The sequence below is a fragment of the Chitinophagales bacterium genome (assembly GCA_041392475.1).
Taxonomy (GTDB): Bacteria; Bacteroidota; Bacteroidia; order Chitinophagales; family UBA2359; genus JAUHXA01.
This window is the reverse complement of sequence record JAWKLZ010000003.1, coordinates 899,555-957,225: the sequence shown is the minus strand read 5'-3', so window position 1 is coordinate 957,225 and position 57,671 is coordinate 899,555. Positions and strand designations below refer to the sequence as shown.

The window sequence follows — 57,671 nt, the reverse complement described above, 5'->3', positions numbered from 1 at the left end:
AAGGATTTACCTAATGAAAAAAAGGAGCTCATCATACGAACACTTTCAAATACCCTTCTTGCTCATAACATTAATAAAGCTATAAATGGTGAAAGTCAACTTAGGAGAGTATTTACAAAAATAGTAGATGACTTAGGTATTTATTATAAGATAGGTCTAACAACGGATTTTACAGGAAAGTTATTCAATCAGATGTATAGTTGGATACCTATGCCAGATGATAAAAAGAATGATGTAGTCTTAACCCCACCTTATGTAGCTTCACTTTTAGTTAAATTGGCGAGAGTAAACAAAGACAGTTACGTTTGGGATTTTGCCACAGGTTCAGCGGGTTTGTTAGTTGCTGCAATGAACGAAATGCTAATTGATGCAAAAAACACCATTCAATCGCCAGATGAACTAACAAAAAAGGAAATCCAAATAAAAGCCGAACAGTTGCTTGGTTTAGAGTTGCTTTCAAGCGTCTATATGTTAGCAATTCTCAATATGATTTTAATGGGTGACGGTAGTTCTAACATTTTGAATACAGACTCAATAAAAGATTTTGACGGTAAATATGGTTTTGGCAAAACAAACGAACACTTTCCAGCGGATGCCTTTATATTAAATCCGCCTTATTCTGCTTCAGGAAACGGGATGAACTTTGTTGAGAAAGCTTTAGATATGATGAATAAAGGTTACGCTGCAATTATTATTCAAAACTCATCAGGTTCAGGAAAAGCAATTGACTACAACAAAAGAATTTTATCCAAACACTCGCTCTTGGCAAGTATAAAAATGCCAGTAGATATTTTTATCGGTAAATCCAGCGTAAATACGAACATTTATGTTTTCAAGGTCAATGAAAAACATCACAAAGATGATGTTGTAAAGTTCATTGACTTTACAAATGACGGTTACACAAGAACCAACCGAAAAAAAGGAAAAAACAACCTAAAAGATACTGACCAGGCCAAAGAACGCTATCAAGAAGTTGTTGACTTGGTTCGCTTTGGTAAAAGCAAACTCAAAGTTTTTACAGAAAGAGAATATTACGAAGGACATATTGACCCAAATAATGGAGCGGATTGGAATCAGTCGGCTCCTATTGACTTAAATCCAAAATTCAGCGACTTCAAGAAGACAATTAGTGATTACATAGCTTATGAAATATCAGATTTACTGAAAAACCAAGAAATTGCGGATGAAAGCTTGGGAAAGTAGTCGCCCCGCTTGATAGCAGATTAAACAAAATCAAGTGGGGTGAATTTACGATAGGAGACCTTTTTTCAATTAACACGTACAAAAAGAGATTTGATGCTAATAAGGTGGAAGTTCATCAACTTGGCACTTATCCATATGTAGTTAGAATGGGTTCAAATAATGGACAGAAAGGCTTTATCAATGAAGACCCAAAATTTTTAAATGAAGGCAATACAATATCATTTGGTCAAGATACTGCTACAATGTTTTACCAAGAAAAACCTTACTTCACAGGGGATAAAATCAAAATTTTAAAGCCAAAAGAAAAAAGGTTCGGTAAAAAGAATGCCCAATTTTTTATTGCAGCGATGATGAAATCCTTTATTTCATTTTCTTGGGGAAGCTCAAGCTATAGTGTTGATGTAATCAAAAATCAAAAAGTAACACTACCTATTTTAAGCAATAAAAAAATAGACTTTGATATTATTGAGAGTCTATTGGCAGAGATTGAAAGTAATCGAATAAACCAATTAGAAAATTACTTACTCAATAATGGGCTTAACGATTATCAACTAACTGAACAAGAGAAACAAGCATTAGAAAACTTTGAAAAACTCGATTGGAACATTTTCAATCTTGAAAACTTATTTGGTAAATCAACTCGTGGAAGACGATTAAAAAGTGCCGACAGAGTTACAGGAACTTTACCTTTTATCACGGCAGGAGAAACTGACGAAGGAGTTTCTGCATTTATTGGAAATGACGTTAAAGTTTTTTCAGCGAATACCATAACCATTGATATGTTTGGTTCAGCCAAGTATAGAAACTTCAAATATGGCGGAGACGACCATATTGCAGTCGTACATACGGACAAACTGCCAAAATACGCATCTGTTTTTGTGACTTCTGCAATTCACAAATCATCATACAACGGACAATTTAACTACGGTAGAAACTTCTACGCAAAAGACGCTGACGCATTAGATATTTCGCTTCCAGTAAAAGACGGAAAACCTGACTATGGAACTATGGAGACCGTAATTTCTGCCATTCATAAATTGGTAATTAAAGACGTGATTTTGTATATAGAGAAAAAAAAGAAAGAATTAAATAACTAAAATGAACCTCCGCAATGCTATGCACATTGTCTATTCGCTCAAAGCCAACCCGCAAAGCAAAAATAGCCAAAGAGCATAGCAGCCAACGCAAACAGAAAATCGAGCTATGAAAAAAAATAAATGAATTGAAAAAAGAAGTCGAGTAGAGCGAGGAACTGACTAAAACAGTTCCCTACCCTCTCACAGAACCGTACGTGAACCTCTCGACTCATACGGATCTTCAGGATTAGAAACTTATCAGGGATATTCGTTGAGGGCATTTCAAGAGCGGCAGGTGTTGGATTTGGCGGATTTAGAAATTGGGTCTTATTGGTGTGTATGGAAGGAAGATGGTCGTGTGGTGGATAAGGTGCGGTTTTTGAAGGTGGAGGGGTGAAGGTCATAAGGACGTAAAATCAAGGAGTTGACCGTTTTGTTTCAGAACAACGGGGGCTGCTCCTTTTTTTTTGTTAGAAGGGGTGATGTTACTAATTTTGTTGTGGTAGATGTTGAGAGTTAATTGATTAGAAATATTTTTTTAACAAAAACCATGCTGCATGTTTTTATATTTTTTTTCTATGACTTATTCGTAACAGATACTATTGTTGATTATTTAATAATGAAATTGGGGAAATTTTACATTTTTTGATTGAACCCCCAATACACTCTAAAAATCATTCTGATACACATAAACCTTAATTATTTTTTTACTTGCTGCTTTTTCTTATTCCAAAGAAACAAATACAACAATTATCCAACACCCTTTACCCCCTCAACCTACTCTGTTTGGTATGGCTGTTGAATACTCAAAAACTTGATGGTTTGGAAAGAACTCCTCGGTTCTCCAACAAAACCCCTTCAATTACCTCAAAACTCTCTTTCTTCAATCGTTCAGTATCTTTAGATTGCAGCCCTTTTGTTTCGATCGGTTTGCCAAAAACACAGGTAATCGTAGCGGGATGTATGAGAAAATGATTGTTGGGAAAAACATCTCTTGTACCAAGAAAGGTAATCGGAACAACAGGGATTTGGAGGTCAATAGCGATACGAAATGCACCCGCATAAAAAGGATTGAGGAGAATTTCATTGGACCTATTGCGGGTTCCTTCGGGAAATACCAAAATAGAATTACCTCTTTTCACCCTTTCTTTAAGCTGCAATAGGCTTCGCTGACGACTTTCCATACTTTTTCTATCCACCATCACACAAAACTGTTTGAACAAATAACCCATAATTGGATACTTCCCTCCTTCCGCTTTCATCAATGGATGAAAAACACCTGGTACAACAGCAGCTACAACAAAAATATCGGCAATGGCTCTATGATTGGCAATATACACATAAGCTTTTTCGGAATCGACATACTCTTCATTGACCGAACGGTAGCGAATTCCCGTTAAAAAGCCCCATGTTCGCACCCAAAAACGATTGTAGCCCATAACCGTAGATGCAGCTTTTTGGCCAAACAAACCAAATCCAATGAAGTAAATAGGGATGGCAAAAAGGGCAAATATGCCAAAGATGAGAACGGCGTAAAAGGTATGTAAGTAACGCAATAATTTCATAAGTCATGAAAATAGAAATGAAAATAAAAGCAAAAAAACTTTGCGTTTTTTACTTCAATGGGAATTTCCATTTTGGTAAAGGGGTGAAAACTTAAGATTCAAACTACAAACTCCAACCTAAAAGTATAGTAAAGTTGAATTTGTTCGATTTCAAATTTAGTAAAATCGCTCAACTAAGGTTCAAATTTAACAAGAATTGAAGGATTCTCTTGGAAATAATCGAATTGATTAGGACTTTTACAGTGGTTATCAACAAAAGATAAGGTATAAAATGGCAGGAAATAGTTTTGGTACATTGTTTCGCATCAGCACATTTGGAGAATCGCATGGTGTGGGCTTAGGGGTGATCATTGACGGATGTCCTGCGGGATTGAAGATAGATATGGGTTTTATTCAGAGTGAGTTATCTCGTCGGCGGCCCGGGCAGTCGAAGATTGTGACCCAACGCAAGGAAGGGGATGAATTTGAACTGTTGTCGGGAGTTTTTGAAGGAAAAGCAACGGGTACACCGATTTGTATGGTTATCCGCAACGAAGACCAACGCTCAAAGGATTACAGTCATATCATGGATAAATACCGTCCTTCTCATGCTGATTTTACCTACGATGAAAAATACGGCTTTCGGGACTATCGGGGTGGTGGCCGTTCATCGGCAAGGGAAACGGCTGCAAGGGTTGCGGCTGGTGCGGTGGCAAAGTTATTATTGAAAGAATATGGAATTCAAGTAACAGGCTATGTGTCGCAAGTGGGTGCATTGAAGCTTGAAAAATCGTACAAAGAATTGGATTTCAATCAAATTGAAGCCAATCCTGTTCGCTGTGCGGATGCTGCAATGGCGGTGAAAATGGAGGATTTCATCAAGCAAGTTCGCAAGGAAGGCGATACGGTTGGAGGAGTGGTCAGTGCGGTAATTGAAGGAATGCCCACGGGGTTGGGTGCGCCTGTTTTTGACAAACTTCACGCAGATTTGGCAAAGGCAATGATGGGCATCAATGCTGCAAAAGGTTTTGAGTATGGTTCTGGTTTTGAAGGAGTTGAAATGCGGGGTTCACAACACAACGATGTTTTTGAAGTAGTGGACGGAAAAACAGTGACTAAAACCAATCATTCAGGTGGAATTCAAGGGGGGATTTCCAACGGTATGGACATTTATTTTCGGGTGGCTTTCAAGCCTGTGGCAACGATTGTTCGGGCGCAAGACTCAGTGGATAAGTCGGGGAATGCAGTGACAGTGACAGGAAAAGGACGACACGATCCTTGTGTCGTGCCTCGTGCAGTACCGATTGTGGAAGCAATGGCGGCTTTGGTCATTGCAGATCATTTGTTGAGAAATAAGAGTGTACGCTTGAATAATAGTGAAAATTGACGTGACTTTGAAAATAAAATGATGAATACAGCCGTTTTATAGCTGCCCTACAATGAAGAATTTACTTCAAAAAATGAAATACCTTTGGTCGTACTAAGGTAAATTGTTTTCATAGTTAGTTTTGTCCCCCGAAGTGTTTCACACTTTGGGGGTTTTATTTGAATTGTGTGGCTTTCACTAAACCTATTTCTGAATGTATTGTCAAAGGATTTATCAGAAATACCGTTTGTATATCCTTCAAAACAAATTCATTAGACAATCAGAAAACAATATATCTATCTATCTTCATTTTCAGTTTCAAATTTTCCTTATCTTTGCAAACTATGATAAAAATACATTTTACGTTTATATTTAGACTGCTCGCAATTTTCGCTTTAGTGAGTAGCAGTACCCTCTCTGCTCAAATTTTTGACCAAGGCAAATCCCATACTGCGGGTCCTAATGAAGGTGCAGCCACCTGTGTACGTTACAATTCGGATGGCAAGATCATGGCTGCGGGTACAGAAAAAGGTAAAATAACAGTGCGTTATCTGACCTATGTTCGACATACCCTTGCACGTACGATTCCAAAAATATTGAAGGGTCATGATTCACCCATTACAGATATTGAAATACATAGCAGCAATGATTTTTTAGTCAGTACAAGTCAAGATGGCACTTTGAAAATTTGGAATATCAAAGAACAAAAAGCTATTTTTACTACTTCCGCCAAACCGAGACCGACCAATCCAAACGATAAACCTTATTTTATTTTTGCACATTTTAGTACAATTAGCCCAAATACTTTGTTCTATGGCAGTTCTGACGGGCAGTTGTATCAAACTGATATTTTCAAAGGCGGGGTAATCGCCTCTGCCAATACTCAAAAAGAACATATGAGTAGTTTCACTTTTGCCAATGAAGATAGAAAAGTAGCAATAGGCAGTTTCAACAGTGTGAAGATATTGGATTGGAACACCAAAAAACTGGAGCGAGAACTCAAACCCTGCAATGGCAATGTAGTTTCAAGCGATTTTAGTCGTGACAATCAATTACTTGCTTGTATGTGCGACAATGGTTTGTTGACAATATGGGAAGTTGCCAGCGGTAAGCAACTAAAAAGTGTACAGGTCAATAAGAAAACGGGTAAAACAGAACTTGCCTTTTCTAATGACGGAAAATACTTGGTCGTAGGTGGAACAGATTCAAAAGCAGGTAAAATTCAACTGTGGGATGTGCCTACGTTATCCATAGTGGGCGAATTGGAAGGACATACAGGTGCTGTATTGAGTTTGGATTTTCGACCCGATAGCAAGCAGGTTGCAACAGCGGGTACAGATGCTCAGGTGATGACGTGGGATTATCGTGAAATCCATGAGCCTGAATTGACTATGGAAGAAGAAAAGCAAGATTCAACCGATTTTCCAGTTACCTCTATTGTTCCTGATATTCCTATTCCTCCTATCAGTACCCCTACACCTTCAAAGATTACGAGTAAAAATACAGACATTCCCAAAAAATTGGACTTAGACGAATTGAAGTTGACCTATACACACCGCAATATTCCCGATTCGCTAGGCCAAAGAAAGGTGACAACAGGTAAGAGAAGTTTTGTGAGACGAGAACAAATCGAAATTTCGGTATGGGATTCAGAAGAAATAGATGGTGATACCATTTCGCTTTACTTCAATGGCGAATGGTTGTTGAGAGAATATCCATTGAAGAAAAAGAAAATGAAAATCAATGTAGAAGTCAAGAAAAACGCAGACAACTACCTAATTTTATATGCCCACAACGAAGGCACTCGACCCCCTAATACAGCAGCTTTGCAGATATATGATGGAGGAAAAGAACGAAAAGTGGGTTTGAGTTCGGATATGAAAACCTGTGATGCTTTGAAGTTCGAGTTTTTGGAACACTAAGCAACTCCCATAATACAAGTTACTTGTATGACATAAAGACTTTTGTAGTTTTCAGTTTGATGGGGAGTCGACTTTCTTACTTCTGATATATTTTTAAATGAAACTACAAAAGTCGTCTAAATCAGGATTTACTGATTAAAATCAAAAGGGCTTGGTCGAAGAAGCATTATGTCGCTTTTTCCATTCGCTTCTTCTTTACCAAACCCTTCAATAATTTATACATTATATATTACAAAGAATCCAACAATTGATCGGTGAGATGGCTGAACTCTTCTTCTGTGATTTCGCCTTTGTCGAGTAATTCATTGAGACGCTTAAGTTCTTCAGTCACCTCATTGTTGATTTCATACATTTTGTAATCACCGCCATTTGATTTTTTGCGGGTTTCCTCGACATAGGCCATCCCTTTTTCCAACACTTCGTGGTAGAAATCTTGAAAAAGGTAAAAGTTGAAGTTTTGCATATTCCCGCCTTCTTCAAAATGGCGCACAAAAACTTCTCCAATCGCATAAGTGCTTGCTGCAGAAAAACCCGCCCGAACAAGACCACCTATCAATGTACCTATTCCAGGGATTGCCTTCACAAAAGAGGCCGCCAATTTGGGCATTGCCCCTCCTGCAACAGAAGTAAACAGCACCTTGTCTATGGATTTTTCATAAGAAACCCTATAAGCATCACATAATTCGCTAATCATATTAGCCTGTACCACACTCAAAACTGCTATATCTATCACAGGAATAGGAATCAATCCAGTTCCAATAGCAATATAGGTATGTTTTGAAATAATTTTTTGAGCCTGTTCTCTTTTACCTTGCATGGTTTTAACTAATTAAAAAAATTGCTGTAATATTTTTTTAACACACCAATCATATAGAATGTTGTATAAGGTGTGAGGCTTATCTTCAATTTTTATTAATCTATGAAAATCAGAAAGTTCATTTTCAAGAGAATCTAATCTCCCGACCAATAAAACCTTTCCATAGTAGGTGAAAATTCATTCCCCAGTTCATCTTTAACAAACAAAACCAAAACAAACGTGCGAACTCCTGATTCTTTCTGCGTTTCTGATATACTCCAGGCTATTTTATGGCTACCCTTAGAGTATTGGCGTTTGGTCAAATCTACTATTCGTTCACCTTTTATATTGTAAATAGTTGCTTTTACAAAAATTGGTTTTTCTGTACTAAATCCAAAGGTAGCAATATCGGTAAAAGGATTGGGATAAATAGTGTCAATTTTTACGCTTTTGACAAGCCCTATGTAGTTCGAAACAGTTGATAAACGATTGGGATACCCTGGAGTACTTCGATTCAAAATCGTTTGCTTTCCTTTTCCATCTTCTCTAAATCCATAGGACGCATTGGATAATACTTCTTTGAAAGAAAGTGTGTCAATCACTGCATAATTCAAAGATGAAGGCCCGAATATTCCCACTTGTTTGAGATTGGGGTCAAAATCGAATGGCGCATGGTCTGACCCTTCACTCGTTTTTCCATCCATCCATACCATCATAAACTCATTAGGCATCAATGTTTGAGAAGGCAAAGTCCACTTTCGAGTATTTCGGAAATCGTTGGTAAGAAAAAAATCGCCCAACCATATCGATTTCTCATCACCATTGTAGATTTCTATCCAAGACCCATATCCGCCTGCGGGATTTGCGACTACTGAATCATTGCTAGCCATCCATTCATTTATATACAATTTAGGCCCAATCCGCATTTGAATAGTTTTCGTTCCATCCTCAGGAAAGCGACTTATCAAACCTGTAACATCTACAGCTTCAATATAATATTCTACAGTTCGAGCATTTGGCTCTGGCATAAAACTTGTCGCAAAAATATCATCATTCGCTTCTTTATCATTACTTTGACCATTGTCATGCATCTCCAATATTTGCCAACTTGCATTGTTGCATTTATAATGAAGTGCAACAGTTGGTTTTTCTTTGGCCTCATCTTCAATAACGCTCAGTATTGTAAGTGACTCCGTGTTTCGAGGACGGGCAGGGTCATAATAAGCATCAAACACAATCGGGTTAATGTTCACCAAATCCAACTGTTCTACAATACTATTGTAGCGTTTTTCGATATATTCCTTCAATCCATATTTGACATGCCCCTCCAATGCCTTGTCATACGAAGCATTGAATTTTTGCAAGGTATAGCCATAATCTTCAGTTCGGTATTGATCCAATTTTGCAGCCTCTTGAATCATTGATTTTCTACAATCAATCGCTGCTCCTAAAGAAGCAGGATTTGCATATTTTTTCACCAGTTTACTCATATAATACGAAAATCGATTGTGAAAATCAGGTACTTTCAAAATCCGTTCATGTAATGGCACAAACTTATCTTTGGGAGTCCAAGCATACATATTCCTAATTGCCCAATCTTCAGAAAATTCATCAATGCCAAAAGTATTTTCAAACTGATGAGGAATGTATTCAAACTTATCTGTTCTTGGATTGTGGTATAAATAGTAATTTCCTATATTGTAAGAATATCCTTCCCAATTACCAATAAAAATATCCACCACCATTGTCCTTAAAAACATATCTACATCAAATACCCTTTCAATCGTTTCTTGAAATTCTTCATCAGAACTTAAATGAAGTCGATTGATAAAATTAGCCAAATCACTATAGTCATCTCTGCTTGCGTTGGTTTTCAAACGATAAACCCGTTTGCCATCTTGCACTGTTTTGTAGCGATTAGCTTCAACGCCTAAATAACCCAAACTCGCATTCGCACTAGCCTCATATAAATTCCCGTTTTTACTACCAAAATTATCCGCCAAAAACCGTTCATCTACCGATTCTACATTCAGATAAAGACCATAATACGCTCCATTGATATAAACTTGAACATGATTCGCCTTTGGAGTAGCAACATTCATTTCATTAAATAAATCCGCTGCCAATTTTGCACGCATCATGGTGGGATCCTTTTGTTGCCCTCTCAGTTTCAACCGGTTCAAACCATAAAAGTTACTTCCTTTGTTAAAACTATTGAAAACTACTTCAAAGGATTTCTTGGTGATATTGCGGTTAGAAGCACTCATTCCTTCCAATTTGAAGCCAACCCTACGAACCGTATCTCTTGTATCGTCTTTGCTATAAACAAACATTGCAGGATATTCTTTATTACTGGTGAGATCTTCAAATATTAGCTCCAAATCTGTTACCGACATGAACAAATCTATTCGTGCCAACGAATTATCAGCAAAAACAGGATTCTCTTTTTCATAAGTGTCTTGTTTACAATCACTAATTTTGTTGGAAATTGGATAAAACCAGTAAGCAGAAATACTGAATAGGCTTGCAAAAATCAATAAAGATACTATTAGTCTCAACGAGAAATGTTTCATTTTTTTGGGTTTTGTGTAAGTGTAAAACTGAAAGCAATCTTAATTTTGGGGTTTTGAGTTTGTAGTATTTACCTCCAAAATAAACATTTTTTGGAAATTGACGGGTAGATTTCGCACAGAGTTATGTTAAAGGATGGAATATAAAGGTGAGTATTTGTGGGCTTTTACCAACAAAAATAATACATATTTTGAGCCAAAAACAATGGAGAGAGGATAGCTTGCCCATTAAAAGAAATCGTTATGGGCAATGATATCTTTTTTGAGTTCTATTGGTCTTCTTCAAGAACCCTATAGTTTTTAGACTTTGGATGTATGGACAAAGACACAAGAAATAGGTATTTAATTAATTGATAATCAATGATTAAAAATTTTAATTATCGATTTTATATATCTCACATCTTGCTTCCTACTTCCTTCGTCCAAAGTCCAAATAGTTTACTCCTTTAAAAATGGGGAAAGCCAAAAGAATGTTGTGTAAAACAATAACATTAAATAAAATAAATATTTATAAAGCACTATTCAGAAGCATATTTCTCTAACTATCAAGAAATTTTCGCCACGCTACTGCAATTAAATATTGAGTTGTTCTATTTCCTTACTGGCTAATTTATTTTCCCAAAAATAAGAATTAAAAGAACGGTACATTTGAAAACCCAATCTAGGATACATGCTGTTAGCTACCTCATTTGTCTTTTGTGTTTCTACCAAAAGACCTGCCGAACGTGAATAAACAGACAACTCCTTTGCACGTGCAACCAACTTACGTGCAACCCCTTCCCCCCTAAAAGCTACTTTAACATATAGATCATTCAATATCCAAACCTTTCTCATTCGCAATGAAGAAAACAAAGGATATAGTTGAATAAACCCAGCGATTTCATTGGTATCTGCAACAGCAATGTAAATCTCGGAATCCTGTTTTTGAAGTCTTTCTGTCAAAAATTGGTTGCCAGCCTTGATATTGGAGGACATTCTATATGATTGACGATAATCATCAAACATAGGCACTAAATCATCTAAATGTAAGATAGTTGCTTTTAGGATTTGCATAGAACTAAATTGTTAAATTAAAATAAAATAAAAATCGGACACAACTTCACTGTCTGCAAAATTGTTCAATATTCGTTGGATTATACTAATATTTTAGTAAAAAATTCATTTCCTTCTTCATTCTACATAAAAAAAGGTGTTTATGAAAAAAATTATATACACAATATTTTGTTATTCTATCGGAATCCTATTGGCTTCCTATACTACTGTCAACAATGCTCAAACACCTACTTCTAAAACAGATGCAGACCAACATATTGGCTTCCGATTTACCGAGAAAGGTAGATCTGTCAAAATTCCCATCAAAACCTATCACAACCTCATTTTAATCCCTATTCGCATCAATCATTCGGCTGAAATGAATTTCATCTTAGATACAGGTGTTAAAACTACGATTTTCACAGAACCTGCACTTGCTCAATTTTTATCATTGGGAAAAACTCGAAAAATAAATATCATCGGGTTAGGTGAAGGCAATGCAATTGAAGCATCTGTAGCCTCCAACTTAGACATCTCTCTTCCAGGAGGAATTGAAGGAAAAGGCATGAGTATGGTCGTTCTTCCTGAAAACACCATTTCTTTTTCTTCAATGTTTGGGCAACCCGTCTATGGCATTATTGGCTACGAAATGTTCAAACAATTTGTCATTGAAATAGATTATTACAACAGTTACATTCGTTTACACAAACCCAATAAATACAGTACTCCAAAAGGTAGTACCGTTATTCCCATTCAAATCGAACTCACCAAACCATATATTGAAACGATGGTGGTAGCTGAAAATGGCACTGAAAAAACACGCTTGCTGATTGATACTGGCGCAAGCCAAGCAGTTTCGTTGTGGCATGGAGATGTGCAAATGCCTGTCAAAACCATTGATGCTTATTTGGGTCAGGGTTTGAGTGGCAACATTTTTGGAAGACTGGGACGTATCAAAGGTTTTAAGATTGGAGAGTTTTATTTTGAAGATGTTGTTGCAGCCTATCCCGAAGCTGAGTCTCTAAAAATGGTGAGCAATCCCGGTGCTTGGCAGGGCAATCTGGGTGCAGCTATTTTAAAGCGTTTCTCTGTGACTTTTGACTATGGCAACAGCCGTATCATTCTCCGTAAAAATGCCGATTTCAAAAAACCTTTCACTTACAATATCAGCGGTATAGAGTTAGTGGCTCAAGGACCTAATTACAAAGAATATGTTATCAATCATGTGCGAGAAGGTTCTCCTGCTAAGGAAGCAGGTGTAGCTGTAGGCGACATCTTGTTATCTGTAAACAACTTTAATACACTCGACTCCAATATTGGAGAAATATATGGCCGTATCAACCGAAAGGCGGGTAAAAAAGTGTGTTTGAAGATTTTGAGAGGTGGAGAAACATCAAAAATATGCATGAAAATTAAAGAGCAACTGTAGATTTCCACTATAAATTTGTGTGCTAATTGACCATAAATGGCTTATTTTTTGCAGCGAAAACAATGATAACTCTACTCCTATTCGATGCTTAAGTATCACTTCAAAATTACGTTTCTGATTTCAAAATTGATTGAATTTTACTGCAATAAGTCATTAAACTTGAGTCTGAATTTGTTTTTTGAGTTTTACTAATTATTATTTTTCACGCTCAAAACCAATGATTTGAAAACGCCATATTTTTCACTTCCCCTTTGTATTTGGTCAAAGTATGTATTGTTGTGCTTGTGTTTTTTGACCAGTTGCCAACAATTCAAAGAAAGCTCTTTTTTCGCCAAAATAAGCCCTCCTCTTCCCGCTACAATAGACACTGCTTCGCCAATAGATACTTCAATCATTCTCATTCAAAGAAAAGGCACACCAATGAACCAACTCATTGGAATGAACGCATTTATAGACGATCCAATCGGTAGAATGGAAGCAGTAGGTTTTGTGAGGGAATACCATTCATGGGTTTGGGACGAAGGCAATCACCAGAAAGATTATCAAGGTTTTCCAAACAACAAAATTGCATGGAATCCAGGAGCAGTTGAATGGAATTTTGACCTCTTTTACCACAATCTTCACCAACTCGGCATCACCATCAGCCCCGTGTTGCAGGGGAATGTACCGTGGTTGTTGCCGTCTAATTACTATGAGTTGATGAGCAAACCCATTGCAGAAAATGAAGATGCTGAAAATCCATCAGCTTATACCGAACATGCTGATTACCTATTTCAATTTGCAGCAAGGTATGGCGGCAATCGCCTTACGGATAAGTCATTGAAATTGAGGGCTGATCAAGAACGATTGACAGGTTTGGGATACATTCGTTATCTCGAAAACTGGAACGAATATGATGCTTGGTGGAAGGACAGAAAGGTGTTTTTTGAGCCAGCTGAATATGCTGCAATGGCCAGTGCGGACTACGATGCCCATCAAGGCAAATTGGGAAAAACCATGGGACTAAAAAATGCGGATGCCAACATGAAAATGGTCATGAGCGGCACTACGACTGCGGAATTGAAACACATTGAAGCATTGAAGGATTGGGCAGACAAAAATCGAAAGGGTGAATTGCCTTTTGATGTTATCAATGTTCACCATTATAGCAACGACAAAGGCGGACAATTCCACAAAAACTCCATTGGAGTCAGCCCTGAAGCGGACAAATTGAAGGAAAGGATGGAACGTTTGGTGGCCTATCGCAATCGTTTTTTTGCAGATAAAGAGATGTGGATTACAGAATTTGGTTACGATACGCATCCTCAATCACCTCAACGTGCGCCAAAAATCGCCAATTTTTCGCAAGAGGAAGTACAGGCGCAATGGTTGGTACGTTCTTATTTGGCAATTGCAGCAGCGGGGATTGACCGGGCGGCGATGTATATGCTTAGGGATGTGGACGAAAACAGTGCCGTTCAGTTTCAGACTTCGGGTTTGGTGAGCAGTAAACAGACGAATTATCAAGCCAAAACATCTTGGTTTTATGTTTATACACTCAAAAACCGTTTGAAGAACATGGCCTTTGAAAGAGAAATAAAAAGCGGCGATGCAAGGGTGATGGTCTATCGTTTCCAGCATCAAAGCGAACCTTCAAAAGCGGCATACTTGCTTTGGTGTCCTACGAGTGATGGGACAACGGTTGCGGATTTTTCTTTGCAACTTCAAAAAGAGGAACGTTTTGTGGATCTGGTGGAGTTGCAACATGGAGATAGGGACGGAACGGAGAAAACATTGCAGATGGATAAACTGGGGCAGGTGACGGTGAATGTAAGCGAAAGGCCTGTGATTGTTTTGGCTTCAAATAAAGATGATTTACCCAAAGATTATCAATTGGATAGACGGTTGGTATTGACTCCTTCAATGGTGAGCAATGCTTCAAAAAAGGGCGATGCTCAGTTGTTGGTGGACGAACAAAATTTGGTGGGGGAAGTGAGTTTTGGTAATGGAGGAAGTCCGACGACGGTTTTTCATGCGGGTTTTGCGCCAGATACCTATCCTGTTGATGTGGTTGTGAATTTGGGAAAACCCTACAATTTGACCAAAATTTATTTGCGAGATATGAACGGAAAGGGAGATTGTACGGTTTCGGCCATGCAGAATGGTGAATGGCAGCCTTTGTTTACCGACAATTTAGCGAACTTCAATGTGTGGAAAACACATATCGTAAAGGCGACTACTGCGACATTGCAGCTAAGGTTTCACTCTGGTAATGCCAATGTTTCTGAGATTGCAGTCTATGTGGAAGATATTTGACGCTTTTTAACAGTTTGATAGGAACATTTTACGTAATTTTGAAGTTCCTAAACAAAACATATATTCCAACAAATGACTGAACAAACCAATGGAAATACCTCTGCGGAGGATGCCAAAGTGAGAAAACCGAAATCAACCAAACGGGAAATCATTGAATTGTTGATTATTGCTTTGGTGATTGTGCCGCTTATCAACATTTTTTTACTTCAATCTTACGCCATTCCTACTTCTTCGATGGAATCGGAAATGCTCGTAGGAGATAAATTGTTTGTGAGCAAGATTCATTATGGCCCTCGTGTGCCGATGACTCCTGTGGCACTACCTTATGTTCACAATTCTATTTTTGGGATGCAATCCTATACTGAAGCGGTAAGTCTTCCTTACTACCGTTTGCCAGGCATTTCTACACTGACCAACAACAATATCGTAGTGTTTAACTATCCAGGTGACGATCCTGGTGGCTCACAAGATCATCCTGTGGATAAGCGTACAAATTATGTAAAACGCTGCGTGGCGATTGCAGGCGATTCCTTGAAGATTGTGGATGGGGAGGTCTATATCAACGGTAGTTTGTTGGAGCGTCCTGAAAGGTCACAGTTTATGTATCGAGTGGTGTTGGACAGTCCAGCAGGATTGAGCAAAAGGGTCAAAAAAGAATTGGGCATCAGAGAGATACAGTCAGACGGTAGTAATTCGGGCATTTATGCGATGCACCTCACTGATAAAGCTGCTGAGGAATTGAAGAAAATGAAGATTGTGGTAGATATCGAAAAAATAATTCACCCTAAAGGTCGAATTATTGAAGGACGAATATTTGGCAATGACACGACCAAAAACTGGAATCGTGACAATTATGGTCCGATTTATCTCCCTAAAGCAGGCGGGAAGGTGAAAATTACCCCTGAAAATCATACACTCTATGATAAGGCGATTAAGGTGTATGAAAACAATCCGTCTTACAAATTTGAGAATGGTCAGGCGTATATGAATGGCAGTCCAATAGAGGATTATGAGTTTAAGATGAATTATTATTTTATGATGGGTGACAACCGCCATCATTCTTTGGACTCTCGCTATTGGGGTTTTGTGCCTGAGGATCACATTGTCGGTAAGCCTGTTTTCGTGTGGCTTTCTACTGAATCAAATGGCACTTGGTCGGAGTGGATTCGTTGGGATAAGTCGTTCAGAACAGTGCATTGATGCTGCAATACAATAATCCGAAAGGTGGTAATGTTTAGAAGCATTACCGCCTTTTTTTTTGTAAAAAGCTTCTGTAATTTCATAAAAACCAAAAAGCCCTATCAGACATTAGACTGTTGATACGGCTTTGGTTTGTTTGTATTTAAAATGGGCAACGCTTTGTACTTGAAATTCAGGATTAATCTCTGTATCTAAAATGGGATGAATTCTATTGTATCTGAAATCTGGGTGAACGCTTTCTGTATTTGAACTCAGGATTAGTTTTGTATCTGAAATCTGGGTGAACGCTTTCTGTATTTGAACTCAGGATTAGTTTTGTATCTGAAATCTGGGTGAACGCTTTCTGTATTTGAACTCAGGATTAGTTTTGTATCTGAAATCTGGGTGAAATTTATTTATCTTTTTTGTTTTTATCCACATTTGCAATCGCTTCTGGACTTAAAATGTTGTTGTCAAAAATGCTCAGTTCCTCTTTTTCTACTGCTGGTTTCACTTCTTTTTGAGCTGCGACTTCAACCGTTGTCTGCTCTTTTTTTTGTTCGTCTGCATTGTTAGATGCCACTAAATCGTTTCCGTTTTGAGCGAATAGGGTGATACTGGCAAAAATCATTGTGATAGTAATGATGAAATGTCTCATGGCTTGGGGCTTTAATTTGTTCTTTATATTTTTAATGTGCTTGCATTTGAGTATACGGTGCTGCACCAAAAAATGTTAGGAAAAGATGTCAAATTTAGTCCGTTGATAGTCATTCTTGACTATACTATCATCAAGAATCAAGCCATTTTTTTGAAGTAATTGACTGAACAACAAAACAAAAGGTTTAAAAATTTTATTTTTACATTTAAATGACATTTTTAATGATTTCCCTTCAAATTCTGCTTTTTTTTAAATCAAGGTATGTTTCAAAAGTAGATTTTTCAATCTGTAGAATAAGATAAAATAAGCGGTTCTTTGACAAACTCAGTGTACTTTGAAAAGAACTTGATATCAAGAATAATTCGCTATTGAGAATAAATTTGGAAGTCTATAGGGAAAATTTATTTAGCCGGCGTTCTTAAATGCTTATGTTTCATTGTGCAAAAACTTTGTTACCGTCATGATCATGAATACCTACCTTCTACTTAAAAAAAAAGCCCTATCAGACATTAGACTGTTGATACGGCTTAGGTTTGTATTTGAAATCTGGGTGAACGCTTTCTGTATTTGAACTCAGGATTAGTTTTGTATCTAAAAATGGGATGAATTCTATTGTACTGTATTTGAACTCAGGATTAGTTTTGTATCTAAAAATGGGATGAATTCTATTGTATTTGAAATCTGGGTGAACGCTTTCTGTATTTGAACTCAGGATTAGTTTTGTATCTAAAAATGGGATGAATTCTATTGTATTTGAAATCTGGGTGAACGCTTTCTGTATTTGAACTCAGGATTAGTTTTGTATCTGAAAATGGGATGAATTCTATTGTATTTGAAATCTGGGTGAACGCTTTCTGTATTTGAACTCAGGATTAGTTTTGTATCTGAAAATGGGATGAATTTTATTGTATTTGAAATCTGGGTGAACGCTTTCTGTATTTGAACTCAGGATTAGTTTTGTATCTGAAAATGGGATGAATTTTATTGTATTTGAAATCTGGGTGAAATTTATTTATCTTTTTTGTTTTTATCTGCGTTAGCAATCAACTCTGGAGCCAGAATGTTGTTGTCAAAAATGCTCATTTCTTCTTTTTCTACCGCTGGTTTTACTTCCTCTTGAGCAGCAGTTTTTGTTGTAGTCTCTTGCTTTGTTTGCTCGTCTAAATTAGTAGTTGTGTTGTTTCCATTTTGAGCGAATAGAGTGATGCTGGCAAAAAATAGTGTGATAGTGATGATGAAATGTTTCATGATTTTGGGGCTTTAATTTGTTCTTTATATTTTAACGTGCTTGCAGTTGATTGTACGGTACTACGTCAAAAAATGTTAGGGAAAGATGTCAAATTTAGCCAGTTGGAAACCACACTTGACTATTTACACAACAAAAATTAAGCCAGATATATCAAACAAACGATTGAAACACAGAGAAAACGATCATGTTTATTTAATTTTACGTTATAATGACAATTTTATGTTTTTTTCTACTTTTTCGAAAAATGCTTCAAAGCCTCCCTCCTACTCAAAGGTGCTAAATCGGTTACATCTACAAATCTCCATACAGCATTTGCATCCGTTTTCGCATATTGCCGCAAAGCCCAGCCAATCGCTTTTTGAATGAAAAACTCCTTTGAATCCGATTTTCGCAACACATATTCAAACAATAGATCAACATCGGTATCTTTTTTATACGCCAGCTGAAAAATGATTGCCATTCTTTGCAGCCACATATTATCCGATGTTATCCAGCGTTTTGTGACGGGTTTGGTCATTGTTGGATATTTTTTGAAGAACACACCCACCCATTTTGCAGTTGTATCCACACTATCCCACCAAGATTTATGGACAATCATAAACTCCAACAGTTCAATAGACTTGTTCGGCTCGATAATCAGTGAATAATAAATTATTGAAAATATTTAATGATTTATTATTTTATGCTTAAAACACTCATAAACAAATGTTTTGAAAAAGAGTCCTATATTTTGATTATAACAAATGTTTTTCAAGAGGAAAATAATTGCACACAACAAATCACTTTTCACATAACTCTATCATAATCAAATCCGTACAAGTCTAATATCTTCAACTTGCAGTTTTTTGACCCATTTCCCAACCAAATCAATGGCAATGTATTGAAATTCACGCTCAGGTAATTCCCATAGTTCTTTTACTATTTCCGCCAATTGACTGTATTCGGGTAGCCCATTTGTAGCAATAAATGAGCGAAATAACGCATTGCGTTGTGGTGATTTGATGCCTAAATAGGGAAACAAATTCCGCATATACTTCGACATTGCAGGTGCGTTATAAGGATTTGTATGAGGGGCAAAATGCTCTTGAAGCTGCAAAACGTAGATATTGGACATGGCTGTTGATTGATTTTTAGGTTCATCAAGATTTTAGTGGTGACTTTTGAAGTTTATGCTTAAAGATATGGAATATTTGAAAATCAGGATGCTGAATAAGCTATCGTTGAAAACAAGCGCAAGTATAAAAAATAATTGTAACACCTCTGGAACGCCTCCAAAAATCCGATGAATAAGAACCACGCCTATTAAGCTCATTTATTCCTGTGAAATCGTTTCACTCGAACTTCCTTTCAGCCAATCAAAAAGCAGCAAACTATCCCTTTCTATTTTCAATGGAAAGACATGATTGTAGTTAATCGCTTCATTTACAGTCAATTTATCCAATCGCTGCAATTCATACCGTTCCACAATGTTGATCAAAGAATTCGCATAATTTGGGTTATTAGCGTACCCCCCTTTTTCCAGTCCTTTTGCCCATACTGCATAATCTTTTGATTTAGAATCGAAAAGATCGTCGTAAAAAGCTCGATAATGGTAACGCAAAAAATTGGAATGGTCGTGAAAAGATTCAAAATCACTGTAATACGCACGGAAACATTCATTTGTTTCATCATCTGTGTATTCCATGCTTGCGCCTGTCCAATCCTCCTTACATTTCAGTCCAAAATGATTATAGGCTTTTTGCGCCAATTTACTTTCGCCATAGTTCGATTCCAACATTCCTTGCGCCAGTTTGATACTTGCAGGAATCCCCATTCGGTGCATTTCTTCCACTGCAACCAACTGATACTTTTGAACATACAATACAGCCTTTAGTGGAACTGTGGGGCTAAATACCTCTACCTTGCGAAGGGTAAAAGAAAAACAAAAAAAAGAAAAAAGGAGTAGCAGCGTTAAACATATAGGTAGATTTTTCATTTAATTTCGATTTTAATTTTCATTGATACAATCGCCTTTTGGACTTTGGACGAAGGAAGTAAGAAGTGAGATGTAAAGAATTGATAATCACAACCTTAATTCAGAAATAGATAAAGCACAAGTAATTGGTTATCATTAAATTAAATTCTTGCTTTTTGCTTCTTTTCTCTCTCGTCCAAAGTTTAAACGCCTTATACTGACCAACAAGCCTGCAAAGAGTAACAAAACCCACCAAACAGGTTCCGACATCGGCTTCATATCTTCTTCAATTGTATCCAAAGAGGCTTTGGCATTCAGCACTTGGCGTTGTTTCTCCATCAAAGCAGCCTCCTGTGCTTCGTTTTCTACTACCATAAACGAGGTAAAAGGTGACATAATATGTGTACGAAAACTTTGCTGTACCAAAGACAACCACTTTGCATCTTGATTCTCGGTATGCAGTATGTAATCTTGATGAAGTGCCTGCAAAGCCAAAGCATTGTCCCAATTTTTTCTATCCAATTCTCTTGTAATCAAAACATTAGCCACATCTTTTTTCACTACAATACTTGCTTCTTGATTGTCTGCAATGTATGACACTGGGTTTTCTGCATCTGGATAAGCCAATACCGTCACTTCCGAAATTTGCGACTCATTGAAGTCGCCGATGGGTAAATGTGGATTTCCCCACAAATAATGTCCACTCACTTCAATTTCTTCATTTTCAGAAAATTGCAGACAAACAAAACGACTGTATTCAGGAAGCATGAATTGAAAATCAGTTAATTTACCCGTAAAAATGGCTTTGTTCATATTGGGCGTGACCAGTACAAAAACCGGATAAGTATCGCTTGGGGTTTGATGGTGTCGCCATAAAACAGACTGCATAGCCCGTTCTACAAAAAAACCACCTTCAAAATCAACATTTTTTAGTTTTTGCTCCCAGTTGGGTTCATAGTCAAATATTTGCGTTTGGTAATTGGTCGGCAAAAGACGCACATCTGAAAAAGGGATGTCGTTTTTCTTCAAAAATTGGTGAATTGTTTCACTATATGTACTCACATTTTCCGCTTTACCCACCGAACAATCTAATAAAAAATGATATACTGGACGGCGTGTCACTTTGGGTAAATCCGCTTTTACAGCAGCAGGTAGATAAATAATTTGGTCGTCAAACAATTTTACTTTTGATTTCAAAGTATTTTGCATTGCAGAATACCCCAAAGTCAATGTCTTTTCTTCAATGTTCAAGACAATGGGTTCTTTGTGTATCAATTCAAAACCAGTATGTCTTGTTTCGCCTATATTCATTGGGAAAACCCTAAATGCCAGTTCATTGCCCTTTAAATAATACAAAATACCTGGATCACGACGGGTATTCACAATTTGCTGATACACCCACATCGCCGCTTTTTTTTCTGCTAAAATGCCATACTTTTTTTCATTCTCCACTACAAGGTAATAGTCACTGACCCAAGCCCCTATCGGTAATTCAAAAGAAGTCCGAAATTCGTCTTGTCGATTGCTGCAATTGGTGATGTCAAAATGTACCCAACTAGTCCAATAGTCTTCTTCTTCGTGGTAAGTTGAAGTGGTATGCAAACTATCAATTGATACTCCTACATTCCTCTCCTCCAATTGGTAATCATTGAAGGAAGAAGCAACGGCCGTTTCTTCACCCGTAAAAATACCTTCCAAAAGGTTGAGTTTTCGGTCAGAAAGGGTTTGATTGTCCAATACAAACCATTGGTAAAAATTGGTCAAATAGGGCTGGTGGGATTGTCCCCAAAAACGATTGTTTTCTTTATTTTCCCGAACATGGAGAATCATTTTGGCAATGATATTTCCATCAATTTCAGTTTTTTCTTCAAAATCAGGCGCATATACATAGTCCAATGCTTTGTGTAATTCTTGTCGATCATCGTGATAAGAGGCTATCAATAGCATCGGCAAACTCAATACCGATAGTACAAAAAGTGCGGCAAGCAACTTAGTATTAAAATATTTTTGCAGAAATTGATAATCAATCGTTAATGTTTGGGCTTGTACGATGAAAACCAATAAAGGTGTCAGCATCAAAAAACCTGCTCCGACTACAATGATTGCAGGAATGGATAACGGCAAATAGGGCAAGAAAACCAAAAAGAAATAAACGATATAGCTGAAAGTGATAGAGCGTGCCGTAAACAAGAATAATTGATTCCTAAGACTTTGTGGCTTGGGCAGACACAACAAGATACCGTTTACCAAAGCAAGAATATAAAACATAGGATGACTAAAATCACCAAAGATAAACTGAACATACATCTGAGTCCCCCAAAGGCCATTGTTCAATGCCAAACCCATTAACGGGAAAATAATGACTATCAATACCTTCAAAAACAAGCGAATAGAGGAATTGACAATTGAGTTTTTCAAAAATACGATATAGACTCCTCGTATCAAAAAAACAAAAAATACAACCGTTCCACTAATCAACATCACCGCCAACAAATGCTCAAAGATTTGGCGAGAAGGGCCATGATGCCTCAAAAAACTCAGCACATTGAAGATTAAATACCAAATTGCAGGTATCGCTACTGCCATCAAAAAATCAGTCCACGGTCGAACTGCTTTTTTATCAGGTGTTATACCTAAGACAATCAAAAACACTCCATAAGCTAAAGCAGGTATTAGAAAAGTAAATACATAGAGCAATAAGTCGTCACCAAACATCATCCATCTCGGCACACTTCTGGGAATAATGTCTTCCGAACACCACCCAAAAAAGTAGAGATATGGAATATACATCACCAACAGAAACAAGCCAAACAAAGCGTGAACTGATTGATTGCGTTTCATTTGTATGAGTGCATAAACCGTATTTAGGCTACATGCAGTCAGCAACATTCCACCAAAAAGATACCAATATTGCAGATTTTCAGCCGACAAAAGGCTGCCTATAATTTGATAGGAAAAAAAATACAGCGTGATGAGTAAAAGTTGCGGAAGGGTAATGAGCCAAAAAATCCAATGCGGTTTTAGGAAACGTTTCATATCTGTGAATTGTTGAAAATCAAGATGAAAACAGAGCCTCTATTTCTGAATCATGCGTTATCCGATGAATGGGAAATTTTATTTTTTTGAAACTTCAAAAAATAATGGATACCTAAGTAATACAGCAATAGAAAGGTGCAGTAAAAAATTGTGCCTTGAATGGTATGCATTTTATCAGAAGCCAAAATAGACCATTTCTCACCCAATGTTAGTAGTTGAACGGCAATGACTATACGGCATACATTCACAATTATCGTTATAACGAATGTCAAGATTAGAAAGTTGCCAAAGGCCAACAATTTATACACGGGTTGGGGGAAGTGGTTCAGAAAGGAAAAAACAACTATGAGGAAAGCAATGCTGAAAAAATTGATGCCAGCACAACTTTTTTCAATAGTGAAAACATGGTTTTCAGCGATATACCCTAATTCTGTATTGAAGGAAAACGATAAATCTGTGAACATCGAAACGCCTATACTCACAGGCTTCAACATCCATTTTAAGGATTCATTGCTTGCGTCTTTGGCATACCATTGCAGGCAGATGAAGCCCGCAATGGAAAGTAGGTAAAGAAAGTATTGTAGTTTTTTTGAACTCACCCCTTTTGGTTGGGCAATCCTTTGAACGCACGTCCAGCTGAAGATAACTTAGACATGGTTTTTAGCATCTTACGCATTTCATTGAACTGCTTCATAAATTGATTCACATCTTGCAACGTATTTCCACTACCTGCGGCAAGTCTTTTTCGGCGGCTTGCATCCATCAAATTGGGATTGGCACGCTCTGCAGGAGTCATAGAATCAATAATTGCTTCAATTTTTTTGAAGGAATTGTCATCAATATCCACATCTTTAAGCGCTTTTCCCATACCAGGAATCATTGCAAGTAGATCTTTGACACTACCCATTCGTTTGATTTGCTTCAATTGAGATTTGAAGTCATTGAAATCAAACTGATTTTTGCGGATTTTCTTTTGTAGTTTTTCAGCCTCTTTTACGTCAAATTCTGCCTGTGCTTTTTCTACCAATGTTCGCACATCCCCCATGCCGAGGATACGTTCTGCCATCCTATCGGGGTGAAAAACATCGATGGTCTCTATTTTTTCACCATAACTGGTAAATTTGATAGGTTTTTCTACCACATATTTGATAGACAATGCCGCACCACCTCTTGTGTCACCGTCTAATTTGGTGAGTACCACACCATTGAAGTCCAATCTATCATTGAAGGCTTTTGCGGTATTGACCGCATCTTGCCCAGTCATTGAGTCGACAACAAACAAAATCTCGTTGGGATTTGTGACTTTTTTGATGGCACTGATTTCATCCATCATTTGTTCATCAACCGCCAAACGACCTGCTGTATCAATGATTACGAGATTGTGTCCATGCGTTTTGGCATATTCAATCCCGTTTTGGGCAATCTCTACAGGATTTTTACTGCCTTCTTCGGTATAAACAGGAATCTTGATGCTCTCTGCAAGAATCTGCAACTGCTTGATTGCCGCAGGACGATATACGTCACCTGCAATGAGCAAAGGACGTAAGGAATTGCGTTTTCTTAAAAAATTGGCAAGTTTAGCCGTGAAAGTAGTTTTACCAGAACCTTGAAGACCTGCAATGAGAATGATGTTGGGTTTTTTACTCAAATCCAGCTCAATAGCCTGCCCTCCCATCAATGCGGTCAATTCATCATACATGATTTTAACCAGAAGTTCACCCGGTTTTACAGCCGTAATTACGTTCTGCCCAAGTGCTTCTTCCTTTACCTTTGCCGTGAATTCTTTGGCAATTTTGTAGTTTACATCCGCATTGACCATTGCTCGTCGAATCTCTTTCAAAGCAGTAGCAATGTTCAACTCTGTAAGCCTGCTCTGTCCTTTTATACCCTGTATGGTTTTGTCTAACCGTTCCTGTAAACTTTCAAACATAAACTTAAAATAATGATGATATTATCGAATAAAATAGCTACTTTCTACTAAAAACAAGTACCCCTTGCCAATTTTATAGCCTTAGACTACTGCTTCAATTGGCAAGGGGGATTTATTGTTAAATACTTATCATTTCTGGTAATTCGTTCATTTAGCCACCTAAGTAAGCCTTCAACAATTTGCTACGAGAAGCACTTCTCAGCTTATTGATTGCTTTATCTTTGATTTGTCGCACACGTTCCCGCGTCAGTCCAAACCTTGCCCCAATGTCTTCTAAGGACATACTATGCTCTACACCAATACCAAAATACAGTTTAATCACATCTTTTTGGCGTTCGGTAAGCGTAGAAAGAGAGCGTTCTATTTCTTGACGAAGGGAATCTCTGTACTCCAAATCTTGGTCTGTTTGGGGTGTACCTCCATTCTCCAACACATCAAGCAAAGAATTATCTTCTCCTTCTACAAAAGGAGCATCAACTGATACATGTCGAGCTGCAACTCCCAAAGTAGTCTCTACTTCTTCCGTAGCGATTTCGAGCACTTCAGCCAATTCATCAGAAGATGGTTCTCTTTCGAATTCTTGCTCTAATGCAGAAAAGGCTTTATTGATTTTATTCAACGAGCCTACCTTGTTGAGAGGAAGTCGCACAATACGGGACTGCTCTGCCAAGGCCTGCAATATAGACTGACGAATCCACCACACTGCATAGGAGATGAATTTAAAACCTCTTGTTTCATCAAAACGCTGTGCAGCCTTAATCAATCCAAGGTTTCCCTCATTGATCAAGTCGCTTAAGGATAAGCCTTGATTTTGATACTGTTTGGCTACAGATACCACGAACCTCAAGTTCGCTTTGGTTAATTTCTCCAAAGCTTCTTGATTGCCTTGTTTGATCTGTTTAGCCAATGTCACTTCCTCTTCGGGAGTCAAAAGATCGACCTTACCAATTTCTTGAAGATATTTTTCAAGAGATTGGCTTTCCCGATTCGTTATGGATTTAGTAATTTTTAATTGCCTCATGGAAAATTTTCTGTTCTCGTCTTGGCGGGATGATAAATTATTAAAAATAAACAATAATTTAGCCAGTGGAGTTTAAAAACAGCGACAAAATTAGTAATTATTTTTGGTTTTTTAAAAAATTATTTTTTGATTATCATTGCACCATTAATAAATGAAAAAAATTATAAACAAATGAGTAGAGTTAAAATTTCTTTGGAATTTAAGGTTCGTTCTACACCAAGTATCCTTTACAACTTTTTATCCACCCCTTCGGGCTTGGCTCAATGGTTTGCAGAACATGTAGATAGCCATGAGAATACTTACAGTTTTTATTGGAATGGCCAAAGAGAAGAAGCAGAGGTTTTGGATAAAGAAGAGAATACTTTTATCCGATTTCAAATGGAAGAAAATGAGGAAGGTGAATTTTTAGAATTTAGAATTACACAAGCTGAAATAACTGGTGATACCGTTTTGTTGGTAACTGACTTTGCAGATGATGACGATGTTGAAGATCAAAAACAACTTTGGGATAGCCAGATAGATGCTTTGATATCCAGAGTAGGTGGTTAAGTTATATTGATTATCATGCTATATTCTTTATTTATCATGCTATATTCTTTATTTATGGAGTGATTTTTGCTATGCTATTACAGGTTATTTTACTAATTGCTTTTTAATTTAACAAATTTTTTATTTACTGAAAATCAACCTTTATATACAACAATATTTTTATGAAATGAAAATAAAAGTTGTTCTTTGGTTACTTAAAACTATTTCAATAATAGGCAACCTTGGTTGTAAAATAGCCATTATCATTATTTTACTTTATTGTGACTTTTTATGCACACGAAGGTATTTATACTTAAACACTCCTTAATTATGAAAGGCCCACAAAAGGAGATGAAAATAACTTAAGTAGATGCACCATACTGGCAAACATCTCATTACATTTTTATTGGTAATCTATGCTGTTTGCATTAGCACCATCTCTGCTAATGCACAAGATAGACTAAGCCAAACCAAGTTACCCATAGACACAGCCTATGCCCATCAATATGTAGGTGTAGCTGAATCTTTGATAAAAATAGGTAGGGTTGATAGCGCACTTCAATACATTGAAGATGCTGCTGCTATATACACGAATGTAAATTCATGGAAGCGATGTGCTGAGGCATATAACCAAATAGGATTTGAATTATACCGCATTAAAAAATTTGAAGAAGCATACAATCTTTTCAACAATGCCTATGCTATTGCTGAAAAACATTTACCTGAACTTAATTCAACATTGGCTACTACCTGCAATAACTTGGGTGCCGTACAAACTGTCAAAGGCAATTACGATGCAGCTCTCTCTTTACATACCAAGGCATTGTCAATACAAAAAGAATTGTGGGGAACAAAAAATAATACACTAGTAAGAACTTATTTGCATATTGGTAATGTTTATTATCAAATGGGCAATTATCAAAAATCTTTAGATTTCAACAATTTAGCTTTTGATATCCAAAAAATAGAGGCAAATAAATCAGACCTTGCTGAAACCTACAACAACTTAGGTTTATTATACTTACGCTTAGAAAATTACCCTGCGGCCTCAGACAACTACCAACAATCTTTAGCTATCAAACAAGAAATATATTTTCCTTCACATCCTAAGATAGCGACTACTTACACTGACTTAGCACTTAGCTATCAAAAATTAGGGCTATTCGACAAAGCTCTGTCTGCTTCCGACAATGCACTCATCATTTTATCCAATACCTTTGAAGAAAACCATCCCGACTTTGGGGTCAACTACCAACTCAAAGGAGACATTCATTTTGAGCAAGCAGACTATAAAGAAGCTATTGACTTTTATAAGAAAGCACTCGATAATAGACTAACCGCAACCATTGAAGGCGGAGCCGAAATTGCAGAAACTTACTTACGCATTGCCAAAACATATGAGGAACAGAAATACAATCCCATGTCTATATTGCCTTATATTCAAAAGGCAATACAAGCATTGGTTTACAAGTTTGACAAAGATGACATCTTTGAAAATCCGCCTATAGAACAAGTTTTATCCCATGAGTTTCTTTTGGATGCAGTAGAATATAAAGCTATTATTCTTAGAGCTTTGTACAATGAAACGAACAATGTTAATCATTTAGAAGCATCTCTTTATACTTATCAACTTGCCACCGAATTGTTGCTAAAAACAGCATTGCAATATAGAATTGACAATCGCAAGCCTATTACGCCATCTTTAACAAAAAGAATTTTTGAAAACGGGACAAAAACGGCGTACCAACTTTCTAAAATTTCTAATACTGCCAACCGCAATAAATACATCAATGAAGGATTCCAATTTTCGGAGCAGTACAAAAAATACCAACAACTTCAAGTTTTAAAATCGGGTAAAATCAAGGCATTTCGAGGTATCAATGAAGTGAGTCTTCAACAAGAAAAACAATTAAAAATTGATTTAGATTTTTATACTCATTTACTTTTGGAAGAATACCAGAAAGGGGAACTTATCAACAATTATGCAGTCAAACACCTTCAAAAACAGGTGGCTATACTACAACAAAACTACGATAATCTACTCAATGAATACCGCAACCAACATCCTGCCTACTTCAAAATGAAATATGAAATGGCAAGTATTGACATTGATCAATTGCAGTCATATCTTCAAGACTTTCTTCCACAAACGGCTTTGATAGGCTATATTTTAGGAGATAGTTTGGCATATAGCTACACCGTCACCAAGGATACCAGTTTTGTAAAAGAATTTTTGCTGGAAGCTTCTCTAAAAAACGATATTCAACATTTAGCAACCGTATTATCTGATTACAAATTATTGACAGAGGATCCAAATGAGTCTTACCAACAGTATGCTACTCACGCTTATACTGTTTTCAGATCGGTACTCAGTAGAGCATTGATACCTATTGCAGATAAGACAAAAAATATCGTCATTATGCGAGATGGGATTTTACACAATATTCCTTTTGAAGCACTACTGACAAATGTGGATGATAGAAAAACCCCCTTCAATGAATTGCAGTTTTTGGTCAAAACCCATACGCTGAGTTATACTTACAGTGCAGCAGACTTTTTGCAGGATATGCTAAAAAACAGTCCAAATAATGATGCTTTTTTAGGGATGAACCGAGATTATAATACATCTGCAATGCAACAAAACAACGATTTGAACATTGCTCAATTGGCCGAAAAATTAGACCACGATTGGACAAATACTGCAGTCTTCTTAAGTCCTCTTTCTATTTTTGAGCGTCACGATATTTTTAGCAATTCAGAAGCCACAAAAGAACATTTCCTGCAAATAGCAGGAGATTATCAAGTTGCACACCTTGCTTTGCTTGGATATTTGAACGATGAGTCACCTTTAGAATCAACTCTTCTTTTTTCATCAGAAAATGCTTCTGAAGATTACAGTTATTTAAGGCTAAATGACTTTTATAGCACCAATCTGAACTTTGATTTAATGGTTTTGAGTGGACTTATCAGAAATTCAAATGGGCAGGGTGAAGGTGAAGGACTGACAACTTTGCAGCAAGCATTGAGTTATGCCGGTTGCCTTAGCACGCTGACGAGTATGTGGGAAAATGACCCAAACACCAATTCTATTTTGATGAACTATTTCTATCAAAATTTGCAGCAAGGAATGGATAAAGCTGAAGCTTTGGCTACTGCAAAACGAACTTTCATCGAAAAACAAACAGACAAAGCACATCCTTACTTCTGGAGCAACCAAATTTTGTTGGGCAATCCGCAAAACATTGAGCATCCTATTCAAGACATCAATTGGACTTTGTGGGCACTTGTAGGAGGTAGTTTATTATTGCTATTAATTGGCGGTTGGATTGGCACCAATTTAATGAAAAACAAAGACTCTAACCCATCATCGGAATCATCTTCTACTTACAACAAAGTATCATCTACCTTCTCCAACCAAGCCTCTGCTTCTGCCATCACCTCCACCAAAGTAGTTTCTTCAAATGGAGAACGCAATTTGGCCAGTTTTACCAGGTTCAAAAAGGACTGACTTCCTCCCGCTTTGCACAAGCGTGTGTAATCTTCCATTGCCTTTTCTGGATTTTCATTGTATCGTTTCCAAAACTGTAATGCACAAACCTGTGCTAAGGTGTAGTCTATGTAATAAAATGGGCTTTTGTAGATATGTCGCTGTTGCTGCCAAAACCGCCCACTTTCCAAATACCCAATTCCATTGTACACCCTGTGGGGCATGTATTTTTGTTCGATTCGTCTCCACTCCTTGTTTCGTTCTTCAGGACTTATATTGGGGTTTTCGTACACAAAATGCTGAAATTCATCTACTGCAACGCCATAGGGCAAGAAGGTAATAGAACGACTTAGATGAGAAAATTTGAACTTATCGGTATCTTCTTCAAAAAAATAGTGCATCCAATCCCAAGTGAGTAGTTCCATACTCATCGAGTGAATCTCGGCTGCTTCCATAGTCGGGAAATTGTATTCTGGCGTGATAAGGTCAATGCTCGAATAAGCCTGAAAAGCATGACCAGCCTCATGCGTCAGCACTTTAATGTCGCCGCTTGTACCATTGAAGTTCGAGAAAATAAAGGGGCTTTTGTATTTTTTGAAGACGGTACAGTAACCTCCTCCAGCTTTCCCCTTTCGGTTCACCAAATCCATCAATTCATTGCTTTTCATAAACTGAAAGAACTCATTGGTTTCAGGTGAAAGTTCCTCATACATTTTTTCGGCATTCGCTACAATCCACTCCGCATCTCCTTTTGGTGTAGGATTGCCAGAATTGAATTCCAAGGATTCATCGAAATGGTAAAAATCCTCCAAACCCAAGCGATTTTGTTGGCGTTTTCGAAGTTTAGTCGCCAAAGGAACTACGTGTTTCTCCATCATTTTTCGGTAGTGTGCCACATCTTCTGCTGTGTAATCTGAACGTTTCATGCGTGCATAAGCCATTTCCACAAAGTTTTTGAAGCCCAAAGCTTGTGCCATTTCATGACGAAGATGCACTAACTGATCGAAAATATCATCCAATGTATGCTGGTGTTCGGTAAAAAATCCATAATAGGCTTCTCGCACTTTGATCCGCATGGCTCGGTCTTTGGAATTGAAGAACTTACCGAAACCACTCAAGTTGCGAACTTCTCCTTCAAAGGGAATTTCGGCAGAAGCCAATAATTTGATATAGCGAGAAACCAGTTGGTTTTCTTTCTGCAAATAGCCAATAATGCTGTCGTCAAAAGACTTCAAAGATAAATCTGCTATGACAAACAATTGTTTACCCCATGTTTTCTCCAATTCTTGCCGGTACTTAGAGTTGACCAGTGCCTTGTAAAAACGGTTGGTCAATCCACTAAATGCCGGGCGTTCTTTATCCACATAAGACTGCTCAACAGTATAGGTATCATCTGTTGTATCAATATTGTGTCGAGTACTTGCAATCGAAAACATGGTCTGATAATCGCTGCGAAGCACATTGATTTTTTCAATGACCTCATTTTGTTCTGCCACTGCAGTGGCAGTGTTAAACTGGCTTATCAGTTGGTCAAACTTTGTTGCTACTGTTGGATAGTCAGGGCGTTTGTAAACAAAATTGCTGAATTTCATAGAAGAAAATATCTTGGTATAGATAAAAATTTAGATAAAGATACTAGTAAAAAACCCAATCAGGCACTAAATGTTTTGCCACACTCTATCAAAATAGGTAGCTTTGCCGATGATGAAAAAGAAAATTGTTATCGGTACTCGTGGCAGTGAATTGGCTTTGTGGCAAGCCTATTTCACTCAAGACCAATTGCAGCAATTGGGACATGAGGTAATATTGAAGATCATCAAAACCAAAGGCGATCAAATCCAACATTTGAGTTTTGACAAGATAGAAGGCAAAGGCTTTTTTACCACAGAAATTGAAGCCGAACTATTGGCAGGTTCTATTGATTTGGCGGTTCATTCTTACAAAGACTTACCGACTGAAAGTCCTGAAGGTTTGGTAATTGCAGCCAATTCATATCGTGCCAATCCTTTCGATTGTTTGGTAATTCACCCAGATGCACTTCGTCCTTCCCTCCCATTCCAACTCAAAGAGAATGCAGTTGTAGGTACTTCTTCGGCTCGTCGAAAATCTCAGTTGTTGGCACAAAGGCCTGACCTGCAAATTCTTGATATTCGAGGAAATGTCCCAACAAGGGTAAAAAAACTAGAGGGAGCATACGATGCTATTGTCTTAGCCGCCGCAGGTTTGGAGCGATTGGAGTTGGACTTAGGCGATTATCACCAACTTATTTTTACGCCTCAACAGATGATTCCTGCCGCTTCGCAGGGCGTATTGGCATTTCAAACCCGTGAAGAAGATGCAGAGATTCGGGCTATTTTGCAACACATTCACGATCCTATAATCGAAAAATCCATTGCAGTAGAACGTACGATTTTGAATCAATTAGGGGGCGGTTGTCACCAACCGATTGGTGTCTTTTGTCGGTTTTTACCTTCCCAAAATCACTTTCAAGTTTGGGCAACTTCGGCTAAAAATTGGCAGGATTTCCCAAAAAGAATTTTTGCGGAAGGTAAAAATCAAGCTGATTTGATAAAAAAACTACTGAACGGGCTGGAAGAAAAAACTCCAAAAAAAATATTTATTTCTCGTGATTTGACAAAAGATAGTTATTTCTACAAAGCTATGTCCAACAATGGCTATGATGTTAATGCTTTCTCTTTGATTGACTTTAATGGTGTAGCTTTTGATAAAAACATTGAAGCGGATTGGCTATTTTTTACGAGCAAACGAGGCGTACAATTCTTTTTTGAACAAAATCCTTTCCTACCAGAACGATTCCGAGTAGCTGCTTTGGGAGAAGGTACTGCAAAGGCATTACAAGCCTACAATTTCAAAGCAAGTTTTGTGGGGGGAGAAAACGATACGGCTGCGGTTGCAGAGGATTTTGGAAAAATAGCAAGGGGTAAGAAAGTGGTTTTCCCAATTGCTGAAAAAAGCTTGAGGGGGGTTCAGAAAATATTGGAGCGGGATTTTGACAAGATTAAAGTGCAAGACCTTGTGGTATATAGTAATCAAATAAAATCTGCTTTTGACATCCCAGTTTGCGATATTTTGGTGTTTACCAGCCCAATGAATGTGCAGACTTTTTGTAAAAAACACACAATCGAAACACATCAAATCATTGTGGCTATCGGTAATACTACGGGTAAGGCATTGGAGAAATTGGGTTATACCAATTATCGCTTGGCTGCAAGTCCTAATGAGGTTAGCTTGGCGGATTGTTGTTGGTAAATTTTCAATTAATCAAATCATCGGTGGACGAACATAGTACAAAATAGAAAAGTAATGACAAGCGGCTCCTGCAATGACAAATAAATGCCAAATAGCATGGTTGAAAGGGATTCGGTCAATCACATAAAAAATGATACCCACAAGATAAAACCCTCCTCCTATGAGTAACAACAATACACCCCAAAAATCAACGGTGGCCATAACAGGCTGTATGAAAAAAAGAATCATCATACCCAAACCTGCGTAAAAGGCAATACTGTAGAATTCATATTTGGATAGCTGATTGCGAATCACCCATTTAAAGATAATGCCTCCAATCGCTAAACTCCAAATAATCACTAATAAAGGTATCCCCCAACCCTCTCGCATATTGCCGAGCAAATAAGGAGTATATGTGCCTGCAATCATTAGGAAAATCGCTATGTGGTCAAATACTCTTAGTGTCTTTTTCCACTCAATGTGTTCGACCCAGTGATACATAGTAGAAGATAAAAAGACGGACATCATGCACAATCCAAATACCGCAAAACCTGCCAATACACCCATATCTTTGTAATCTAAAGCAAAATATATCAGCACAATAAACCCTATCAAACTGATGATTGCGCCAATGCCATGAGTTATGTAGTTTAATCGTTCTTCGAGTTCGCTGTAAAAGGGCGTTTTCATGGGACTAAGGTTTAAGAAGATTACAAAATTTTGTCCAAGGCTTATACTTTTTTGACTTGTCAAAAAGAGAGTAGTTTATTGTCGAAGGTTGCATCATTGCTCTTTATGCTAATTCTTAACACAACTTATGCATTATAGTTTTAATTCTTAGAAATCAAAAGTTTTCTATTACTAAAATCTTCTGTGAAGTGCCTATTTTTTTTGCAGAATCAAAGAAATAAGCTACATTTGCGACCCATTCCAAAAATAAAAATGGTTTTCCTATTCTTTAGGAATAAACATTTTTACTAAGGGTCATTAGCTCAGTTGGTTCAGAGCACTGCCTTGACAGGGCAGGGGTCACTGGTTCGAATCCAGTATGACCCACAAGTAAAAAGCACAACAAATTTTTATCTGTTGTGCTTTTTTGCGTTAAACCGCCACAGGCATTTTGATATGCGGATGTGGATGGTAATTTTCGATGGTAAAATCCTCATAATCATAATCAAAAATAGACGCAACACCTTCTCGAATCTTCAATTGCGGCAAAGCTCGCATCTCTCTTTTCAACTGCTCTTCAATTCCTTCCATTTGATTCACATAGATATGAGCATCGCCAATCGTATGAATAAACTCGTAAGGCTGCAATCCCGTTTGTTGGGCAATCATGGACAACAGCAGCGCATAACTCGCAATGTTGTAGGGAATTCCAATTGGCACATCAGCAGAACGTTGGTAGAGTTGGCAGGATATTTTTCCATCATTGACATAAAACTGAAAAAGGCTATGGCAGGGCACCAATGCCATTTTGGGTAAATCTGCCACATTCCAAGCACTGACAATCAGCCTACGAGAATGTGGTTTCTCTTTTAGGTCTTGCATCAATTGGCTTATCTGATCCACAGTTTCCCCGTTCCCACCATTCCATGACCGCCATTGTGAGCCATATATGGGACCCAAATCACCGTTTTCATCTGCCCATTCATCCCAAATTCGTACTTTATGGTCATTGAGGTATTGAATATTCGTATCACCCTTCAAAAACCACAACAATTCATAAATGAGCGAGCGTGTGTGAATTTTACGAGTCGTCACGAGCGGAAAACCCTCTTGCAAATTGAAGCGCATCTGATGGCCAAAAATACTCAATGTGCCTGTGCCAGTTCGGTCTTCTTTAAAATTGCCTTTGGCTATAATCTTTTGAAGTAAATCAAAGTATTGTTGCATGGTTCAAATTGTTGGATTGCTTTATTGTTCAATTACTGAAATGATTACTTTTGCAAAAGTAAGGATTCATTCCAAACTTCAAATTGAAGCTTGCACATAATTCACAAAGCAATTCAACAACAATGTCCAAAAACATCGGTTTATTTTTTGGTTCTTTCAATCCTATTCACGTAGGACATCTCATCATTGCAGAAACAGTGGTCAATTTAGACGATATAGATCAAGTTTGGCTAGTCGTTTCGCCTCAAAATCCCTTCAAACAAAAGCAATCTTTGTTAAACCAATACGATCGTTTGCACTTGGTAAACCTTGCATTAGAGGGAAATACGCAGATAAAACCCTCAACCATCGAATTCAATCTACCTATACCCTCCTATACCATTGATACACTGGCTTATTTGAGTGAAAAATATCCCGCCTCGAATTTTCACTTAATCATGGGAGAAGATAACTTGACGAATTTCCACAAATGGAAAAACTACGAAAAAATATTGGAGCAGTATCAATTGATTGTTTACCCCCGTCCGGGATATGAAAATGAGTTGTATATAGACCATCCCAAAGTTCATCGGTTATACGTGCCGAAAATTGAAATTTCGGCTACTTATATTAGAGAACTCTTAAAACAAGGAAAATCTATTCGCTATATGGTTCCTGAAACTGTCCTCGAATATGTTGATAAAATGAACCTTTATCGTTAAACAAAGAGTTTTTAAAAATAATTACGCTGTTTTCTATTTTTTTAAAAAAACTCACTTTATTCTTTTCACACATATCTCTAAAAATGAATTATTTAGAATCAATTAAATTGTCAAATCAATCTTATTGAGAGTTTTTTTACTTTTTTTTTTGGTCAAACCAACAAAATAGTTTTATATTTACATTGCTTTTTCATGGCTTTAGGTTTTTAGGGTTAAACAATTAGGGTTTTAGGCATAGCACTTCCTTGTGGGGTGCTATGTTCTTTTATAGACCACCCTAATTTTAATATTCTCCTCCTCTTTTCCTTAAGAACTCCCACTAAAGAATCCCTATTACAACAAAAATTAAATAACTGGCAGCTCTTTAGTATTCATACATCCATCCTATTTAAAAAACCATTTTTTTACACATTATCAGGTAAATTTAAGATTACATGATGTATGATTTTGAGTAGAACAATCTTTTAAGTTGCCACTTAACTTTTAGTACAAGCTGTACTGCTTCCACTTATTTATTCAATCTATATACAAAAAAAAAATCCTTCATACACTTGTAAAATAGTTTACTATAAGTGTATGAAGGACTTTAAACAAAGTGAATAGTAGTAAAAAACTAAATTACTCTTCAACTTCAACTTCCTGCTCTTCAATGATTTTCTGTGCCATTTCGATAATGCGGGTATCATCTAAATGAACAATACCTCCATCAGGACCTGGTTCAAAATGAACCCCTACGACTTGTCCTTCTTGGTAATTGTATCCACCAAAATAATTTCTAACTGTTTCTACAGACACATCGAGCGTTTCTGCAATTTGATGAATGCTACCATCGGGCAAACTATCTTTGATTTTTCTCAACTCATTAAATGTGATGTTCATACCTGAGATTTCCATACTCTTCAATTTTTGGTTAAATAATTGGAACACGATAAAGCTACTATATTTTTGCTTAATATAAAAGTTATTTTGAAAAAAAATTGCAGTTTTACTTGTTACTTTACAGCAAAAAACAGTATTGTTGATGCACTAAATCCTTAACAATAATCCTTTTTGCTTATTTTTATTTTGATTTTCAATTATTTACTTCTCATGTCAAAAAAATACATTCTTTCGCTTGACCAAGGCACAACTAGCTGCAGAGCCATTATTTTCGATAAAAAAGGCAACATTGTTGCTGTTTCTCAAAAAGAGTTTCCTCAAATATATCCCAAACCTAGTTGGGTTGAACACGATGCCATGACTATTTGGGAAACCCAGCTGAGTGTTGCTCAAAATGTTCTAAAAAGCAATCACCTCTCTCCTACCGAAATTGCAGCGATCGGCATCACCAATCAAAGAGAAACAACGCTGATATGGAACAAAAATACAGGAGAACCTATCCATAATGCAATTGTATGGCAAGACCGTCGAACAGCTTCTATCTGTGATACATTGAAGGAAAAAGGATTGGAGAACTATGTTCGCTCCAATACAGGATTGGTGATAGATGCTTATTTTTCAGGTACAAAAGTAAAATGGCTTTTGGACAATGTTCCCGATGCAAGGGCAAAAGCAGAAAATGGTGATTTATTGTTTGGCACAATGGACACTTGGTTGATTTGGAAACTAACCAACGGCAAAGTTCATGCTACGGATTACAGCAATGCTTCCCGCACCCTACTCTACAATATTCGTGAATTGAAGTGGGATGATCAAATGCTTTCAGAATTGGACATTCCCAAATCACTACTGCCCGAAGTTCGAGATTCGAGTGGTGATTTTGGTGAAACCAAGGCTTCTTTTTTCGGTGGAGTATCTATTCCCATTGGCGGAGTAGCGGGCGACCAACAAGCGGCTTTGTTTGGACAAACGTGCTTTGAAGCAGGCATGGCAAAAAATACGTATGGGACAGGCTGTTTTATGTTGATGAACACAGGTACGAAAATGATTGAATCCAAATCTGGTTTACTTACCACGTTGGCTTGGGGTATCAACAGGAAAGTTGAATATGCCTTGGAAGGCAGTGTATTTATTGCAGGAGCAGCGATTCAGTGGTTGAGAGATGGTCTAAAAATACTTGACCAAGCAGGTGATTCTGAATTTTATGCCAACAAAGTGGAGCATACAGACGGTGTATATGTCGTACCCGCTTTTGCAGGCTTGGGTGCACCTTATTGGGATATGTATGCAAGAGGAGCAATTTTTGGTTTGACCCGTGGCACAGGAAAAGAACATCTCATACGTGCTACTTTAGAGTCTTTGGCCTACCAAACTCGGGATGTTTTGGATGCAATGGAAAAAGATGCTGGCATCCAGCTTTCTGCCTTGAAAGTAGATGGAGGTGCTGCTGCAAATTCTTTGTTGATGCAGTTTCAAGCAGATATTTTGAATGTGCCTGTCAAACGCCCCAAAGTAATAGAAACCACTGCTTTGGGAGCTGCTTACCTTGCAGGAATAGCTGTTGGTTTTTACAAAAAAGAGGAATTGGTCAACAATCAAGAGTTAGACGCTTCTTTTGAACCTTCAATGGAATCCGAACAACGTGAAAAACTCTACAAAGGTTGGCAAAAGGCAGTGATACGCTGCATGAAGTGGGAAGACCAATAATTTAATAAATTTGTTATCGGTAAACGGAATTTTTTAACCCAAGTTATATATGTGTAAATTTATCACAAACTATTGTTTAGTTAGACTTTGGACAAGTAAATAGAGCTACAAGTCGATGAACCTGTTTCGTTTTCCGATTTTTTTTTATATTTTTCCCCAACTAAAGTAAAACCTGTATTTACCAATCTTTTGAGGTGTAGAAAACACAAATGAAATAAAATCAACAAGCTACCATCATGGCAAATAAAAATATTGAAGCGGCTGCAAAACGCCTGCGTGAAGCCGCTCAAAAAGGACTCACCTGCAAACCCATTCGTGATCTCATTGGAGAAACGGATTTGACAAAGGCTTATGCCGTTCAAGAAATCAACACCGCCTTGCGAATGGCAGAAGGGGCAAGAATCGTGGGCAGCAAAATTGGCTTGACCTCGCCCGTTGTGCAGCAGCATTTTGGCATCAATCAGCCCGATTTTGGGATGCTTTGGAGTGACAAAGAAGTGTGGAACAATGGCGAAATTTCGGTCAAAGAAATCATGCAGCCCAAAGCCGAAGCAGAAATCGCCTTTGTGTTGGGCAAAGATTTGACCTCAACTTCGCTCACTTCCATTGATGTCATTTCAGCGATTGACTACGCCCTTGCTTCCATCGAAATCGTGGGTAGTCGCATTGAAGGCTGGGATATTCGCATCACTGATACCATTGCAGACAATGCTTCGGCGAGTCATTTTGTGGTAGGGCATCAACCCGCTCGTTTGGAAAATTTAGACATGATCGGCTGCAAAATGGTGATGTACCGAAATGGTGAAATTGTTTCGCAGGGAAAAGGGGGAGATTGTCTCGGTTCTCCTATCAATGCCCTGCTTTGGCTGGCAAAAACGATGGCGAGATTGGGTAAGCCCATGCGGGCAGGTGATGTAGTATTGACGGGCGCATTGGGGCCGATGATTCCCATATCGGCGGGCGATTCTTTCAGAGCCGAGATTGAAGGATTGGGAGAGGTTTCAGTTAATTTTACGGAATAAAACACAAAAAAATATGCAAAAAACAAAAGTAGCCATCATCGGCTCTGGAAATATTGGTACGGACTTGATGATTAAGGTGATGCGTATGTCCGATGTATTGGAAATGTCGGTCATGGTCGGAATAGATCCTGAATCAGACGGTTTGGCAAGGGCCAAGCGAATGGGTATTGCTACAACGCATGAAGGCATTACAGGCTTGATGCAAATGCCTGAATGGAAGGACATCAAGATTGTTTTTGATGCCACTTCTGCAAAGGCACACCTGTACAATTGGAAATATGTGCAGCAATTTCCCGACAAACGCATGATTGACCTCACGCCTGCTGCAATAGGCCCCTACCTCGTTCCGCCTGTCAATTTTGACTTCAATATGGGGGCGAAAAATGTGAACATGGTGACCTGCGGCGGACAGGCTACGATACCGATTGTGGCAGCGGTAAGCCGTGTGGCAAAGGTGCATTATGGTGAAATTGTGGCTTCAATTGCTAGTAAATCTGCGGGCCCTGGTACTCGTGCCAACATTGACGAGTTTACCGAAACGACTGCTCAAGCGATTGAAAAAGTGGGCGGTGCGGATAGAGGCAAGGCGATTATTGTCCTCAATCCTGCCGATCCTCCTTTGGTGATGCGTGATACAGTTTTTACATTGAGCGAACAGGCGGATAGTGAGGCGATTCGAGAAAGTATTCACCAGATGGTGGCGGAGGTTCAGAAATATGTGCCTGGTTATTCGCTGCATCAAGCGGTACAGTTTGAAGATATTCCAGAAAACGAGCCTGTATTTATTGAAGGTTTGGGGCTTCGTCATGGCCTGAAAACGATGGTTTTGTTGCAGGTAAGAGGAGCAGGTCATTATTTGCCCGAATATGCTGGTAATTTGGATATTATGACGAGTGCGGCATTGGCGACGGGAGAAAAGTTGGTTAAAATTCAAACTCAAAATTCAAATTCGAACACATCATCATGAGCAACCTATACATTCAAGACGTAACCCTTCGAGACGGTATGCACGCCATTCGTCACCAATACACCAAGCAGCAAATCACAGACATAGCGGTGGCATTGGACAAAGCAAAAGTAGATGCCATTGAAATTTCGCATGGCGATGGTTTGGCAGGCGGCAGTTTTAACTATGGTTTTGGCGCACACACCGATTGGGAATGGTTGGAAGGCATTGCAGAAAAGCTGACCCATGCCAAACTGACCACGCTTCTACTGCCAGGCATTGGCACGATACACGATTTGAAGCGAGCAAGAGACTTAGGTGTTGAATCTGTGCGAATTGCCACGCATTGCACCGAAGCAGATATTTCGGCCCAACACATTGAAGCAGCCAAAAACATGGGCATGGATGTGGGTGGTTTTTTGATGATGGCCCACATGAACGAACCCAAAAAGTTGGCCGAACAAGCCAAATTGATGGAAAGTTATGGCGCAGATTGCGTCTATATCACCGATTCAGCAGGAGCTTTGATGATGGATGGAGTGGTAGAACGGGTGAAAGTCTATAAAGATATATTGAAGCCCGAAACAGAAATTGGGATTCACTGCCACCACAATCTATCTTTGGGAGTCGCGAATACGATTGTGGCGATGCAGCACGGTGCAACCCGTCTGGATGCCTCTCTCGCAGGGATGGGCGCAGGTGCAGGCAATGCACCATTGGAGGTTTTGATAGCGTGTTTGAAAAAAATGGACATTCACCCCAATTGCGATTTGTATCAGTTGATGGACTTGGCTGATGATGTGATTCGCCCCCTTCAAACCCGACCTGTGCAAGTGGATAGAGAAACGCTTTCGTTGGGCTATGCGGGTGTTTATTCCAGTTTTCTACTTCACTCTGAGAGGGCTGCAAAACGCTATGGCTTGGATACTCGAATGATTTTGGAAGAATTAGGTAAGCGCAAAATGGTGGGTGGACAGGAAGATATGATTGTGGATGTGGCTTTGGATATGTTGGAACAAGGGAATTAAAAGTAAAAAAGCCATCAAAATCAACTCATAGTAGAGGTGTTTTTGATGGCTTAAGATTGGAGTCTCGCTTCTCTCCTCTTACCTACTAATGCTTGTGTGCATCTTCCTGATGTTCGGCATTGAGGACATATTCCATTCCACAAACAGGGCATGAACCTGCCACATCACTTCCGCTACCTTCACAGTGCATCGGACATACATAAGTCGAACCATATTCCACACTTGTCATATCTACACCTGCTTCATGATCATGTCCTTCATGACTGTCATGGTCATGTCCATCATGGTTTTCTACTGCTTTTTCTTCCGTTGCGTGGTCGTGACCGTCGTCATGGCTCTGAGCAGTCTCACCCCCACAAGCCGTAAGTGTAAATGCAACCAAACCTATTGCTAAAAAACTGATTAAAAATCTGAAATTCATTTTCATGTCTATTAAATATTTAATTTGTTAATTGAAAAATGTTTTCACACGCAAAATACTTCAAATCCTACACTAAGGCCAATTCATTCTCACATTTTCTGAAAATTATTGCTTCATTCATCGAATGATGCACACATAAAAAAATGTTGGCTGAATCCCAATAGATCCAACCAACATCTCTATTTCTATTCAAGAGTAAATCAATCCTTAAAAGCCATAAGTCAAACCAACTGCCGTATAAGATTGTGTACTTGGAGGATATTCAAATTTAGCACCTCTAATTCCGTAAGTAAGTCCCACTCCAACGCCTTTCCAAAGATTGGCAATATTCAAAGAGTTGATCCATGTGTATTCAAACAATCCTTCTTCACCCGTTTGCTCTATACCATCTTCACCTATAAAGCTAATCGGAAATTTTTCATTGCTGTAAGGCAGAAAAGCACCCAAGTTGGAAGACCAAACAATGCCGCCTGGAAACTCATGAGAATACGTAGCTTTTACTTTCGCACCAAAAGCAGATTGACTTTCCACATTATCGAAAGCAGAGAAAGCAAAATGATAGGTCAATGGGTGAACGACAAGTACCAAATTGGGAATGGCTTTAGGAGTCCAAGTAGCACCTACTCCAAGATCAAATGTACCGGGAGCAAGAAAATTAAAAATTGAAGTGTTCAAATCTCCTAAGGCTGTCACTGCAATGTCTTCACTCAATCGGAAACCATACAAAGAAGAAAAAATCAGTACATCTGCATTTCTATCTGCCAGAAAATCAGTGCCTGCTTGATCGTCTTTGGTGTTGTTGTCCAATCCCTGCCAGCTAACATTGGCTGCCAAAGTATTTCTCCAATAGGTTTTTTCTTTGATGTTGTTTGCAAACCCATTGATTCCCAAGTTCAATACAGAAGATGAACTGTTTCGATTGGCATTTGCCTGCCAATTATTGGAGCTTCCAAAGTTGAGACCCACCAATCCACTCAAACCTGTTTGCCAGCCCGACATAATTTCAATTTGTTTGGCAAGGTCGCTAATTTCTCCATTGAAGGCATCTGCTTCCGCTTGTTTCGCTTTTTGCTGTGTCACCAATTCTGCCTTTTTAGTTTTTAACTCCTCAACGGTTTGTGCCTGTAAGCTGAAAGCCACCATAATGAGGGCTAAGAATAACATTTTTTTCATGTTTTAAATTTTTATTTATGAGAAAATTGAATTATTTGGGAAATTTCATCTGCCCTTTTAGACACAAAAAACGTCAAAAGTCTCGCTAAATAAATACAATTGTAGCAATATTTTTTAGGAGCATAAAAAACTCCATACCCGAACAGGATATGGAGTAATTGTATTACACTAAAATATATAAAATTATCTTAACTAAAGAGAAAGCCGAACGCCTATATTTCCACTCAATGAAAAAGGATAGGTTTTCAAAACCTTGTTCTTATACACAGGAGCCAAAGCAGCCGAATAAGTAGGGGTCACAAACAATTGGAGATGGTCATTTATTTGATAAGATAATCCCACTCCAAGCACATATTCAAAATAACTATTCGTTATTTTTTCCTGTGGAAGTGGTTTATTAGGACGGGTATCATGGTGTCTAAATCGGTTATCCATTGATTTCACCGTATTAAAATTTTGCTTTTCTTTCAGCAAAAAGTTAGCAGCAAGTCCTCCCATAATGTTTCCCTGCAAACGCCCTTTCCCCAAGTCATGCTGAACCAACAATGGCACACGCATCCAATTGAAAGTCTGGTCGTTTTTCACCTCCAAATCAAAACTTTCGCCATCGGTAATATTGTTGAAATCCTCCAAACCAAACTCCACCTCATTCAAACCGTAACTTCCTGGTATAGAATAGTTGTAAATAAATCTGGGTTTACCATTGTGGACTTCTTTTGGCGCATCAGGACGATACTGCAATTTGGGTTTATAAACGGCCACTTGATTTACTTGGCGGTAATTAACTCCCGATTTCAAATGCCAATTCGTTTTGAATTGATAGGCCACTTCAATACCTGTTTCAAAAGACAACTGAGGTTTTTCTTGTTCGTTGATTTTCTTCACCATATTATCATTTGGAATTGTACTTTTGATGGTTCTAAAACTGCGAGCGGGCGCAAAAGTAGCAGCAATAGCCCATTGGCTATCACTGGCGGAAGGTGTTTGGGGTAGCGATTGATTGTCCATTTCTTCAACCGAATTATCAGTTGATTTCGTTGATTTGGAAGATTTTTGTGCCAATGCGTTTTCGAGTTTTGCAGCCTTTTTTTTATCTGGCTTTACTTTTAGCGTTTTCTGCGTTTTCTTTTTTTGAAGTTTATCCAACGACTCCATCAACTCATTTGATTGATTATCAGTTTCCGTTTTGGTTTCATCAGTCCTATCCATTTTTGTAGCATCCTCTTCCATACTTGTCGTTGGGAAATCGATATCTTCTGTCGTATATTGGTGTAAATCCTTGTTTTGCAAAGGAGTCATTGAAGTCTTGTCCAGTTCTTTTTTCGCTGCGATGCCATTTCCTTCAATGGTTTCCACTTTATTTTGCTCCAAATTGTTGTTTTGCAAAGGATTGAAGGAAGATTGATTCACCTCTTTTTTCGCTGCAATATCACCTACTTCAATGGTTTCCACTTTATTTTGCTCCAAATTGCTGTTTGACAAAGGATTGAAGGAAGATTGATTCACCTCTTTTTTCGCTGCAATGTCTTCTCCTTCAATGGTTTCCACTTTATTTTGCTCCAAATTGTTGTTTTGCAAAGGATTGAAGGAAGATTGATTCACCTCTTTTTTCGCTGCAATATCTTCTCCTTCAATGGTTTCCACTTTATTTTGCTCCAAATTGTTGTTTTGCAAAGGATTGAAGGAAGATGATTTTGGAGGAAGATTCCTAGCGTTTAGTTCATTTTTTGAGGCTGCTGTATTGGATTTTTCAATATTCTCTTTCGGTTCTACATTGTTGTTTTGTAATGAGTTTGCAGAAGGAAGGTTTTTGCCTTTTTGAAGTTCTTCCTCCTCATTTGTTTCCAAGTTATCTACTTTAGTATGGAGTTCTTCAATCGTTTGAGTTTGTTGATTAATGTGTTGAGAGAGATTGGCGATTTCATTGTTTTGTTGGTAAATATAGTAGGTGGCAAGGCTCAATAAACCTGCAATAGCTGCCATACCTATCCATTTGAGAAACGAAGAGGCTGTCAATATTCCGCCTGTTGGCGGAGTGGCAGATGGAGAAACACCTTCACCACCACTTTCATGAAGCGCAAGCCGATTGTCCAGACCATTCCAGACATCATCAGAGGGTTCATCGCCAAAGTCGTCCAAAGAACGGCGAAAAAATTCCTCTAAAGGATCGTTATGTAGATGTTCGTCCATGTAATTCTTTTTGTAAATTCAATTGCAAAACTTCTCCCACATTTTAATCGGGATTCAAAACTCAAAATCAATTCTTTGTATTGGAATTTGTTTTTTAGTTTGCATTTTCTAAACTGACAACTGTTTCTCCAACATTTGTCTTAACGTCATTTTAGCCCTCGATAGTTGCGACTTTGAGGTATTTTCCGAAATATTCAATTGTTCGGCAATTTCCTTGTGTGAATATCCTTCAATCACATACATATTAAAAACCATACGATAACCATCAGGCAATTGCTGAATCATTTGTACCAGTGCCTGCATCCGAAAACGGCTGAACAAATCTTCTTCCGAAGCATATTGATATTCCACTTTTTCCAATTCGACTGAAGGAAAAAGCGTATTTTTATGTTTGCGAATGTGCATCAAAGCCGTATTGACCATCACTCGCCGAATCCACGCACCCAAAGGCCCTGTGCCTGAAAACTGTTTCAAATCACAGAATACCTTGAAGAACCCATCTTGTAGGATGTCTTCCGCTTCTGCTCTGTCTTTCGCATAGCGCAAACAAACTCCCATCATCTTGTATTTGTGTTCGTTATACAATTGATTTTGGGCAGATCTGTCACCGCATATACAGGCCTGAATGAGTCGTTGTTGTTGTGCTTGTTCGGTCATACACTGTCTTCTACTACGGATGGTGCGAAGGTAAGGGAAAAGGTTGCTTTGGGGTCAATTCTTTTTTACAATTCTGCAACCCTCGATTCCAACCAACCCACATTAAAAATCGTCTGTGTAGCTGCTATTTCTTCCTGTAATTTCGCAATCGACTCAAAACCTAAAAGCGCAGATATGTGTTTGAATCGGTAAGGTAAAATCAAACCATTTGAACAACATGACTCCTGCAAAAAAATTACACATAGAAAAACGAAAATACACAGTAGAAGAATACTTCGAATTGGAGAAAACTCAAGAGGAACGCAATGATTTTCACGATGGACACCTTTATCCACCCATTGCAACCACTAAAATTCACAATGAAATAGTATTCAATATTACGTTGGAGTTGAAGCAGCAATTAAAAGGGAAAAGCTGCAAGGTTTATGCAGAAAGTATCATGACCCAACTGCGGCAAAATCACAACTATGCCTATCCCGATGTAGTTGTTACCTGTGATGAGAGAGATGCAGAAGATCCTCTTTTGGTAAAATATCCGATTGTGGTTTTTGAAGTCTTGTCGGACTCCACTGCTAAATACGATAGAACCAAAAAATTCTTTCAATATCAACGCATTGAGTCTATGCAGCAATGTGTTTTTATCCACCAAAAACAATACCTCGTGGAAACTTTCTACAAAAATGAACACGAACAATGGATTTATGAATGGATGGACAAAACTACAGATTTATTGAAGGTACATGCTTTGGGCTTAGAGGTTTTGCTCTCAGCGATTTATGAGGGCATTACATTGAAGGAGGAAGAAGATGATCTAAGTGATTGAAACCAAAATTTCCACCCTCGATTCCAACCAACCCACATTAAAAATCGTCTGTGTAGCTGCTATTTCTTCCTGTAATTTGATAACTTCATCCTTCAATTTATCCCTTGCTTCAAAACCAATTTCTGCTTGAATGCGGGCTGCTTTTTGGGTGAACTTCAACAAATTGTAGTACCCTTCTTTCCGAAAATCCGAAATCTCTTTGTTGCGCTTCAAGTATTGGCGAAAAGCATCACAAAGCGCATACAAAGTTTGGTGTTCCTTCAAATCGTAGTAGGATTTGAGTAACAAAGATTTGGCATCGAGGCTGTAACGAATGTCTGAATATTCTACGGTCAGCAGTAATTGCAGCACCTCATCGTATTGTTCGACAGCATAACAATAAGTCGCCTTGTTGAAGCGATAGGCATTTTCACGCGATTGTTCAGATAACTTTTCTTTATAGACTTCAATGAAATCAGCTACCCATTCAAACGCCTTCAAGCGCAACCCAACGGTCACAATGTTTTTGTAGTGCCACTCTGATAAATGCCCCTTTTCGAGCAGTAAATCGTTCTGCAATTGGGTTTTGTAGAGTTCAAACAGTTCCCCCAAAAACGTATCTTCTCCTTTGTTGATTTGACCAATGCAGTAGTTTTGGGCATAGGCATAAATGCTGCGGAGTTCTTCTTTTGGGAAAGCAGTGAGGTGTTTTTGAAGGACTTGTATCAATTCAAAATAGAAGGTCGAATCTTGTTGGGTTATCATCTGGTAAATCTGAAAATAGACCATGATGGACGGAATCGTTTGGTATTTTTCGGGATGCTGGCGAATTTCAGTCAAGATAGCCTCCAACAAATGCACCGAATAATCAACTTGCAAGAGTTGGTTTCGCAAACTCATTTCACAGGCATCCCGCAGTTTTTCGGAAAGGTAAAAAATATCTAGGCTGTCTTGTTTTTGTTGAATGCTTTGGTCGCTGTGTTGCGACAATTGGTTGTAATAACTGTCTTTTTCGACTGCCAAACGAAATTGAAAGTGATAATAATCTCGGTTTCGGACAGGAGCTTTTTGCCAATATTCTTCGATTTTTTGGAGGTGGTGTTTGTAGCGTTGTTGCTGTTGGCGTTGGCGAAGTTGTTCGAGGAGGTGAATGTGTTGAGCGTCTGTTTCTTGTTGGAACCGCTCATGTACCAAAAAATCTTCGGTCACGCTCAAAGTGTAGCTAAACAACACATTGATTTTGTTTTGATTGAATGGGATGTTTTTGCCCCAAACCTTCAAAAATAATTGCTTGCGCTCTACTTTTTTGCCCTCCAATTTTGGGTAAACTTGGTGTAGATAATCACATAAGGTTTGGACATCTTGGTGTTTGTTGTGGTAGGGTGAATGGGCAAATTGCCGCCAACGGGTGATAGTGGATTGGTCGAATGTTTGGAGCAATTTAAGGAGTTTGGAGTTTTGCATGGTGAAATACCGAATTTAAAATAATTTTTTCCAATTTTTTATTATATAAATATCATTTTAACAATCTGAATTATAGTGTTTTATTTTTTATTTATGACATTTCCTGAAAAAAAATTTTCCAATTTTTTAGCTCAAAAGTCTTTGGGTAAGGTATTGTTTTGCAGCATATTTGTATGCGTTAGGCAAAATTTTATCAATATTAATAAAAAAGCAAATTTTATGAGGCATCTATTCACCTTTCAATATTTTTTACTACTTTTTTCAATAACACTTTTTGGACAGCAGGACAATAATCCTCCTACAATAACTATTATTGGCCCCTCTCCTGTTGTCTATTCTTGCGGAGTGGATTATATTGAGTTTGGGGCAATAGCTTTTGATGTAGAAGACGGTACACTACCAGTAGAAATAACAGAAGATTGTGTGTGTACTTCAATGCAAGGAGCCTATATTGTTAATTATTCGGTAGTTGATTCGGATGGCAATTGTACCTCACAACAAAGGTTAGTTATTGTGCAAGGAGTTTGCAATGAGCCCTGTGAAGGTTTTATCGATTGTGCAAATTCTGACCCTTGCTCTAATGATATAGGCGATGTTTGGCCTGGTGATACCAACAACGATGGCATCGCCAATAATTTTGATTTATTACCAATAGGGATAGCTTACGGAAATACGGGGAGTCCACGTGTCAACCCTACCTTGGCATGGGTAGGTCAAGTAGCAGATGACTGGACAGATACTTTGGCTGATGGGGTAAATTACAGACACATAGACTGCAATGGAGATGGTGAAATTCTTTTAAATGACATAGAGGGTATTATCCAAAACTACGGCGAAACTCATGCCAAGAAATCGAGTAATAGCGGTAGCTCTGACGATACTCCTTTGTATGTAGAACTGCCCGATTCTGACCTTAATCAAGGCGACAGCTTGACTGCTCCTATTATCTTTGGAACAGCCGAAATTCCTGCAACGAATGTATATGGTATTGCTTTTACGGTGAATTTTGACAGTGAATTGGTCGCCCCCGAAAGTGTAGCGGTCACCTTTGAAGAATGTTGGTTGGGAACTGAAGGAAGCAACTTGATCACTTTATCACAGCCTTTTGGAGAAGAAGGAGCGATTGATGTGGCAATTACCCGAATTGACCTAACGAATCAAACAGGATATGGCACGATTGGAACTTTGACGGGTATCATTGACAACATTGCAGGAAAGAAATCTGCTCAACAAGATTTGACCGTTACCATCAGCAACATCCGAGCAATCAGTGCCAACGAAACCGAAATTCCCGTTTTTCCTACAGCAGACACAGTGATTGTAACTGATATTCGAGAAAGCCTTGTAAATGATTCTATTGAAATGTTTCCCAATCCTGCAAAAAATCACTTATCTGTACGAATACCTGACCTTCAAAAAGTTCACTCCCTTCAATTGTATAACTTGGTTGGAGGTTTAGAGAAAAATTGGACAGTTGAGGAATTGTCGCCTCAAAATGTACTTCAATTGGATTTGTCGAAACTGCAATCGGGCGTGTACTTTTTGGTGGTGGATTATGATGGGGTGTTGGTGAGTCGGAAGGCGATTTTGGAGTGATTTTACCAATCTATACAGTGTTTTATCAAAGGCAAATATCTTTCGAGGTATTTGCCTTTTGTGCTTTATTTGTTGCGAACCTTCCTCACCAATGCTACCAACGAAACCACTGCCCAAGTTCCCTCCAAAATCACAAATGGCACATAACCAATCAGCACAGAAGAAATACATGCCAAACTTGCCCCTACAAAGTTCATCACCAAATAAGGATAACCATCTGTTGGTAGATTGCGGAACAGACTCAGAAAGTATGCACCGAGTATGCTCGTGACTCCAATAATACCGAGGATATTTACAAAATCTAAAGGCATAAGTGAAAATATTTACTCCTTCTCCTTACTACGATACTCCAAAGTACCTCCCTCAATAGTATGTCCAAAGAAAATTCCATTCAAAAACAACTTATTCGTACCGTACCAATAAGCCCGAAAGTTCGGATTATCAGCCATCGAAATCACTCGCCCTTGCCCAACACCGTTCACCACAATTGCAGCACTTTTCGCTAATTGCTGTAAGTTAGGCTTTGAGATATAACCACTTATCAAAGGTTTGCTTGTGTATTGAAGCGGCATGGCATAGTCGTTTTTGGTAGGTTCCATAAAGTGAGTATCTCTTCTAAAAACAGGAATATTGGCTTTTGAATAACCATAAGCTAAAGGATGAGTCAAGTCCAAATTGGCTTCAAAAATTGCGCCTCCAATATACTGTGCTCCAAATCTTTGCGCTGCTTCATTGTAGGGTTTTCTAACCGTATTGTCCTCATCAGGCCCATTTTCTTTGAAGACCGCATTGGAGATTTTTTGGTCACTTGCCCATTTTGATGCACCCCGCATTGTTATCAAAGTATTCCCTTTTTTGAGCCATTGTTGCAGGTCGAGCGTATTGATCAAACCGTAACTACCATGTGAGAGCACCAAAGTATTGTAGGAATCTAAGTTTATTCCATTGAATTCATTAGAGTCGACTAAGGTGATTTCGATATCAAAACGCTGGTCGAGCAAATGCCATATTTCACCTGCATCATACCCCGAAACGCCCTTACCAACTACCATCAATATCTTCGGCAAGCGCAAACGCTCAAATGTACGGCTTCCCAAATCTGCACCATTTGGAGTCAATCCTGTAGATAAGGCATAGACTTCAATACCATTTTGAGCACTTTCTGCTTCAAGTAGTATCCGCAAATTCTCCCCGTCAATAAATTGTTCTTGATTGTTGCCAACAGGAATCAGAATCGTTCCGTAGTCAAATTGCTGAAAACCATCGGCTGTTTCGATGCCAAAAGGTTGGGAGGCAACTTTCGCAATCATGCCTTTTTTCAGCAAAGCATAGAGCATCTTGGGAGCATAATATTCGTCCCATCTAAAAACGTAGGCATACTCACTTTTATCCCCAATGATTTTTCTTTTGGGCATGGTGCGTAGGGAATTAGGCATTTTTTCACCCATCAAATCCCGTCCCAATGCACGTTTATCAAGTGCGGCGTAGTCCAAATTGAAGGCCAAAGGTAACGTCCAACTCGATACATCATAAAACAGGCTGTCATTGAAGGAAGTGTATTTTTCAAAACTGGCTTTGATAAGCGAATACTGCAATTGATTCGTGGGAATTACCAAGCTTTTTTCAGGAAAATTTTTCCCTTCCACAGAAGTGCTTTTTTGGGTATAATAAGCGTCAATATGGTGGCGATTCAGCCATTCTATGAAATGCCGCAAACGTCCATTGTCTTTACCTGCGGCAACGATGTATGCCTTTGTACCGTCTTGATCGGCTTTCTTAAATGCTTCTTTGAAGAAAGACTGTTGAAATGATAAAAGGTCTGTTCTCAACGAATTGGACGCTTCTAAAGTAGAAAGAGCTGTTTTGAATTGGTTGCGGATGGTGAACGGAAAACTCAACAAACCATTTTCGGTTTGCTGCAAATGCCCTCTCGAACTTGCTTGTTCAAACAAAATACCGATAGACCCATGCACATCGGGATAGGTCGAACCTTTTCCGACATAAAAATCATCATAAGATTCTTGAGTGTAATAAAGCGAGCCAATTTTGTCCAATGCCTTTGCGTGAAATTCTCCGATTTTGAAGGTCAACTCTTGGTTTTTGGCAGGGATATTTGGATTCAAACGTTCTGGAATTCCTGGCTGAAAAAAGAAGGTGGCATTGCTCCCCATTTCGTGGTGATCAGTCAAGATATTGGGCTTCCAACGGTGAAAAATTTCAACACGACCTTGACTTTCTGGATGTTGGGTCAATAGCCAATCTCGATTGAGGTCAAACCAATAGTGATTGGTGCGACCATTTGGAAACTGTTCGTTCAGTTCTCGACTATCTGTATCAGCTACTAAGTTTTTACTTTTGTGCATATTCACCCAAGTCGAAAAACGGTGAAACCCATCTGGATTGAAGCAGGGATCGAGCAGAATCACCGTATTTTGCAACAAATCTTCAATCTCTTTTCCTTCTGCTGCTGCCAAGTGATACACCAATATTAAAGCCGCATTTGAGCCACTTGCCTCATTGCCATGTATGCTAAATCCTTGATAAACAACCACAGGCATTTCTTCAATATTCACATCTTTTGCCGTTTCAGGATTGGTATTTTTTAGATGTGCCTCTCGAATCGCTTCAATATTTTGGTGGTTTTTTGGAGAGGTAATAGTAAGCAAAAGTAGGGGCCTATCTTCATAACTTCGGGCATAAGTTTCTATGCTTATTCTATCCGATGCTGCGGCAATGGTTTGCATATACCAAACCAATTTGTCATGACTAACATGCCATTTCCCAACGGGGTGTCCTAAAATGGATTCGGGTGTAGGGATATTTTCATTGTAGCTGACATCTTTAGGCAAATAATATTCAAGACTCAGTTCGTTTTGTGCTTCAATAGATAAGGCGCAACAAAAAAATAAATACAATAGTAAAAAAATTCTTTTCATCATTGGAGGATTTTTAATAATCGCCGAAAATAGGAATTAAATAGAATGGAGGATAGTGTTATGCCTCAAAAACGACATTTTTTTGATATTATAAAGCTAAATTTCACCTTTATTTAGCGAGAAAAGAATGAACAAACTCTCTTTTTATTTTTGAATTAAAAACATGATTAAAAGCATTTTAAGTAAAAAAATCATTAAAAAAAACACCGAAAAGCGTCTAACAATCCTCAAAAATTGTTTTATTTTATTCGGAAGAAAATTCAGAGATTTGCAGTAGGATTTGGTTATAGACATTTTGAATGGGTTTTCTTATTTAATGTTTTTTAGATTTTATTATCATGAAAGAGATTTTTGCAATTATTTTTGCCCTACATAGTTTGATTGTTTTTTCGGTTGTTTCTTTTATTGATGGCAAATGTATGGACAGTGATGATGTGAACTGCCATACCAACTTTCATATCTACCCCAATCCACTTGAGGATCAAGCAGTTTTAAAATTTGCTGTATCTTTAGAAGATGCCACCTTGGAAATGTACGATAAAAAAGGTGAGGTAGTTTTTGAAAAAAACGATCTTAGTTCCAATGTTTTGGCTCTGAAACGCAGCGAATTAGCAAAAGGGGAATACAGTTATAAGGTATTGAAACAAACCGAAGTGCTGGTCGATGGGAAGATTCGAGTCGGTTTGTAAATCTAATCCAACAACTCCAAAACTGCCAACACCATACTCTTCACCCCCGTTTTGATACTTGGCTCAATGTCAGGTGAAAACTTAGAGGAATGAAGCGATGGCAATTGTTTGTTTCCCGCTTGATATTCCTCAAAACGTTGCACATTAATCGTTCCCAAACGATACATAAAAATTGGAATTTTGGCATCCGTTCGTCCATACATTCCAAAATCTTCACCTCCCATCACAGGAGCTTGACGGTGAACCTTTTCCTTGCCAAAATTCTCCACAAACACCTCTGCAATGCGACTCGTCAATTTTGGATCATTGTATAAAGCAGGTGTAAATTCATCCCTCAAAGTGACTTCTGGATATTTATCCTCCGCCAAACCTGCCGCCATTGCAGCCGCTTTGCACTTCAATTTGATTTTGTCAATCAATGCCTGACGTACTTCATCCGTATAAGAGCGCAAAGTCAATTTCAGTTCTACTTCATTGGGAATCACATTGCCCTTCGTACCACCGTGAATAGAACCGACCGTCACAACAGCAGGCTCAAGTGGCGAAATTTCACGACTTACAATCGTCTGAATATCCACGATAATTTTGGCAGCCAACACTACAGGGTCAATCGTTGTATGCGGATAAGCTCCATGCCCCCCTTCTCCAAAAACCTTGATATTCATCATATCCACATTCGCCATCGAAAACTCAGGACAATACCCAATACTTCCCGTAGGCATTTCGGCGTGAACGTGCAAAGCTACCCCATAATCAGGCACTGGAAATTTATCAAAAAGCCCTTCCTTCAACATATTTCTCGCCCCACTTCCACGCTCTTCGGCAGGTTGTCCGATAAACAAAACAGTCCCTTTCCAATGGTCTTTCATCTTCGCCAAAGCCCTTGCTGCACCCATCCAAACGGTCATGTGCATATCGTGACCGCAAGCGTGCATCACCGAAACCTCATCGCCCGTAATGTCGGTCATTTTCACCTTGCTTGCATGATCCAAACCCGTTTCTTCCATAATCGGCAAAGCGTCCATATCGGCCCGCACCAAAATTGTTGGCCCCTCTCCATTCTTCAATACGCCCACAACGCCATGTCCGCCCACTTTTTCGGTAACATCGAAACCTATTTCCTTCAATTCTTTCGCCAATCGTGCAGCCGTCTTTTCTTCCAAAAAAGATAATTCGGGGTTTTGGTGAAAGTGTTTATAAAGCGTTTCGAGGAAGCCATAGTCTTTTTGAAGATATTGGTCAATCGCTTCAACAGTAGGTATTTGCGCTGATATTATTTGAAGGAAAAATAGTGCAGTTAGGAAGGTAAAAATACGCATGGTGGTATTGGTTTTGTTAAAGGAATCGTTTTTCGAATTGGTAAAAATAGTCATTTTGGGAACTTTCTCCTATTTCCAATACGTTCCCTCCATTAAAATCAAAAAATGGGAAGATACAACCGACAAAACATCGCCACAGATACCCTTCAATGTTTGGAGCAAGGCTACTTCAATTCTCCAACAGGTGAGACAATTAACATCAAAGAAACACAAGATTTTGCAGTAGCAAACACCATCACCTATTCTCCTGCAATGACAGACGAATTGCTTCAAAACCGTAGTTCCAAAACCTTAGAAACGCCAACCGAAATTGAAGTAACCAACGAAACCAGCCTCAATGCCACAAGGCGTTTGATAAACGAAGGTCATACGGATGTAGTCTGCTTGAATTTTGCCTCTGCCCGAAATGCAGGAGGTGGATTTTTGGGTGGAAGTCAGGCGCAAGAAGAAAGTATTGCGAGGGCAACGGGTTTGTATCCTAGTTTGATGCAAGCTTCCGACTACTACGAAATCAACCGGAAATTCAAATCTTGTTTCTACACGGACTACATGATTTACAGTCCCAAAGTACCGATTCTCAAAGACGAAGAAGGCAACTGTTTGGAAGCTTTGGTGACAGCTTCATTCATTACCGCTCCAGCCGTCAATACCGGCATAGTCAAACAGCGAGAACCTAAGCGGTTGAAGAAAATTGAAGAGGTGATGAAGCGAAGAATCGAAAAAGTGTTGGCAATTGCTTTGGAACATGGACATAAATCCATCATTTTAGGAGCGTGGGGATGCGGTGTTTTTCAAAACAATCCCGACGATATTGCCCGCTACTTCAAAGAGGTCATTGAAGGAAAATTCAAAAACCAATTCCGAAAAATCACCTTTGCTATTTATGCCAGCAATGAGCGATTTATCAAGCCTTTTCAGGAAGCATTTGCCTAATTTTTCCTTACTTTTACGGACATAATCTTTATATTTCCGTCAAAAGCAAACACTATGAAGATACTACGGTTTTTGGTCATCCACCTCCTACTGTTTTTTATCGCAAACTCCAATTCATTCGCACAAATCGAACTCTCCCAATTATTCAGTGACAACATGGTGCTGCAAAGAGGCATAGAAGTCCCCATATGGGGATGGGCCTCAAAGGGTACAGAAGTGGAACTTGTATTTCAAGAAAAAACCTATACAGCCAAACCGAATGACCAAACTGGTAGATGGGAGGTGAAACTTCCTTCAATGAAAGCAGGCGGTCCATACAAAATGACCATTGAAGGAGAAGGAGAAACTATAAACCTTCAAAATATCATGGTAGGAGATGTTTGGCTCTGTTCGGGACAATCCAATATGGAATGGGAAGTGGGAAATGTGAACAATGCAGAACAAGAGATTGTGAATGCAAAAGATGATAAGATTAGACACTTCAAAGTCAGCAAGGCAGGAAGTAAAGATCCCTCTAACAAAATCCCGACAAGTAAATCATGGACTGTTTGTTCACCCGAAACCGTTGCCAATTTTACGGCAGCGGGTTATTTCTTTGCCAAAGAACTCCGTCAAACACAAGATATTGCCATAGGTTTGTTGCATACCTCTTGGGGTGGTAGCAGCATAGAGGCATGGATGAGTGCCGAAGCCTTGAAGATAGATAATCCCTATAAAGTCTTTCAGGAATTGGAGGAAAAAGCCCAAAAAGAACAAATGGTTTTGGCTAAAAAATTGGAAGCAACCCATGGTAAAATCCCAACAGAAGATGCAGGTTGGTCAGAAAACGAAAGCGCACTTTGGGCGGCTGCTTCCATAAAAGACACCGATTGGAAAACCATGACCGTCCCCATGTTGTGGGAGCAACAAGATTTACCTGATTTTGACGGCATCGTGTGGTTTCGCAAAACCATCCAACTGACTCAGGAAGAAGCAAAAGCAGGTATTACGCTAGGTTTGGGACGCATTGATGATTCTGATTGGTCTTATATCAATGGCCACAAAATCGGTGCAATATTTGGCGCATACAACAAAACAAGGGTCTATAAAGTCGATGCAGAGTATTTGAAGGTAGGCGAAAACTCGATTACTGTTCGAGTAGAAGACACAGGTGGAGGTGGAGGGTTTCACGGAGCATCTGAGGATATATTTTTGACAACCAATACCCGTACAAGTTCTCTGGCAGGAGAATGGAAATATAAAATTGGTGCAATGTATGCAGCTTCACCCGAATTTCGTCCCATTCACACTCCCACCATGCTTTACAATCAAATGTTGCATCCCGTCTTGGGATATGGCATCAAAGGAGTGATTTGGTACCAGGGCGAATCAAATGCTTATCCTGAAAAAGCCTATCAATACCGCCATGATTTCACTGCAATGATTGAAGATTGGCGCAAACGTTGGGGGCAGGGTGATTTTCCCTTTTTGTTTGTTCAACTGGCGAATTTTATGCCGGCTCCAAAAGATGCAAATACACCAAGTGATTGGGCTATGCTCCGAGAATCCCAATCCAAAACCCTCGAAATGGCTGCAAATACAGGTCAAGCAGTCATTATTGACATTGGTGAAGCAGAGGATATTCACCCCCGCAACAAACAAGATGTAGGCAAACGCTTGGCATTGGTAGCCAGAAAAGTGGCTTATGGTGAAGACCTTGTATATGCTGGCCCTACCTACCAATCGCATAAAATCGTTGACAATGAAGTACGGATACAATTGTCCAACATTGGAGGTGGTTTGGTCACA

The 57,671-nt window shown here is 38.5% G+C and carries 46 protein-coding genes, 1 tRNA gene and 1 pseudogene (2 of these 48 running past the window's edge); 22 read left to right on the top strand and 26 right to left on the bottom strand.

Going from position 1 to position 57,671, the window contains the following annotated elements:
* The 3 genes from R3E32_26600 to R3E32_26590 form a co-directional block, all read left to right on the top strand.
* Positions 1 to 1,203, top strand: the 3' portion of a protein-coding gene (locus R3E32_26600; GenBank protein MEZ4888327.1) for an N-6 DNA methylase. The gene continues 834 nt to the left of window position 1, outside the view; 1,203 of the gene's 2,037 nt are visible here — the last part of the coding sequence; its start codon lies beyond the left edge, outside the window; the stop codon is at positions 1,201 to 1,203.
* A 29-nt stretch (positions 1,204 to 1,232) separates the two neighbouring features.
* Positions 1,233 to 2,300: a restriction endonuclease subunit S gene (locus R3E32_26595; GenBank protein MEZ4888326.1), complete on the top strand. Its 1,068-nt coding sequence runs from the start codon at positions 1,233 to 1,235 to the stop codon at positions 2,298 to 2,300.
* Positions 2,301 to 2,550: 250 nt separating this feature from the next.
* Positions 2,551 to 2,676, top strand: coding sequence for a hypothetical protein (locus tag R3E32_26590; protein MEZ4888325.1), 126 nt, complete (start codon positions 2,551 to 2,553; stop codon positions 2,674 to 2,676).
* Between the two features lie 409 nt (positions 2,677 to 3,085).
* On the opposite strand, the gene R3E32_26585 is transcribed toward R3E32_26590, so the two are convergent.
* The gene (locus tag R3E32_26585) at positions 3,086 to 3,844 is read right to left on the bottom strand and encodes a lysophospholipid acyltransferase family protein (GenBank protein ID MEZ4888324.1); all 759 of its coding nucleotides are present in this window, start codon (positions 3,842 to 3,844) and stop codon (positions 3,086 to 3,088) included.
* A 271-nt stretch (positions 3,845 to 4,115) separates the two neighbouring features.
* Between R3E32_26585 and aroC the strand changes: the two genes are divergently transcribed.
* Positions 4,116 to 5,210 (top strand): chorismate synthase, encoded by a 1,095-nt coding sequence (gene aroC / locus R3E32_26580; GenBank protein MEZ4888323.1) that lies wholly within the window; start codon positions 4,116 to 4,118, stop codon positions 5,208 to 5,210.
* A gap of 323 nt (positions 5,211 to 5,533) precedes the next feature.
* Positions 5,534 to 7,111, top strand: coding sequence for a hypothetical protein (locus R3E32_26575; GenBank protein ID MEZ4888322.1), 1,578 nt, complete (start codon positions 5,534 to 5,536; stop codon positions 7,109 to 7,111).
* Positions 7,112 to 7,340: 229 nt separating this feature from the next.
* Here R3E32_26575 and R3E32_26570 read toward each other — a convergent pair whose 3' ends face one another.
* The 3 genes from R3E32_26570 to R3E32_26560 all read right to left on the bottom strand — a co-directional run bounded on the left by R3E32_26570 (position 7,341) and on the right by R3E32_26560 (position 11,530).
* A complete protein-coding gene (locus tag R3E32_26570; protein ID MEZ4888321.1) occupies positions 7,341 to 7,928 on the bottom strand; it encodes a DUF697 domain-containing protein in 588 nt (195 codons plus the stop codon).
* Positions 7,929 to 8,062: 134 nt separating this feature from the next.
* Entirely contained in the window at positions 8,063 to 10,480 is a 2,418-nt protein-coding gene (locus R3E32_26565) for a CotH kinase family protein (protein MEZ4888320.1), read from the bottom strand.
* A gap of 570 nt (positions 10,481 to 11,050) precedes the next feature.
* The gene (locus R3E32_26560) at positions 11,051 to 11,530 is read right to left on the bottom strand and encodes a GNAT family N-acetyltransferase (GenBank protein ID MEZ4888319.1); all 480 of its coding nucleotides are present in this window, start codon (positions 11,528 to 11,530) and stop codon (positions 11,051 to 11,053) included.
* A gap of 142 nt (positions 11,531 to 11,672) precedes the next feature.
* On the opposite strand from R3E32_26560, the gene R3E32_26555 reads away from it, so the two are divergent.
* The 3 genes from R3E32_26555 to lepB all read left to right on the top strand — a co-directional run bounded on the left by R3E32_26555 (position 11,673) and on the right by lepB (position 16,433).
* Positions 11,673 to 12,938, top strand: a complete 1,266-nt coding sequence (locus R3E32_26555; GenBank protein ID MEZ4888318.1) for an aspartyl protease family protein — start codon at positions 11,673 to 11,675, stop codon at positions 12,936 to 12,938.
* A gap of 222 nt (positions 12,939 to 13,160) precedes the next feature.
* Entirely contained in the window at positions 13,161 to 15,233 is a 2,073-nt protein-coding gene (locus R3E32_26550; protein MEZ4888317.1) for a hypothetical protein, read from the top strand.
* Between the two features lie 72 nt (positions 15,234 to 15,305).
* On the top strand, positions 15,306 to 16,433 hold the full coding sequence (lepB, locus tag R3E32_26545; protein MEZ4888316.1) for a signal peptidase I: 1,128 nt from the start codon (positions 15,306 to 15,308) through the stop codon (positions 16,431 to 16,433).
* A gap of 391 nt (positions 16,434 to 16,824) precedes the next feature.
* On the opposite strand, the gene R3E32_26540 is transcribed toward lepB, so the two are convergent.
* The 9 genes from R3E32_26540 to R3E32_26500 form a co-directional block, all read right to left on the bottom strand.
* Positions 16,825 to 17,070 (bottom strand): hypothetical protein, encoded by a 246-nt coding sequence (locus R3E32_26540; protein MEZ4888315.1) that lies wholly within the window; start codon positions 17,068 to 17,070, stop codon positions 16,825 to 16,827.
* A 1,008-nt stretch (positions 17,071 to 18,078) separates the two neighbouring features.
* Positions 18,079 to 18,318 carry a hypothetical protein gene (locus R3E32_26535; protein MEZ4888314.1) on the bottom strand — a complete coding sequence of 80 codons (240 nt, stop codon included), beginning with the start codon at positions 18,316 to 18,318 and terminating at the stop codon, positions 18,079 to 18,081.
* Positions 18,319 to 18,548: 230 nt separating this feature from the next.
* Complete coding sequence (locus tag R3E32_26530; protein MEZ4888313.1) at positions 18,549 to 18,926, bottom strand: DNA alkylation repair protein; 378 nt, start codon at positions 18,924 to 18,926, stop codon at positions 18,549 to 18,551.
* 198 nt (positions 18,927 to 19,124) lie between these two features.
* Positions 19,125 to 19,433, bottom strand: coding sequence for a DNA alkylation repair protein (locus R3E32_26525; GenBank protein ID MEZ4888312.1), 309 nt, complete (start codon positions 19,431 to 19,433; stop codon positions 19,125 to 19,127).
* A gap of 198 nt (positions 19,434 to 19,631) precedes the next feature.
* On the bottom strand, positions 19,632 to 20,294 hold the full coding sequence (locus tag R3E32_26520) for a glucosaminidase domain-containing protein (protein ID MEZ4888311.1): 663 nt from the start codon (positions 20,292 to 20,294) through the stop codon (positions 19,632 to 19,634).
* Positions 20,295 to 20,429: 135 nt separating this feature from the next.
* On the bottom strand, positions 20,430 to 23,309 hold the full coding sequence (locus tag R3E32_26515; GenBank protein ID MEZ4888310.1) for an MSEP-CTERM sorting domain-containing protein: 2,880 nt from the start codon (positions 23,307 to 23,309) through the stop codon (positions 20,430 to 20,432).
* A 50-nt stretch (positions 23,310 to 23,359) separates the two neighbouring features.
* Positions 23,360 to 23,908, bottom strand: a complete 549-nt coding sequence (gene xrtK, locus R3E32_26510) for an exosortase K (GenBank protein ID MEZ4888309.1) — start codon at positions 23,906 to 23,908, stop codon at positions 23,360 to 23,362.
* Complete coding sequence (gene ffh, locus R3E32_26505; GenBank protein ID MEZ4888308.1) at positions 23,905 to 25,239, bottom strand: signal recognition particle protein; 1,335 nt, start codon at positions 25,237 to 25,239, stop codon at positions 23,905 to 23,907. The genes xrtK and ffh overlap by 4 nt, the downstream gene beginning before the upstream one ends.
* 151 nt (positions 25,240 to 25,390) lie before the next feature.
* Positions 25,391 to 26,260, bottom strand: coding sequence for an RNA polymerase sigma factor RpoD/SigA (locus tag R3E32_26500; protein MEZ4888307.1), 870 nt, complete (start codon positions 26,258 to 26,260; stop codon positions 25,391 to 25,393).
* A 171-nt stretch (positions 26,261 to 26,431) separates the two neighbouring features.
* Between R3E32_26500 and R3E32_26495 the strand changes: the two genes are divergently transcribed.
* Both R3E32_26495 and R3E32_26490 read left to right on the top strand, forming a co-directional pair.
* A complete protein-coding gene (locus R3E32_26495) occupies positions 26,432 to 26,809 on the top strand; it encodes an START-like domain-containing protein (protein ID MEZ4888306.1) in 378 nt (125 codons plus the stop codon).
* A 349-nt stretch (positions 26,810 to 27,158) separates the two neighbouring features.
* Positions 27,159 to 30,008 (top strand): annotated as a pseudogene (locus tag R3E32_26490) (CHAT domain-containing tetratricopeptide repeat protein).
* 164 nt (positions 30,009 to 30,172) lie between these two features.
* Here R3E32_26490 and R3E32_26485 read toward each other — a convergent pair.
* Positions 30,173 to 31,867 carry a M3 family oligoendopeptidase gene (locus tag R3E32_26485; protein ID MEZ4888305.1) on the bottom strand — a complete coding sequence of 565 codons (1,695 nt, stop codon included), beginning with the start codon at positions 31,865 to 31,867 and terminating at the stop codon, positions 30,173 to 30,175.
* A 109-nt stretch (positions 31,868 to 31,976) separates the two neighbouring features.
* Here R3E32_26485 and hemC point away from each other — a divergent pair, with 109 nt between their 5' ends.
* Complete coding sequence (gene hemC / locus R3E32_26480; protein MEZ4888304.1) at positions 31,977 to 33,545, top strand: hydroxymethylbilane synthase; 1,569 nt, start codon at positions 31,977 to 31,979, stop codon at positions 33,543 to 33,545.
* A 12-nt stretch (positions 33,546 to 33,557) separates the two neighbouring features.
* Here the strand turns inward: hemC and R3E32_26475 are convergent, their stop codons facing one another.
* Positions 33,558 to 34,214, bottom strand: coding sequence for a hemolysin III family protein (locus R3E32_26475; protein MEZ4888303.1), 657 nt, complete (start codon positions 34,212 to 34,214; stop codon positions 33,558 to 33,560).
* A gap of 291 nt (positions 34,215 to 34,505) precedes the next feature.
* Here R3E32_26475 and R3E32_26470 point away from each other — a divergent pair.
* Positions 34,506 to 34,580, top strand: a tRNA-Val gene (locus tag R3E32_26470).
* A gap of 45 nt (positions 34,581 to 34,625) precedes the next feature.
* On the opposite strand, the gene R3E32_26465 is transcribed toward R3E32_26470, so the two are convergent.
* Positions 34,626 to 35,420 carry a thymidylate synthase gene (locus R3E32_26465; protein MEZ4888302.1) on the bottom strand — a complete coding sequence of 265 codons (795 nt, stop codon included), beginning with the start codon at positions 35,418 to 35,420 and terminating at the stop codon, positions 34,626 to 34,628.
* 122 nt (positions 35,421 to 35,542) lie between these two features.
* On the opposite strand from R3E32_26465, the gene nadD reads away from it, so the two are divergent.
* Complete coding sequence (nadD, locus tag R3E32_26460) at positions 35,543 to 36,121, top strand: nicotinate (nicotinamide) nucleotide adenylyltransferase (GenBank protein MEZ4888301.1); 579 nt, start codon at positions 35,543 to 35,545, stop codon at positions 36,119 to 36,121.
* 618 nt (positions 36,122 to 36,739) lie between these two features.
* Here the strand turns inward: nadD and R3E32_26455 are convergent.
* Positions 36,740 to 37,015, bottom strand: a complete 276-nt coding sequence (locus R3E32_26455; GenBank protein MEZ4888300.1) for a DNA-binding protein — start codon at positions 37,013 to 37,015, stop codon at positions 36,740 to 36,742.
* Positions 37,016 to 37,210: 195 nt separating this feature from the next.
* Here R3E32_26455 and glpK point away from each other — a divergent pair, with 195 nt between their 5' ends.
* The 4 genes from glpK (at position 37,211) to dmpG (ending at position 41,703) form a co-directional block, all read left to right on the top strand.
* On the top strand, positions 37,211 to 38,707 hold the full coding sequence (gene glpK, locus R3E32_26450; GenBank protein MEZ4888299.1) for a glycerol kinase GlpK: 1,497 nt from the start codon (positions 37,211 to 37,213) through the stop codon (positions 38,705 to 38,707).
* 236 nt (positions 38,708 to 38,943) lie between these two features.
* The gene (locus R3E32_26445; GenBank protein ID MEZ4888298.1) at positions 38,944 to 39,729 is read left to right on the top strand and encodes a fumarylacetoacetate hydrolase family protein; all 786 of its coding nucleotides are present in this window, start codon (positions 38,944 to 38,946) and stop codon (positions 39,727 to 39,729) included.
* Positions 39,730 to 39,742: 13 nt separating this feature from the next.
* Positions 39,743 to 40,696 carry an acetaldehyde dehydrogenase (acetylating) gene (locus R3E32_26440; GenBank protein MEZ4888297.1) on the top strand — a complete coding sequence of 318 codons (954 nt, stop codon included), beginning with the start codon at positions 39,743 to 39,745 and terminating at the stop codon, positions 40,694 to 40,696.
* Positions 40,693 to 41,703 carry a 4-hydroxy-2-oxovalerate aldolase gene (dmpG, locus tag R3E32_26435; GenBank protein MEZ4888296.1) on the top strand — a complete coding sequence of 337 codons (1,011 nt, stop codon included), beginning with the start codon at positions 40,693 to 40,695 and terminating at the stop codon, positions 41,701 to 41,703. The genes R3E32_26440 and dmpG overlap by 4 nt, the downstream gene beginning before the upstream one ends.
* A gap of 85 nt (positions 41,704 to 41,788) precedes the next feature.
* Here dmpG and R3E32_26430 read toward each other — a convergent pair whose 3' ends face one another.
* From R3E32_26430 to R3E32_26410, 5 genes are all read right to left on the bottom strand, one after another.
* Complete coding sequence (locus tag R3E32_26430; GenBank protein MEZ4888295.1) at positions 41,789 to 42,124, bottom strand: heavy metal-binding domain-containing protein; 336 nt, start codon at positions 42,122 to 42,124, stop codon at positions 41,789 to 41,791.
* Between the two features lie 207 nt (positions 42,125 to 42,331).
* Positions 42,332 to 43,297, bottom strand: coding sequence for a DUF3078 domain-containing protein (locus tag R3E32_26425; GenBank protein ID MEZ4888294.1), 966 nt, complete (start codon positions 43,295 to 43,297; stop codon positions 42,332 to 42,334).
* Positions 43,298 to 43,489: 192 nt separating this feature from the next.
* A complete protein-coding gene (locus R3E32_26420) occupies positions 43,490 to 45,487 on the bottom strand; it encodes a hypothetical protein (protein MEZ4888293.1) in 1,998 nt (665 codons plus the stop codon).
* 108 nt (positions 45,488 to 45,595) lie between these two features.
* Complete coding sequence (locus R3E32_26415; GenBank protein ID MEZ4888292.1) at positions 45,596 to 46,144, bottom strand: sigma-70 family RNA polymerase sigma factor; 549 nt, start codon at positions 46,142 to 46,144, stop codon at positions 45,596 to 45,598.
* A gap of 65 nt (positions 46,145 to 46,209) precedes the next feature.
* A complete protein-coding gene (locus tag R3E32_26410; protein MEZ4888291.1) occupies positions 46,210 to 46,347 on the bottom strand; it encodes a hypothetical protein in 138 nt (45 codons plus the stop codon).
* 14 nt (positions 46,348 to 46,361) lie between these two features.
* On the opposite strand from R3E32_26410, the gene R3E32_26405 reads away from it, so the two are divergent.
* The gene (locus R3E32_26405; protein MEZ4888290.1) at positions 46,362 to 46,967 is read left to right on the top strand and encodes a Uma2 family endonuclease; all 606 of its coding nucleotides are present in this window, start codon (positions 46,362 to 46,364) and stop codon (positions 46,965 to 46,967) included.
* Here R3E32_26405 and R3E32_26400 read toward each other — a convergent pair.
* A complete protein-coding gene (locus R3E32_26400) occupies positions 46,956 to 48,410 on the bottom strand; it encodes a hypothetical protein (protein ID MEZ4888289.1) in 1,455 nt (484 codons plus the stop codon). The genes R3E32_26405 and R3E32_26400 overlap by 12 nt on opposite strands.
* Before the next feature lie 219 nt (positions 48,411 to 48,629).
* Between R3E32_26400 and R3E32_26395 the strand changes: the two genes are divergently transcribed.
* Positions 48,630 to 50,006, top strand: a complete 1,377-nt coding sequence (locus tag R3E32_26395; GenBank protein MEZ4888288.1) for a DUF5011 domain-containing protein — start codon at positions 48,630 to 48,632, stop codon at positions 50,004 to 50,006.
* Positions 50,007 to 50,071: 65 nt separating this feature from the next.
* On the opposite strand, the gene R3E32_26390 is transcribed toward R3E32_26395, so the two are convergent.
* Complete coding sequence (locus R3E32_26390; protein ID MEZ4888287.1) at positions 50,072 to 50,317, bottom strand: hypothetical protein; 246 nt, start codon at positions 50,315 to 50,317, stop codon at positions 50,072 to 50,074.
* A gap of 12 nt (positions 50,318 to 50,329) precedes the next feature.
* Positions 50,330 to 52,942, bottom strand: coding sequence for a M14 family metallopeptidase (locus R3E32_26385; protein MEZ4888286.1), 2,613 nt, complete (start codon positions 52,940 to 52,942; stop codon positions 50,330 to 50,332).
* A 338-nt stretch (positions 52,943 to 53,280) separates the two neighbouring features.
* Here R3E32_26385 and R3E32_26380 point away from each other — a divergent pair, with 338 nt between their 5' ends.
* A complete protein-coding gene (locus R3E32_26380) occupies positions 53,281 to 53,631 on the top strand; it encodes a T9SS type A sorting domain-containing protein (GenBank protein MEZ4888285.1) in 351 nt (116 codons plus the stop codon).
* A 2-nt stretch (positions 53,632 to 53,633) separates the two neighbouring features.
* Here the strand turns inward: R3E32_26380 and R3E32_26375 are convergent, their stop codons facing one another.
* Positions 53,634 to 54,950, bottom strand: a complete 1,317-nt coding sequence (locus R3E32_26375) for an amidohydrolase (protein ID MEZ4888284.1) — start codon at positions 54,948 to 54,950, stop codon at positions 53,634 to 53,636.
* A gap of 105 nt (positions 54,951 to 55,055) precedes the next feature.
* Between R3E32_26375 and R3E32_26370 the strand changes: the two genes are divergently transcribed.
* Positions 55,056 to 55,883, top strand: a complete 828-nt coding sequence (locus R3E32_26370) for a TIGR02452 family protein (protein ID MEZ4888283.1) — start codon at positions 55,056 to 55,058, stop codon at positions 55,881 to 55,883.
* Between the two features lie 54 nt (positions 55,884 to 55,937).
* Positions 55,938 to 57,671: the 5' portion of a sialate O-acetylesterase gene (locus tag R3E32_26365; protein ID MEZ4888282.1), read on the top strand. Its footprint extends 228 nt past the window's final position; only the first 1,734 of its 1,962 coding nucleotides appear in the window; the start codon lies at positions 55,938 to 55,940; its stop codon lies beyond the right edge, outside the window.

Coding starts and splice junctions, on each gene's coding strand:
- R3E32_26390 (MEZ4888287.1), bottom strand. CDS start 50,317: ATGCCTTTAGATTTTGTAAATATCCTCGGTATTATTGGAGTCACGAGC.
- R3E32_26475 (MEZ4888303.1), bottom strand. CDS start 34,214: ATGAAAACGCCCTTTTACAGCGAACTCGAAGAACGATTAAACTACATA.
- R3E32_26500 (MEZ4888307.1), bottom strand. CDS start 26,260: ATGAGGCAATTAAAAATTACTAAATCCATAACGAATCGGGAAAGCCAA.
- R3E32_26380 (MEZ4888285.1), top strand. CDS start 53,281: ATGAAAGAGATTTTTGCAATTATTTTTGCCCTACATAGTTTGATTGTT.
- R3E32_26560 (MEZ4888319.1), bottom strand. CDS start 11,530: ATGCAAATCCTAAAAGCAACTATCTTACATTTAGATGATTTAGTGCCT.
- R3E32_26425 (MEZ4888294.1), bottom strand. CDS start 43,297: ATGAAAAAAATGTTATTCTTAGCCCTCATTATGGTGGCTTTCAGCTTA.
- R3E32_26555 (MEZ4888318.1), top strand. CDS start 11,673: ATGAAAAAAATTATATACACAATATTTTGTTATTCTATCGGAATCCTA.
- R3E32_26445 (MEZ4888298.1), top strand. CDS start 38,944: ATGGCAAATAAAAATATTGAAGCGGCTGCAAAACGCCTGCGTGAAGCC.
- R3E32_26535 (MEZ4888314.1), bottom strand. CDS start 18,318: ATGAAACATTTCATCATCACTATCACACTATTTTTTGCCAGCATCACT.
- R3E32_26385 (MEZ4888286.1), bottom strand. CDS start 52,942: ATGAAAAGAATTTTTTTACTATTGTATTTATTTTTTTGTTGCGCCTTA.
- R3E32_26575 (MEZ4888322.1), top strand. CDS start 5,534: ATGATAAAAATACATTTTACGTTTATATTTAGACTGCTCGCAATTTTC.
- R3E32_26430 (MEZ4888295.1), bottom strand. CDS start 42,124: ATGAATTTCAGATTTTTAATCAGTTTTTTAGCAATAGGTTTGGTTGCA.
- R3E32_26415 (MEZ4888292.1), bottom strand. CDS start 46,144: ATGACCGAACAAGCACAACAACAACGACTCATTCAGGCCTGTATATGC.
- glpK (MEZ4888299.1), top strand. CDS start 37,211: ATGTCAAAAAAATACATTCTTTCGCTTGACCAAGGCACAACTAGCTGC.
- aroC (MEZ4888323.1), top strand. CDS start 4,116: ATGGCAGGAAATAGTTTTGGTACATTGTTTCGCATCAGCACATTTGGA.
- R3E32_26370 (MEZ4888283.1), top strand. CDS start 55,056: ATGGGAAGATACAACCGACAAAACATCGCCACAGATACCCTTCAATGT.
- R3E32_26420 (MEZ4888293.1), bottom strand. CDS start 45,487: ATGGACGAACATCTACATAACGATCCTTTAGAGGAATTTTTTCGCCGT.
- R3E32_26495 (MEZ4888306.1), top strand. CDS start 26,432: ATGAGTAGAGTTAAAATTTCTTTGGAATTTAAGGTTCGTTCTACACCA.
- R3E32_26515 (MEZ4888310.1), bottom strand. CDS start 23,309: ATGAAACGTTTCCTAAAACCGCATTGGATTTTTTGGCTCATTACCCTT.
- R3E32_26405 (MEZ4888290.1), top strand. CDS start 46,362: ATGACTCCTGCAAAAAAATTACACATAGAAAAACGAAAATACACAGTA.
- R3E32_26455 (MEZ4888300.1), bottom strand. CDS start 37,015: ATGGAAATCTCAGGTATGAACATCACATTTAATGAGTTGAGAAAAATC.
- R3E32_26585 (MEZ4888324.1), bottom strand. CDS start 3,844: ATGAAATTATTGCGTTACTTACATACCTTTTACGCCGTTCTCATCTTT.
- R3E32_26440 (MEZ4888297.1), top strand. CDS start 39,743: ATGCAAAAAACAAAAGTAGCCATCATCGGCTCTGGAAATATTGGTACG.
- R3E32_26375 (MEZ4888284.1), bottom strand. CDS start 54,950: ATGCGTATTTTTACCTTCCTAACTGCACTATTTTTCCTTCAAATAATA.
- R3E32_26465 (MEZ4888302.1), bottom strand. CDS start 35,420: ATGCAACAATACTTTGATTTACTTCAAAAGATTATAGCCAAAGGCAAT.
- ffh (MEZ4888308.1), bottom strand. CDS start 25,239: ATGTTTGAAAGTTTACAGGAACGGTTAGACAAAACCATACAGGGTATA.
- nadD (MEZ4888301.1), top strand. CDS start 35,543: ATGTCCAAAAACATCGGTTTATTTTTTGGTTCTTTCAATCCTATTCAC.
- R3E32_26520 (MEZ4888311.1), bottom strand. CDS start 20,294: ATGAAAAATCTACCTATATGTTTAACGCTGCTACTCCTTTTTTCTTTT.
- R3E32_26485 (MEZ4888305.1), bottom strand. CDS start 31,867: ATGAAATTCAGCAATTTTGTTTACAAACGCCCTGACTATCCAACAGTA.
- hemC (MEZ4888304.1), top strand. CDS start 31,977: ATGATGAAAAAGAAAATTGTTATCGGTACTCGTGGCAGTGAATTGGCT.
- R3E32_26570 (MEZ4888321.1), bottom strand. CDS start 7,928: ATGCAAGGTAAAAGAGAACAGGCTCAAAAAATTATTTCAAAACATACC.
- dmpG (MEZ4888296.1), top strand. CDS start 40,693: ATGAGCAACCTATACATTCAAGACGTAACCCTTCGAGACGGTATGCAC.
- R3E32_26395 (MEZ4888288.1), top strand. CDS start 48,630: ATGAGGCATCTATTCACCTTTCAATATTTTTTACTACTTTTTTCAATA.
- R3E32_26540 (MEZ4888315.1), bottom strand. CDS start 17,070: ATGAGACATTTCATCATTACTATCACAATGATTTTTGCCAGTATCACC.
- R3E32_26400 (MEZ4888289.1), bottom strand. CDS start 48,410: ATGCAAAACTCCAAACTCCTTAAATTGCTCCAAACATTCGACCAATCC.
- R3E32_26525 (MEZ4888312.1), bottom strand. CDS start 19,433: ATGTCCAATATCTACGTTTTGCAGCTTCAAGAGCATTTTGCCCCTCAT.
- R3E32_26565 (MEZ4888320.1), bottom strand. CDS start 10,480: ATGAAACATTTCTCGTTGAGACTAATAGTATCTTTATTGATTTTTGCA.
- lepB (MEZ4888316.1), top strand. CDS start 15,306: ATGACTGAACAAACCAATGGAAATACCTCTGCGGAGGATGCCAAAGTG.